The 57,671-nt window shown below is 56.7% G+C and carries 50 protein-coding genes and 1 pseudogene (2 of these 51 running past the window's edge); 23 read left to right on the forward strand and 28 right to left on the reverse strand.

Annotated elements, in window-relative coordinates:
* The 3 genes in view from Poly51_RS21520 to mgtE are tightly spaced (at most 43 nt apart) and all read left to right on the forward strand, a layout consistent with a single transcriptional unit that may run on beyond the window.
* Positions 1-1,181 carry the 3' portion of a sulfatase family protein gene (locus Poly51_RS21520; RefSeq protein ID WP_146460010.1) on the forward strand. 277 nt of this gene lie to the left of the window's left edge, so 1,181 of the gene's 1,458 nt are visible here — the last part of the coding sequence; the start codon falls outside the window, past its left edge; its stop codon occupies positions 1,179-1,181.
* Positions 1,182-1,224: 43 nt separating this feature from the next.
* On the forward strand, positions 1,225-3,306 hold the full coding sequence (locus tag Poly51_RS21525; protein ID WP_146460012.1) for a M13 family metallopeptidase: 2,082 nt from the start codon (positions 1,225-1,227) through the stop codon (positions 3,304-3,306).
* Positions 3,307-3,344: 38 nt separating this feature from the next.
* Positions 3,345-4,718, forward strand: a complete 1,374-nt coding sequence (gene mgtE, locus Poly51_RS21530; RefSeq protein ID WP_146460015.1) for a magnesium transporter — start codon at positions 3,345-3,347, stop codon at positions 4,716-4,718.
* Between the two features lie 36 nt (positions 4,719-4,754).
* Here the strand turns inward: mgtE and gcvP are convergent, their stop codons facing one another.
* Both gcvP and Poly51_RS21540 read right to left on the reverse strand, forming a co-directional pair.
* Positions 4,755-7,727, reverse strand: coding sequence for an aminomethyl-transferring glycine dehydrogenase (gene gcvP / locus Poly51_RS21535; protein WP_146460017.1), 2,973 nt, complete (start codon positions 7,725-7,727; stop codon positions 4,755-4,757).
* 84 nt (positions 7,728-7,811) lie between these two features.
* Positions 7,812-8,960, reverse strand: a complete 1,149-nt coding sequence (locus Poly51_RS21540) for a GNAT family N-acetyltransferase (RefSeq protein ID WP_146460019.1) — start codon at positions 8,958-8,960, stop codon at positions 7,812-7,814.
* A 212-nt stretch (positions 8,961-9,172) separates the two neighbouring features.
* On the opposite strand from Poly51_RS21540, the gene Poly51_RS21545 reads away from it, so the two are divergent.
* Positions 9,173-10,510 carry an outer membrane protein assembly factor BamB family protein gene (locus tag Poly51_RS21545; RefSeq protein ID WP_246114679.1) on the forward strand — a complete coding sequence of 446 codons (1,338 nt, stop codon included), beginning with the start codon at positions 9,173-9,175 and terminating at the stop codon, positions 10,508-10,510.
* Between the two features lie 36 nt (positions 10,511-10,546).
* On the opposite strand, the gene Poly51_RS21550 is transcribed toward Poly51_RS21545, so the two are convergent.
* The 3 genes from Poly51_RS21550 to Poly51_RS21560 are packed head-to-tail and all read right to left on the reverse strand — an operon-like array spanning position 10,547 to position 13,516.
* Positions 10,547-10,825 (reverse strand): DUF167 domain-containing protein, encoded by a 279-nt coding sequence (locus Poly51_RS21550; RefSeq protein ID WP_186775712.1) that lies wholly within the window; start codon positions 10,823-10,825, stop codon positions 10,547-10,549.
* A gap of 5 nt (positions 10,826-10,830) precedes the next feature.
* Entirely contained in the window at positions 10,831-11,544 is a 714-nt protein-coding gene (locus Poly51_RS21555; RefSeq protein ID WP_146460023.1) for a YggS family pyridoxal phosphate-dependent enzyme, read from the reverse strand.
* Between the two features lie 28 nt (positions 11,545-11,572).
* Positions 11,573-13,516, reverse strand: a complete 1,944-nt coding sequence (locus Poly51_RS21560) for a hypothetical protein (RefSeq protein WP_146460025.1) — start codon at positions 13,514-13,516, stop codon at positions 11,573-11,575.
* Positions 13,517-13,672: 156 nt separating this feature from the next.
* Here Poly51_RS21560 and Poly51_RS21565 point away from each other — a divergent pair, with 156 nt between their 5' ends.
* On the forward strand, positions 13,673-14,629 hold the full coding sequence (locus tag Poly51_RS21565; protein WP_146460027.1) for a YdjY domain-containing protein: 957 nt from the start codon (positions 13,673-13,675) through the stop codon (positions 14,627-14,629).
* Positions 14,630-14,645: 16 nt separating this feature from the next.
* On the opposite strand, the gene Poly51_RS21570 is transcribed toward Poly51_RS21565, so the two are convergent.
* The 4 genes from Poly51_RS21570 to lpxD form a co-directional block, all read right to left on the reverse strand.
* Positions 14,646-15,188, reverse strand: a complete 543-nt coding sequence (locus tag Poly51_RS21570; RefSeq protein ID WP_246114680.1) for a septation protein SpoVG family protein — start codon at positions 15,186-15,188, stop codon at positions 14,646-14,648.
* A gap of 98 nt (positions 15,189-15,286) precedes the next feature.
* Complete coding sequence (locus Poly51_RS21575; protein ID WP_146460032.1) at positions 15,287-16,324, reverse strand: 4-(cytidine 5'-diphospho)-2-C-methyl-D-erythritol kinase; 1,038 nt, start codon at positions 16,322-16,324, stop codon at positions 15,287-15,289.
* Complete coding sequence (locus tag Poly51_RS21580) at positions 16,321-17,280, reverse strand: LpxI family protein (RefSeq protein ID WP_146460035.1); 960 nt, start codon at positions 17,278-17,280, stop codon at positions 16,321-16,323. Before Poly51_RS21580 ends, Poly51_RS21575 begins: the two co-directional genes overlap by 4 nt.
* A complete protein-coding gene (gene lpxD / locus Poly51_RS21585; protein ID WP_146460037.1) occupies positions 17,277-18,377 on the reverse strand; it encodes a UDP-3-O-(3-hydroxymyristoyl)glucosamine N-acyltransferase in 1,101 nt (366 codons plus the stop codon). Before lpxD ends, Poly51_RS21580 begins: the two co-directional genes overlap by 4 nt.
* A 305-nt stretch (positions 18,378-18,682) precedes the next feature.
* Here lpxD and Poly51_RS21590 point away from each other — a divergent pair, with 305 nt between their 5' ends.
* The 6 genes from Poly51_RS21590 to Poly51_RS21615 all read left to right on the forward strand — a co-directional run bounded on the left by Poly51_RS21590 (position 18,683) and on the right by Poly51_RS21615 (position 23,683).
* On the forward strand, positions 18,683-19,297 hold the full coding sequence (locus tag Poly51_RS21590; protein ID WP_146460039.1) for a hypothetical protein: 615 nt from the start codon (positions 18,683-18,685) through the stop codon (positions 19,295-19,297).
* A 33-nt stretch (positions 19,298-19,330) separates the two neighbouring features.
* Positions 19,331-20,437 (forward strand): M24 family metallopeptidase, encoded by a 1,107-nt coding sequence (locus Poly51_RS21595; protein ID WP_146460041.1) that lies wholly within the window; start codon positions 19,331-19,333, stop codon positions 20,435-20,437.
* Positions 20,438-20,519: 82 nt separating this feature from the next.
* Positions 20,520-20,996: an acetyl-CoA carboxylase biotin carboxyl carrier protein gene (gene accB, locus Poly51_RS21600; protein ID WP_146460043.1), complete on the forward strand. Its 477-nt coding sequence runs from the start codon at positions 20,520-20,522 to the stop codon at positions 20,994-20,996.
* A gap of 27 nt (positions 20,997-21,023) precedes the next feature.
* Positions 21,024-22,367, forward strand: a complete 1,344-nt coding sequence (accC, locus tag Poly51_RS21605; protein WP_146460045.1) for an acetyl-CoA carboxylase biotin carboxylase subunit — start codon at positions 21,024-21,026, stop codon at positions 22,365-22,367.
* A 9-nt stretch (positions 22,368-22,376) separates the two neighbouring features.
* Complete coding sequence (locus Poly51_RS21610; RefSeq protein ID WP_146460047.1) at positions 22,377-23,045, forward strand: hypothetical protein; 669 nt, start codon at positions 22,377-22,379, stop codon at positions 23,043-23,045.
* 74 nt (positions 23,046-23,119) lie between these two features.
* A complete protein-coding gene (locus Poly51_RS21615) occupies positions 23,120-23,683 on the forward strand; it encodes an elongation factor P (RefSeq protein ID WP_146460049.1) in 564 nt (187 codons plus the stop codon).
* 14 nt (positions 23,684-23,697) lie between these two features.
* Here the strand turns inward: Poly51_RS21615 and Poly51_RS21620 are convergent, their stop codons facing one another.
* Positions 23,698-24,726, reverse strand: a complete 1,029-nt coding sequence (locus Poly51_RS21620) for a hypothetical protein (RefSeq protein WP_146460051.1) — start codon at positions 24,724-24,726, stop codon at positions 23,698-23,700.
* Positions 24,723-25,238, reverse strand: a complete 516-nt coding sequence (locus Poly51_RS21625) for a hypothetical protein (protein ID WP_146460053.1) — start codon at positions 25,236-25,238, stop codon at positions 24,723-24,725. Before Poly51_RS21625 ends, Poly51_RS21620 begins: the two co-directional genes overlap by 4 nt.
* A 321-nt stretch (positions 25,239-25,559) precedes the next feature.
* Between Poly51_RS21625 and metF the strand changes: the two genes are divergently transcribed.
* Together metF and Poly51_RS21635 are read left to right on the forward strand one after the other, a co-directional pair.
* Entirely contained in the window at positions 25,560-26,429 is an 870-nt protein-coding gene (gene metF / locus Poly51_RS21630; RefSeq protein WP_146460055.1) for a methylenetetrahydrofolate reductase [NAD(P)H], read from the forward strand.
* A gap of 11 nt (positions 26,430-26,440) precedes the next feature.
* A complete protein-coding gene (locus Poly51_RS21635) occupies positions 26,441-27,583 on the forward strand; it encodes a hypothetical protein (protein ID WP_186775713.1) in 1,143 nt (380 codons plus the stop codon).
* Here Poly51_RS21635 and Poly51_RS21640 read toward each other — a convergent pair.
* Positions 27,574-28,998 carry a class II fumarate hydratase gene (locus Poly51_RS21640; protein ID WP_146460059.1) on the reverse strand — a complete coding sequence of 475 codons (1,425 nt, stop codon included), beginning with the start codon at positions 28,996-28,998 and terminating at the stop codon, positions 27,574-27,576. The genes Poly51_RS21635 and Poly51_RS21640 overlap by 10 nt on opposite strands.
* Before the next feature lie 325 nt (positions 28,999-29,323).
* On the opposite strand from Poly51_RS21640, the gene Poly51_RS21645 reads away from it, so the two are divergent.
* Both Poly51_RS21645 and Poly51_RS21650 read left to right on the forward strand, forming a co-directional pair.
* Positions 29,324-30,601 (forward strand): HD-GYP domain-containing protein, encoded by a 1,278-nt coding sequence (locus Poly51_RS21645; protein WP_246114681.1) that lies wholly within the window; start codon positions 29,324-29,326, stop codon positions 30,599-30,601.
* Positions 30,602-30,636: 35 nt separating this feature from the next.
* Positions 30,637-31,722, forward strand: a complete 1,086-nt coding sequence (locus Poly51_RS21650; protein ID WP_146460061.1) for a hypothetical protein — start codon at positions 30,637-30,639, stop codon at positions 31,720-31,722.
* Here the strand turns inward: Poly51_RS21650 and Poly51_RS21655 are convergent.
* From Poly51_RS21655 to Poly51_RS21670, 3 genes are all read right to left on the reverse strand, one after another.
* The gene (locus Poly51_RS21655; RefSeq protein ID WP_146460063.1) at positions 31,695-32,888 is read right to left on the reverse strand and encodes a hypothetical protein; all 1,194 of its coding nucleotides are present in this window, start codon (positions 32,886-32,888) and stop codon (positions 31,695-31,697) included. The genes Poly51_RS21650 and Poly51_RS21655 overlap by 28 nt on opposite strands.
* A gap of 1,012 nt (positions 32,889-33,900) precedes the next feature.
* Complete coding sequence (locus Poly51_RS21665) at positions 33,901-34,113, reverse strand: hypothetical protein (protein WP_146460067.1); 213 nt, start codon at positions 34,111-34,113, stop codon at positions 33,901-33,903.
* Positions 34,110-35,093, reverse strand: coding sequence for a D-2-hydroxyacid dehydrogenase (locus Poly51_RS21670; protein ID WP_146460672.1), 984 nt, complete (start codon positions 35,091-35,093; stop codon positions 34,110-34,112). Before Poly51_RS21670 ends, Poly51_RS21665 begins: the two co-directional genes overlap by 4 nt.
* 155 nt (positions 35,094-35,248) lie before the next feature.
* Here Poly51_RS21670 and Poly51_RS21675 point away from each other — a divergent pair, with 155 nt between their 5' ends.
* The 3 genes from Poly51_RS21675 to Poly51_RS21685 all read left to right on the forward strand — a co-directional run bounded on the left by Poly51_RS21675 (position 35,249) and on the right by Poly51_RS21685 (position 37,795).
* The gene (locus Poly51_RS21675; protein WP_146460069.1) at positions 35,249-36,109 is read left to right on the forward strand and encodes a GIY-YIG nuclease family protein; all 861 of its coding nucleotides are present in this window, start codon (positions 35,249-35,251) and stop codon (positions 36,107-36,109) included.
* Positions 36,109-37,200: a DUF6688 family protein gene (locus tag Poly51_RS21680; RefSeq protein WP_146460071.1), complete on the forward strand. Its 1,092-nt coding sequence runs from the start codon at positions 36,109-36,111 to the stop codon at positions 37,198-37,200. Before Poly51_RS21675 ends, Poly51_RS21680 begins: the two co-directional genes overlap by 1 nt.
* A gap of 76 nt (positions 37,201-37,276) precedes the next feature.
* Entirely contained in the window at positions 37,277-37,795 is a 519-nt protein-coding gene (locus tag Poly51_RS21685) for a 3-hydroxyacyl-ACP dehydratase FabZ family protein (RefSeq protein WP_146460073.1), read from the forward strand.
* Here the strand turns inward: Poly51_RS21685 and Poly51_RS21690 are convergent.
* The 3 genes from Poly51_RS21690 to mch are packed head-to-tail and all read right to left on the reverse strand — an operon-like array spanning position 37,782 to position 41,325.
* Positions 37,782-39,467, reverse strand: coding sequence for a fatty acid CoA ligase family protein (locus Poly51_RS21690; RefSeq protein ID WP_146460674.1), 1,686 nt, complete (start codon positions 39,465-39,467; stop codon positions 37,782-37,784). The two genes, Poly51_RS21685 and Poly51_RS21690, sit on opposite strands and share 14 nt — an antisense overlap.
* Positions 39,467-40,381 carry an ATP-grasp domain-containing protein gene (locus Poly51_RS21695; RefSeq protein WP_146460075.1) on the reverse strand — a complete coding sequence of 305 codons (915 nt, stop codon included), beginning with the start codon at positions 40,379-40,381 and terminating at the stop codon, positions 39,467-39,469. The genes Poly51_RS21690 and Poly51_RS21695 overlap by 1 nt, the downstream gene beginning before the upstream one ends.
* Positions 40,378-41,325: a methenyltetrahydromethanopterin cyclohydrolase gene (gene mch / locus Poly51_RS21700; RefSeq protein ID WP_146460077.1), complete on the reverse strand. Its 948-nt coding sequence runs from the start codon at positions 41,323-41,325 to the stop codon at positions 40,378-40,380. The genes Poly51_RS21695 and mch overlap by 4 nt, the downstream gene beginning before the upstream one ends.
* Before the next feature lie 201 nt (positions 41,326-41,526).
* On the opposite strand from mch, the gene def reads away from it, so the two are divergent.
* From def to Poly51_RS21725, 4 genes are all read left to right on the forward strand, one after another.
* On the forward strand, positions 41,527-42,111 hold the full coding sequence (gene def / locus Poly51_RS21705) for a peptide deformylase (RefSeq protein ID WP_146460079.1): 585 nt from the start codon (positions 41,527-41,529) through the stop codon (positions 42,109-42,111).
* Positions 42,112-42,228: 117 nt separating this feature from the next.
* Positions 42,229-43,200 (forward strand): methionyl-tRNA formyltransferase, encoded by a 972-nt coding sequence (gene fmt / locus Poly51_RS21710; protein ID WP_315853675.1) that lies wholly within the window; start codon positions 42,229-42,231, stop codon positions 43,198-43,200.
* Between the two features lie 389 nt (positions 43,201-43,589).
* Positions 43,590-44,108, forward strand: a complete 519-nt coding sequence (locus Poly51_RS21720; protein ID WP_146460084.1) for a hypothetical protein — start codon at positions 43,590-43,592, stop codon at positions 44,106-44,108.
* 63 nt (positions 44,109-44,171) lie between these two features.
* On the forward strand, positions 44,172-45,134 hold the full coding sequence (locus Poly51_RS21725) for a hypothetical protein (RefSeq protein ID WP_146460086.1): 963 nt from the start codon (positions 44,172-44,174) through the stop codon (positions 45,132-45,134).
* 18 nt (positions 45,135-45,152) lie between these two features.
* On the opposite strand, the gene Poly51_RS31625 is transcribed toward Poly51_RS21725, so the two are convergent.
* From Poly51_RS31625 to Poly51_RS21755, 7 genes and pseudogenes are all read right to left on the reverse strand, one after another.
* Positions 45,153-46,598 (reverse strand): CHAT domain-containing protein, encoded by a 1,446-nt coding sequence (locus tag Poly51_RS31625; protein ID WP_315853682.1) that lies wholly within the window; start codon positions 46,596-46,598, stop codon positions 45,153-45,155.
* Positions 46,599-46,790: 192 nt separating this feature from the next.
* Positions 46,791-47,597, reverse strand: a pseudogene (locus Poly51_RS31630) (tetratricopeptide repeat protein); the annotation flags it as partial.
* Between the two features lie 15 nt (positions 47,598-47,612).
* Complete coding sequence (locus Poly51_RS21735; protein WP_146460090.1) at positions 47,613-47,816, reverse strand: hypothetical protein; 204 nt, start codon at positions 47,814-47,816, stop codon at positions 47,613-47,615.
* A 50-nt stretch (positions 47,817-47,866) separates the two neighbouring features.
* On the reverse strand, positions 47,867-49,243 hold the full coding sequence (locus tag Poly51_RS21740) for a hypothetical protein (protein ID WP_146460092.1): 1,377 nt from the start codon (positions 49,241-49,243) through the stop codon (positions 47,867-47,869).
* A 14-nt stretch (positions 49,244-49,257) separates the two neighbouring features.
* The gene (locus tag Poly51_RS21745) at positions 49,258-51,444 is read right to left on the reverse strand and encodes a c-type cytochrome domain-containing protein (RefSeq protein ID WP_146460095.1); all 2,187 of its coding nucleotides are present in this window, start codon (positions 51,442-51,444) and stop codon (positions 49,258-49,260) included.
* A gap of 21 nt (positions 51,445-51,465) precedes the next feature.
* Positions 51,466-52,431 carry a hypothetical protein gene (locus tag Poly51_RS21750; RefSeq protein WP_146460097.1) on the reverse strand — a complete coding sequence of 322 codons (966 nt, stop codon included), beginning with the start codon at positions 52,429-52,431 and terminating at the stop codon, positions 51,466-51,468.
* On the reverse strand, positions 52,428-52,982 hold the full coding sequence (locus tag Poly51_RS21755) for a sigma-70 family RNA polymerase sigma factor (protein ID WP_186775714.1): 555 nt from the start codon (positions 52,980-52,982) through the stop codon (positions 52,428-52,430). The genes Poly51_RS21750 and Poly51_RS21755 overlap by 4 nt, the downstream gene beginning before the upstream one ends.
* A gap of 357 nt (positions 52,983-53,339) precedes the next feature.
* Between Poly51_RS21755 and Poly51_RS21760 the strand changes: the two genes are divergently transcribed.
* Positions 53,340-53,831: a hypothetical protein gene (locus tag Poly51_RS21760; RefSeq protein ID WP_146460101.1), complete on the forward strand. Its 492-nt coding sequence runs from the start codon at positions 53,340-53,342 to the stop codon at positions 53,829-53,831.
* Between the two features lie 169 nt (positions 53,832-54,000).
* Here the strand turns inward: Poly51_RS21760 and Poly51_RS21765 are convergent, their stop codons facing one another.
* The 3 genes from Poly51_RS21765 to Poly51_RS21775 form a co-directional block, all read right to left on the reverse strand.
* A complete protein-coding gene (locus Poly51_RS21765) occupies positions 54,001-55,365 on the reverse strand; it encodes a sulfatase family protein (RefSeq protein ID WP_146460679.1) in 1,365 nt (454 codons plus the stop codon).
* Positions 55,366-55,492: 127 nt separating this feature from the next.
* Complete coding sequence (gene metX, locus Poly51_RS21770) at positions 55,493-57,283, reverse strand: homoserine O-acetyltransferase MetX (RefSeq protein WP_146460103.1); 1,791 nt, start codon at positions 57,281-57,283, stop codon at positions 55,493-55,495.
* Positions 57,280-57,671: the end of an O-acetylhomoserine aminocarboxypropyltransferase/cysteine synthase family protein gene (locus Poly51_RS21775; RefSeq protein ID WP_146460105.1), read on the reverse strand. 931 nt of this gene lie beyond the right edge of the window; only the last 392 of its 1,323 coding nucleotides appear in the window; its start codon lies off the right edge, out of view; the stop codon is at positions 57,280-57,282. The genes metX and Poly51_RS21775 overlap by 4 nt, the downstream gene beginning before the upstream one ends.

Here is a 57,671-nt window from a genome sequence, read left to right on the forward strand (position 1 = left end):
AGCGGCTGAACGAGGCCGGGTACTTTTGTACCAACGTTGGCAAGATGCACTCTTGGCCGTTCCAAACGGAACTTGGATTTCACGAACGCTACGTCGTCGAGAACAAGGACCGCTATCTCGAGGGCCGATACTTCTTTGACGAATGGGACAAGGCACTGCGTTATCGTGGGTTGGTCAAACAACAGCGCGAGTTTTACCGCCGGCGGGAGGACTACGCGTCGTGCCTGGGCGCGTTCGATTGGGAACTTCCCGACGACACGCACCCGGACATGTTTGTCGGCGACATGGCGACTTGGTGGATCGAATCGAAACCCATGACGCGGCCGCTGTTTTTGCAAATCGGCTTCCCCGGGCCGCACCCGCCGTACGATCCGATTCCTCGGTACGCAAAACCTTATCTCGAAAAGGCGTTGCCAATGTTGGGGGTCACGCGTGACGAGCTCGATTCCCAGCCGGCGGCGTTGAAAGAGCTTCGTCAACACAACCAAGTTGTCGATCACGATTCGATCATCATGGATTTGAATCCGACGGACGACCAACGCCATCGCCAGCGCGCCTACTATTTGGCCAACGTCACAATGATCGACGAGAAAGTCGGCCAGATCATGTCGGCACTCGAATCGAAAGGCTATCTCGAAAACACGATCGTGATCTTTACCAGCGATCACGGCGACTGCTTGACGGATCACGGGCACAGTCAAAAATGGACGATGTACGATCAAATCACGCGAGTGCCGATGATCGTTTGGTCCCCGTCACGATTCGGCGCCGGCCGTCGCATCGGTCCGCTGGTTCAACAAATGGATATCGGGCCGACGATTTTGCAGTGGGCGGGGGTCGAAGTTCCAGCCGATTGGGAAGCCCAGTCGCTAGCGGCGGCATTCGATCCCGCAGCGGACTTTGCCGGTCGACCGTTCGTTTACTGTGAACAAGCCGGCGACGCGGTGTTGACCGGTGCGACGTTCATGTCCATGGTTCGCGATCGAACCCACAAGCTGGTGCATTTTTTGGATCAACCCGATGGTCAATTATTCGACCTCGTGTCGGATCCGGATGAAGTGGTCAACATGTGGGACGACTCGGCGGCCGGGGCCGACAAAGAGCGATTACTGGCGGAACTGCTGCAGTGGCGAATTCGCAGCGGTGTGCATACAAAAGATTGGTGCCAGGATTGGCGCTAGAACAATCATCCGAAACGACTCAGAAACATCCCAAGGAACCGAGATGAAATCGATTTATATTCTAACTGCCCTTTGGGTGGCTACGACCGTCGTCGCCCAGGATGCGACGTCACCATCCCCTGCGAACAAAGTTGCAGTGACCGATGTTGCAGTGGTCGATGTTGCCGCAGGCGAAAAAGTGTCCGGGATCGACCAGTCGCTGCTGAGCGATTCGGTGCCTGCGGGCGAGAACTTTTACCTGTACGCCAATCAAGTTTGGCTCGACAACACCGAGATTCCGGGTGACAAGTCGAACTACGGAATCTTTACTGTGCTTGACGACCAGACGCGTGAACAAGTGCGAACGTTGATCGAAAAAGCCGCCGAAGCGAAGAGCAAGGCTGGGACGGCGGCGCAAAAGGTCGGCGATCTGTATCGCAGCGTTCTCGACATCGACGCACGCAATCAGGCAGGCGTTGGGCCGATCAAACCGATGCTCAAGTTGATCGATGCGGCGACGACCAAAGCCGAGTTGGCTTCCGTGATGGGCCAACTGAACCGAATGGGGATCTACGGTCCGTTCGCTCCCTATGTCGATGTGGATGCACGCGACAGTGATGCGTACACGGTCTATGTCACGCAAACGGGGCTGACGCTTCCCGACCGCGATTATTACCTGGAAGACGAGGAACGCTATGTCGAACTGCGCGAAAAGCTAAAGGCTTACATCGCCGACATGCTCAGCTTCCTCGATCCTGTCGACAATTCGAAGAATGCAGAAGCAATTTTTAACGTCGAAAAGGCAATCGCGACGCATCACTGGACCAAAGTCGACAATCGCGATCCCATCGCGACGTACAACAAAAAGACAAGCGAAGAAATTCAGGCGATGTTGGGGGCCTTTGATTGGTCCGCGTATGCGAAGTCGCTAGGCATCGACAAGGCAAGCGAGTTTGTCGTTCGCCAGCCGAGTTACTTGGAATCGTTTGGGCAGATGTTCGACGATACGTCGCTGGGCGACCTGAAGGATTATTTGCGTTTGCGAGTGGTTGATTCGTACGGCGATAACCTGAGCGCGACGATCGAGAAACGGCATTTCGATTTTCACGAGACGGACGTCAGCGGTGTTACCGAGCAAGAACCGATGTGGAAACGGGGTGTCAACATCACCGGCAGCGTTTTGGGTGAGTTGGTGGGGCAGCTTTACGTCGAAAAGCACTTTCGACCCGAAGCCAAGAGCCGCATGAACGAGTTGGTCGAAAATTTGAAGATAGCATTCGCCGCTCGGATCGAAACGCGCGATTGGATGGGCGAAGGAACTAAGAAACAGGCTCTCGAAAAACTGTCGATGTTCACGACCAAAATCGGTTACCCCGATGAGTGGAAAGACTATTCAGGTCTGCAAATCAGTTCGCCGATACTGGCCGTCAATCTGATTGCGGCATCGGAGTTTGAAACGATCCGAGAACTGGACAAGCTTGGTGCACCGATTGATCGAAACGAGTGGCACATGACACCGCAAACGATCAACGCGTATTACAACCCGACGATGAACGAGATCGTATTTCCGGCGGCTATTTTGCAACCGCCGTTCTTCAACTTGGCGGCTGACGATGCCGTCAACTATGGCGGTATCGGCGCCGTGATTGGACACGAGCTGTCGCACGGTTTCGACGATAAGGGAAGCGAATACGACGGCAAAGGCAATTTGCGGAAGTGGTGGACCGATTCAGATCGCGAAGAATTCGAACGACGTACCGCGGGACTGGTCGATCAATACAATGCATTTGAACCGATCGAGGGAAACACGGTAAACGGCGAATTGACGCTTGGCGAAAACATCGGCGACCTGGGTGGTTTGAGTGTCGCCTATCACGCTTACCAACTCTCGCTCGACGGTAAGCCGGCCCCTTTTATCGATGGTTTGACCGGCGACCAACGTTTCTTTCTTGGTTGGGGCCAAGTTTGGCGACGTTTGTACCGAGAGCCTGAATTGTTGAAACGGTTGATCACCGACCCGCACAGTCCCAGTGAGTATCGGGTCAATGGAATCGTCCGCAACATGGACGCGTGGTACGCGGCATTCGGGATCAAGCCCGATGATGTCTTGTATCTGAAACCGGAAGATCGCGTTCGCATCTGGTAACGGCTAGCTCTCTTCCTCTCACCGACGAAACGCTCTTTATGACGACTGCCGAAACTGAGATCAACGAACGACCCTGGGAAGAGCTCGCAAGATCGATCGAGACGGGTGATGCGGCGATCGTGAAGGCGTATTTAGATACGCTGCCAGCGACCGACCAGTCGCTGGCGTTGGACCGGTTGAGTGACGAGAACAAGCAGGCCGTCCTTGCGATTCTTGACCCCGAGGACGCGGCGGATCTGGTTTCGCTGCTGCCGGACGTCCAGGCAATCGAATTGATGGAAGACTTGCTGCCCGAAACGGCCGCATTGATCATTGATGAACTTCCTAGCAACCTGAAGGCCGACTTGATCGGCGAGATGGAGCAGGAAGACGCGACGGCGATTCTGAACGAGATGGAACCGCAGGCTGCGGCGGACTGTCTGCGGTTGTCCAAGTACGAGGACGACGAAGCTGGCGGGTTGATGGTGACCGAGTTGTTGAAGTATCCGGTCGTATGGACCGGTGCCCAGGTCATCTCGGATCTAGGAGATCACGCCGACGAGTATCGCGACTACGACGTCCAGTACGCGTATCTTGTCGACGATGACGATCGGCTGGTTGGCGTTCTGCGGATGCGAGACTTGTTGTTGTCGAAGCGGGGCACACCGCTGGCTGAGAACATGATTTCGAACCCGTTGTCCGTTTTCGATACGACGTCGATCGAAGACTTGATCGATCTTTTTGATCGTCATCATTTCTTCGGCGTTCCCGTCGTGACGCAGGAACATCGCTTGATTGGCGTCGTTCACCGGGCGTCCGTCGAAGAGGCGCGTGCCGAGCAACATGACTCGGACTTTTTGAAGACTCAGGGCATCGTCGGCGGTGAAGAGATTCGGTCGATGCCGTTGTTGGTTCGGTCACGCCGCCGATTGGCGTGGCTGAGTGTGAATATCGTTCTGAACATGGTCGCCGCCAGTGTGATCGCGGTTTACCAAGACACGCTTTCGTCAGTCATTGCGTTGGCGGTATTCTTGCCGATCATTTCGGACATGAGCGGGTGTAGTGGCAACCAAGCCGTCGCGGTCAGTTTGCGAGAGTTGTCGTTGGGATTGGTTCGCGAAACCGAATGGAGGCGAGTTTGGTTAAAAGAAGTTTCCGTCGGCATCATCAACGGCATCGCGCTGGGTTTGTTGATCGCATTGGTCAGCTACGTCTGGAAAGGCAACGCATACCTGGGTTTCGTAGTCGGCTTGGCACTTTGCCTCAACACGATGGTCGCCGTATCCATCGGCGGGTTGGTACCGTTGGTTTTGAAGCGATTCAAGGTTGATCCGGCGATCGCCGCCGGCCCGATTCTGACAACGGTGACCGACATGTGCGGCTTCTTTTTAGTGCTCAGCATCGCCAGCGCATTGCTGGACAAGTTGCAGTAGTCGTCGTCGCATTGGTGAAGGCGCCGAACGCTTCGCTTAGGTATAGTCTTCCATCGGTGGGCACGAGCACACCAGGTTGCGATCGCCGTAGGCATTGTCGATTCGTCCGACCGTGGGCCAGAATTTGTTGTCACGTAACCACGCTTTGGGCCACGCCGCTTGCTCGCGTGAGTAAGCGTGTGACCAATCGTCCGACGTCACGACACCGAGCGTATGCGGTGCATGTTTCAGCGGGTTGTCTTCGCGGTCGGCGGTCCCATTTTCTATGGCGGCGATTTCCCCGCGGATGGCGATCATCGCATCACAGAAGCGATCCAATTCATCTTTGGATTCACTCTCGGTAGGTTCGATCATCAACGTACCGGGCACCGGCCATGACATCGTTGGACCGTGGAAACCGTAGTCCATCAATCGCTTGGCGATGTCTTCGATCTTTAGGTTCGCGGATTTTTCAAAGTCGCGGCAATCAATGATGAATTCGTGGGCAACGCGTCCATCAACGTCGGTGTAAAGCACGTCGAAGTGTTTCGACAAACGCTGGGCCATGTAGTTGGCGTTCAAAATTGCGACTTGAGTTGCCTTTTTCAATCCGGCCGATCCCATCATTGCAATGTAAACGTAGCTGATCGTCAAAATGCTGGGGCTTCCATAGGGTGCCGCCGAAACGGGACCGATCGCGAATTCACCCGCGGTGTCGGGGCGTTGAACCGGGTGACCGGGCAGAAACGGTACCAACTGCTCCGCGACACCGATTGGACCCATCCCGGGGCCGCCACCGCCGTGGGGAATGCAGAACGTTTTGTGCAGATTCAAGTGACAGACGTCGGCGCCGCACTTGCCGGGACTGGTCAGTCCGACCTGTGCGTTCATGTTGGCGCCGTCCATATAAACTTGACCGCCGTTGTCATGGATAATGTCGCACACTTGTTTGATGGTGGCTTCGAAAACGCCGTGCGTCGACGGGTACGTCACCATCAGCGCCGAAAGATTGTCGCGATGCGATTCTGCTTTCGTACGCAAATCGTCGACATCGATGTCGCCTCGTTCGTCGCATTTGATGGCGACCACCTTCATGCCAGCCATCACTGCCGAAGCCGGGTTGGTTCCGTGTGCCGATGTGGGGATCAAACAGATGTCGCGAACGTTCTGGCGTCCTTCCTTGGCGGCAACGTGTTCGTGATACGCGCGGATCACCAACAGCCCCGCGTATTCCCCTTGCGCGCCGGCATTGGGCTGCAACGACACCGCCGCAAAACCCGTGACTTCGCAAAGCCAACGTTCAAGTTCGCGAAACATTTGCGTGTAACCGCGCCACTGCGTATCGGGCGCGAACGGGTGAATCCCGCCGAACTCGGGCCATGTGACGGGGATCATTTCGCTGGTCGCGTTCAGCTTCATTGTGCACGATCCGAGCGCGATCATCGAATGAGCAAGCGACAGATCGCGTCCCATCAATTGGAAGATGTAACGCAACATTTGCGTTTCGCTGCGATGGCTGTGAAAGACCGGGTGCGTCATGAACTCGCTCGTCCGGGCGAGTGATCCGAAGTCCATCATGCCTTCGTCGGCTGCTTCGGCAACGAGCGCGTCTACGTCGAATCCGGTGTAGTGTCCGAAATTGAATGCGGCCAACAGATCCGCGACCAAACCGCGATCGGCGGTCTCGTCCAGCGTCACACCCAGCGTGCCGTCGTCGTATTCTCGCAAATTGATGTGGCGTTCGCGGGCCGCGTCCGCAACTTGTCGTGCTGCATGGGTGCGGCCCTTCCCAAGCGTGATTCGGATCGTGTCGAAGATCGGTCCGTCACCGATGATCGTATGACCGAGTCGGCTCAAGCCTTTGGCAAGGGCGCACGTGTAGGCCTGGGTCCGGCGTGCGATTTGTGTCAAGCCGTCGGGACCATGGTAGACGCCATAGAACGAGCTGATGATCGCAAGTAGCGCCTGAGCGGTGCAGATATTGCTGGTCGCCTTGTCGCGCCGAATGTGTTGCTCGCGAGTCTGGATGGCCATTCGCAAAGCACGATTGCCGTTGGCGTCTTTTGATACTCCGATCAAGCGACCGGGCAACTTACGAGCGTGTTTATCGTGCGTCGAAATGAATGCGGCATGAGGCCCGCCCAAGCCCATCGGCACGCCGAACCGTTGTGCGCTGCCGACACAGACATCGGCACCCCATTGGCCCGGCGGCTCAAGGATCGTCAGCGCCAACAAGTCGGCTGCTGCGACGACTAGGCAACCGTGATCAGCAGCGCGGGCCGTCAGTTCACGGTAGTCAACGATGCGACCATCGGTCGTCGGGTACTGAATCAACAGTCCGCATAAACCACCAGCATGATCAAAGTCGATATCCTCGATCGGTCCGATCTTCAAATCGACACCCAACCCGCGTGCTCGCGTTTCCAACAGTGCAAGCGTTTGAGGATGGCACTGGTCGCTCGCGTAAAAGCCGACTTTCTTGTGATTGTGAATGGCCACGCACATGCCCATCGCTTCGGCGGCCGCGGTGGCTTCATCCAACAGGCTGGCGCCGGCGAGGGGCAATCCCGTCAAGTCGGCGATCATGGTTTGGAAGTTCAGCAGTGCTTCCAATCGTCCTTGCGAGATCTCAGCTTGATAAGGGGTGTATTGGGTGTACCAACCGGGGTTTTCCAAAACGTTACGAAGGATCACTGGCGGCGTAACGGTACCGGTATAGCCCATGCCGATACAGCTTCGATAAACCTTGTTCTTACTCGCGATCGACTTGAGTGCGTTAAGAAATTCAGCTTCGCCACGTGGCGCTGGGATATCGAGTTCGCGGTCCAAGCGAATCTCGGCCGGCACGGTTGCCGTGGTCATTTCATCAAGCGTTTTGAAGCCCAGGCTGGACAGCATTTCCGACAATTCTGCATCCGAGGGGCCGATGTGGCGGCGGATGAATCCGTCGGCAAAATCCAGCAAACTTTGCGGATCGGCGTCACCTAGATGGACGGTGTGGAGGTCGCGAGCGGTTGAGACGGTGCTCATCGGGGGCATTCCAAGACTGTGCCGAAAGGATATTGGGTTTCTGAACGGATATCCTAGAGGCGTCGCCCACGATTTGTCACTGGGCTAATTCGTCACAGCGATCACTGGCACAGTCATCGCGGTCGGATCTAACACCACAATGACTGGGCGGCCACTACGGCGTCGGGCCCACTGTTTCAGCTCGAAACCCGTGCACCAAGCCGCATGGCGCAGCCGTGGCAGCAACGTCGGTGCAACGGCTCGGACGCGGAACAGACGATGCGACTCGGTCGCAAAACGAGACTTGTACATTTCGTCGCCCCGCATGAAGTCCAGGCCCTTCAGCCCGCGAGCGTACAGTTCCATAATGCCGTCGATGCACATCAATCGTCCGGGTTCCATGTCGGCGTATTCGATGTCGTATCCAGCGCTATAGCTATAAAGCACTCCATTGTTGCCGATCATTTTCAGTTCACCGGCGATCGGGACGCCTTCGTGTTTGATGACGGCCAGGTAGAGTTGTCCGCGGCTTAGAAAGTCTTTTGCCGACCCGAAGATGAATTTGCAGAAGTCTTCGTTCGCAAAGCTGCCGCATTCACCAGCCGCAACCCAACGGCGTTGGTGCATGTCCATCACGAATCCCAGCAGTTCGTCCACCTGGGCGTCCGTCTGGGCAACGACCTTCTCAAGTGTTTGCAGTTTTTCAGACCAACGTCGCATTTGGCGTCGTTGCGTCTTGCCGTGACGTTTCAAGTGGTCGTCCCAATTCGCGTCGGCCGGGCGATACCAAACGCTCATCCGGCTTTGCGCGTGCAACGTGGCACCACCTTCTTTCAATCCCGATGCGAATGCCGCCATTGGTTCGTCGCCTTCGAGGACCCCGTCAATATCCAGGACTTCCCAACCGTGATCCGACGATGCGGCTTCCTTCGCCAAATGCAGCCCCATTGCGCGAGCGACTTCGACGGCGTCGGCTTCGCTTGCCAGCACCGAAACATGGTCCGTACAAGCTTCGCCGTCGCCGATCATTGACAGCACACCGCCGCCGACGTGGTACAGCGGCAGCAACCCGCGAAGGTTTCCGGCTTCGTCACGTGCCACGACGACGTGCGCCGTTTTGCCTTCGCCCAGTGATTCCCACCATGGCCCAAGCCACGAAGTTTCGCGAAACGGAACGCCCCGTGACAACCGGTTCCAGGCGTCCTTGTCGTTGAGCAAGCTGGCGATATCGTGGGTAGTGTCAATCGTGAACATAGGAAACGCCGTGGCGCCGGTTGAATTTTGGGGCGGACCGAGGGATTGGTTGTCGGATGAAAAAACCTAGGCCGTGGTCGAACGATGTATCGATGGGAAGTCGGCATTCCTATTACAATGCCAGCGGTCCCGAAGCCGCCGTCGCTGCTCAATCGGTGCAATCGGCACGACCCGCACGAACTTTCTGACCCTTTGATTCGAGATTCGCTGGCATGGCATCCTTCACAAGAAACCGATTCGCGTCCTCCCTTTTGATCGTCGCCACAACGGTCGCCGCGTCGGTCGGCGTCGCCGATTCACCGGTCGCTTCAGAAACACCGGTCGCTTCAGAAACACCGGTTGCTGCCGCCCCTTGGGCGCGTTTCCATGGCGTCGACGGACTGGGGCAAGTGGCCGACGGAACCTTGCCGGCCGTTTGGACGAACGATGACTACACGTGGACTCGTAAATTGGGATCTCGCGATGTTTCGTCGCCGATCGTTTTCGAGGATCACGTTTTCCTGTTGGTATCGAAGCCTGGTGAACAGAAAATTGCCGTCGAGTCGGTCGATCTTGGGACCGGTAAGTTGCGATGGTCGAAGTCGTTTGATCAAGCACCTCACCATCTGCACGCGCGAAATACGCTTGCGGCCAGCACTCCCGCGGCGGATAGCGAATTCGTTTTCGTTGCTTGGTCCGATCCGACGCACACGATGTTGAAGTGTTTCGACCACAACGGCAACGAAGTCTGGTCACGCGACTTTGGCGCGTGGCAGTCCCAACACGGTTTTGGTACTTCGCCCGTCATCATTGGTGACATGGTCGTGCTTCACAATTCGCAACAAGCCGACCAGTTGCAGCCCGGCGAAACCGCGGGCGAGTCGCGCGTGATCGCAGTGGATCGTCGCAGCGGACAATCGATTTGGGAAACGCCATTGGTTGCGACGCGATCGTGTTACGGCGTGCCGGCAGTTTACGGGCCCAGCGGTCAAGTCCAGCAGATCATCGCGACCGATACGGGCAGCGGGATCTTTGCGGTCGACCCAAAAGACGGTCGGATGTTGTGGTCGATTCCTGTTTTCAAAGAACGGTCGTGCAGCACGCCGCTGGTGATCGATGACATTGCTATTGGAACCAGCGGCAGCGGTGGCGGAGGCAACAACCAATTGGTTGCCGTGCGCATTCCCACGGACGGAAAGAGTAAGCCGGAAGAACTGTATCGGATCAAACGCAACGCACCTTACGTTCCGACGCCGGTGGTCAAAGACGGACTCTTATTCATGATCGACGACCGCGGCATCGCGCAGTGCGTCGAGGCAAAAACGGGGGAAGTGAAATGGTTTAAACGGATCGGCGGAAACTTTGGTGCATCGCCGATCATCGTTGGCGACGTCATGTTGGTTGTCAGCCTTGACGGTAAGGCGACGATGATTCATGCCAGCGACGAATTCAAAAAGCTAGGCGACGTCGACTTGGGTGGTCCCGTGGGCGCGACGCCCGCTTATGCGGAAGGGAATCTTTTGTTGCGGGTCGACGACGAACTGCGATGCTTGGGCGGAACAAGGCTGTAGTGGAACCGGAAGCAGTTGTTCTTGTCTTCTTCGTGTTCAACCGTTTTTTAGCAGCTCGATCGCGTCTTGCAAGTTGGCGGGTGCGTCGTGGATCTCGAATACTTTTCGCCGGTTTGTATGGCCGCTAGTCAGTTCGATTTGCGAAGCGGTGATGCCCAGCGTCTTCGCAAGCAGTTTCGTGATCGCTTGGTTGGCTTTGCCCTTATCGGCAACGGCAGTCACCGAAACTCGCAGCGATCCGTCGTGGCAGCCGCCGACATGATTTCGTCTGGCCGACGCGGTGGCGTGGACCACGATGCGAAGTTTGGCGCTCAAGTCGTTCAGTGTCCAATTTTAATGACGCCTTCGTACAACCTTGAACCGATTCGCACCATGGTGGCGCCCTCGGCGATGGCTTCGACAAAGTCGCCACTCATGCCCATCGACAAGTGTGGCAGCGGCAAACCGAATTGAGTCGAAAGCTGGTCACGGAAATGGCGAGTCGCCGCGAATTGGCGTTGGGCCGCGTCTGAATCGGTGCCCCATCCGGCCATCGCCATGATACCGACGACGCGAACGCCGGATTGCGGGATCGTTTCGAGCAACGAACGGATTTCGTCGGGTGACATGCCGGTCTTCGCTTCTTCGTCGCTGGCGTTGACTTCCAATAGCACGTCGGTAACGAAGTCTTCGGCAGCCGATTCCTCGGCGATCGTCGCCAGCAATCGCGGACTGTCGACCGAATGAATGATCGGCCGGTGACGCAGCGTGCGGCGAGCCTTGTTTCGTTGAAGGTGACCGATCACGTGCCAGCGTACGTCATCGTCGAACGCGAGTGATTCGGCTTTTTGCCAAAGCACTTGCGGACGATTCTCGCCCAGGTGTTTGCAGCCGGCATCGACAAGCATCGCCGTGACGGACGCATCGACGTATTTGGTCACGCCGATCACCGTGATGTCGTCGGCGTCTCTGCCCGCCTTGGCCGCTGCGTCCCGAACCTCGCCGGCGACGGTGTTCCAATTCTCGGCGAGACGGTCGACGGCGTTCGAATCCATTTCGTTATAAACCTCTTTGTGATGACCGTTATTCGCTTGAACCGGGCTCGCTATCGTCGACGGTTACCAACGCATCGTGATCGCCGTATGTCAGGTCAAATCGCGAAGCGAAGAAGTCGGCGATCAAGTGCTTACCCAGCACGCTTCGCGTTCGGGGTTGCCCCAGTGTTCGGTAAACCATCCATTGTTCGGAACCGACTTGGATGCGATATCCGACGGCTTCGTCATTTCGACACAGTCGCAGTTCATCCACAACGGTCAGTTGACGCCAAGTGCGTTTGCGTTTGAAGCGACGCTGAGAGCAATCGATCCAAAGTGGGCTGTAGAGGCGGCCCTTGCCTTCCGATGTGAAGACCAAGTGGCCATCTTCCGACGATTTCAAGGTCGCCGCCGTCGGTCCGACTCGCCATTCACACGCAGAAATCGGCAGTACCATCGCTGCGCGTCGACCGTCGGATAAAAATACTTCGCGTGTTTCCGGTTCTGGATCTGCGGCAATGGATTCGGCCATCGGCAATCGTGACATGTAACGAATCACTTGCGACGACGGTGCGCCCGATGCCTCTCGGATCGCCTGATCGGTGGGCACGACTGCATCGGCTGCCAAGATGCAGCGGTCTTCGCGAACAAGCATGATTTGTCGCTGCAGCAGGAGTCCGCCCGTCCATGGCTGTTCCATCTCGATGTAGTGGACATCGTCATCGCTGTATTCACAAATCTCGGTCCAAGGCCCCGTCGGCTGTTGTTCGTCGCCATCCAATTCGATCATCGTCTGCCATTGGCCGTCGATGACCTTGGTGCGTCCAGAGAAAATTTCGATGGCCACGTTTTCGCCGGAATAGTCCAAGCAGACGCGACTCTTTTGAACATCCCATTCCGGCAACATGACCGCCAGTTTGGCGTCCGGTTCGTGCCACATCGATTCGGGCAAAGAAACTTCCCAAGCCAAGCGTCCGCCCGTTTGGCTTTCGCCCAAGACGGCGGCGATCGCCGGTTCCAGTGTATCGGAGTCGTAGGTGACCGCACGATCGAAGAGTCCGCCGTCGATCAGATCGTCCATCGCATCTTTGCGAGTCGCCGAACTGAATACGGATCCGCCTTTGCGAACGGTCAAGGCGGCGACCCAGGTCGCCAATACGTCGGCGGCGCGAATGTGGACTTTCTTGAACTTCTGTTTCGCGGTCACTTGCATCAATGATTCGCAGCGAACGACGGAAGCCAAAACGGCTCGCGCATGAACCGCACCTGCCACCGCATCCGCGACGGAATTTTCGGACTGTTCGCACCACGCCGTCATCGCGGCGACCGCGGGCTTCCGCAAAAGTAGGCATGATGGAACATCGGCAAGTCGCCACGCCAAAGTCAGGCCAAGTTCGCCCGCCAAAATCAAGTGGGCGGCGGACGTGACGTTGGCACGAGCGACCACCGCTTCATGTAACTGACGAAGCGAAGTTACCAATCGCCAGCTTAGTTCGGGTGCCAGTTCGCGACAGAGTTCCGGAAGTGCTGCTGCCCAAGTGACCACCTGCGTAGCCGTCAGCACATCGAAGACGTTCGTCGATTCCATCGAATCGATGAACGTCTGAGTCTCGGCGACCAAGTCGAACTCGGGTGACTTCTTGATTTTCGCCAGCAACCCGCCGCACGCCAGTCGGCTGATCGTCTGGGTCACCGGGTCGCATGGGCCGCTCTTAGCAACTGCGATTCCCCAACGGTAAACCGAACCCGATTTAGCTGCTTTGCCGAAAACCGTCTCGGCCGATGCCGGCCCGCCGCGGCGCATTGTTTTTTGTCGCAGGGACTCCCACTGCTCCAGCGAACCGCCATCCGATCCGTTCAAGCTGGACAATCCTGGCACCGAATTTCGCAGCGCCGGCGTCAGTGTCTTTGTTTTTGAACGCTTCGTTCTGGCCGCCCCGGCATCGCCAGGTGTAGGAGAAAGTCCGAGAGACTTGGGAGATTCGGTCGACATAGTCCATACCATCAGGGCAAAAACACAGGGAATGCGACGATACCATAGCTGTTAATTTGGGCAATGCCACCCGGTTTTGGAGGGCGTATCCGGCGGACCGGCTTTCGCGGATAATCGGGGTTCGCTTTTCGTTTTGACACCGTTAGGGATAGAGTCGTGAAAGTCCAGTCCGCCGCCTGTTTCGGCACTGCAGTATTGATGTTTGGCATCCTCAGCGTTTCTGGTCGCTCCTTGTTCGCTCAAGACGAATCTGCGACGGAGGTCGCCCAAGGCGAAACTTCGACTGGTGGCGACAGTCCCTCGTCGGATCAGTCCGTCGAACCGGCGATGGAGCGAACTTTGCCGGCGATTGGCGATCCGTTGACGGAGGAAGAGCGGGAGCTCATCGTTTCGGACGACTACGTTTCGCCGTCCGACATCGCCGCCAAAGCGTTCGCGCCGCCACCGGGTGCCAAGCCGATCAGCAAGCGGAACTTGTGGATCGATGCCAAGAACCAACGCGTTTTCGTCGACGGTTACGTCGCCATGAATGACGGACCGCTTGAAATGTTCGCGTGCCCGGCGGGTACTAAAGAACACGAATCGATCGTTGCCACGATCGCTAAGTCATCGGAAGTTCACGCGGCGTTGTTGGCAGTCGGTGCCCAGACAGGCACAACGGTTCGCTTTCTGCCCCGGTATGTACCGGCGACCGGACAACGAATTCGCGTCTGGATTTGCTACCAGAACGATGCCGGGAATTTCAAAGTCGTCGACGGGCGGCAATGGGTCCAGGTCGCCGAGACCGAAAAAACAATGGATGTCGATTGGGTGTTTGCCGGCAGCGGCTTTTGGAAGGATCCCACCGACAACCACGAATACTATCGCGCCGACTCGGGCGACATGATCTGTGTTTCAAACTTCAGTACGGCGATGATGGACGTGCCGGTCGCCAGCAGCGCAGACGCGAGCGAATTAGAATACTCGCCCATGACGGCGAACATTCCCAAGCGTGGCACGCCGGTGCGAATGGTGCTGATGCCGATCCCGTTAGCGACGGACGCAAATCAAGGCAACGCACCGGAGATTCAAAAGCCAACCGAAGAAGTGCTGCCCCTGAACAAGCAGCAATGATCGCGTTAACCCGTCTCTAAAAGATGCCTTCCCCGAATGCATCTTTGTCGTCTTTTTCAACACCCGCCGATTCACGAGACTTCTGCGGATCGTCGATGAAGTGTGGGCGTGGCGGTCCGGATTCGGCGCGAGTCTTCGGCGAATCGACGATTGCCTGTGGATAGTCGACGTCGGCGTCGTCAAAGTCGTCGTCATAGCGAGACCGGTAACCCGGTTGCTGACAACGGCTGAGTTCGGATTCAAATTCTGTGATGACGGCATTCTGAATCAGTTCGCGACATTCACTGTTGATCGGGTGGGCAACGTCCGCGTACAGCTTTTGCGGCGAGTCGTAATTGTCAGCGTTTTCGGATTGCAGATGCGTGCCGCACTGGTTGCAGTAGCTTGCCCGCAGATGGTTCTTGTAGTGGCACCGTTGGCAATGGCCGCTCAACTTTCGACTGGGCATTGCGACGAACGGTCCGCTGGTCCCGTCGATGATTTTCAAATCACGGATGACGAAGGCGTTATCGATAGTGATTGAACAGAATGCCCGAAGTCGATCTTCAGAGCCTTCCATCAACTTGATTCGAATCTCGGTGATCTCCACGTTCCGACCCTCCTTAACCGGCGGATTTGCCGCGATAGGGTTCGCGACTCGTCTGCGAGTCCGTATTGTTATTGGATACTGATGGTCGTCGGCACTTGCGTGGTGCGAGTGCCAACAATGACCGCGCCGCTTCCTGCGGACGACGTTCGGCCGAGCGTGGCTTGCAGCAAATTCGCAAGCCGCCTGGCTTGAACGGGCGAGCGGACGATCGCAAAACACGCTGAACCGCTACCTGTCAATTGACACGTTATACCGGACGTCCGCCACACTGATTCTATGATTTCGTCAATTTGTGGTGCAAGTATTCTCGCCGGTTCTGACAATCGGTTGATCATCCGTCGGGTAATCGCCCTAAGATCGCCTCTTTCAAGCGAACGCACGATTTCGCTGCCGTCAATCGGTTCGTCCGGCACTTGCGAAGCTGCGTAAACTTTGCCGGTTGATAGGCTGACGCTCGGATAGATGACGACGACATGCAGCGGCTCGGCCAGATTGACGGGTGATAAGCATTCGCCGCGACCGGTTGCGCGAATCGCTGACATCGGATTGATACCAAGCCCCAAGAAGAACGGTACATCGCTGCCAATCGATGCTGCGATGTCCATCAATTTTGGATGACGCGAATCGATACCGCATAGCTTTGCTGCACAAGCGATCGCCGAGGCTGCGTCGCTGCTGGCACCGCCCATGCCCGCGCCCGCCGGAACGCTTTTCCGAAGTTCACAATCGAAACCACCGACGATGTTGAATTCCGCGATGAATCGGGATAGCGCTCGGGACACCAGATTTGATTCGCCGACCGGTATTGAAAGCAGATCATTCGACCGTTTGGGGTCATCGTCGATGCCCAGTCGTTGGGCGACGACTTTCCGCGACGGCAACCAATCGATCGTTAAGCGTATGCCCGGCTCGGTGCTGCGGCGGATTCGCAGTTCGTCGCACCAGTCGATCGGAACCATCACCGTATCGATCTCATGAAAGCCATCGTCGCGACGCGCTTTCAATTCCAAAAACAGATTCAATTTTGCCGGCGCCCGCGTGTGGGCAACCGTCCCGACGGGATAGCCGCCGATTTCGGGTGCGTTCTTGGAAGCGAGGCCGTTCATGCCACACGCCGCGCTGCGGTGTGCATGCTCCGGTGCAATTGTTCGTCTTCGATTGCGATTAGGGTTATGCCAGCCGCTTTCGCATCGGCAAACGTTTTCTCGCGTTCGACAACGATCGTCTTGTCCGCTTCGACTACGATCGCCTTTCCGCCCGCGGCACGAACTTTCTCGATCGTCTGCGGGCCAATCGTGGGAACATCGAACCGCATGTCTTGGTTTGGTTTGCTGACCTTCACCATGGTCCATCCGCCGCGTTTGCAGAGTTCGCCGGTCCTTTGGATGCAGGCGTCGGTTCCTTCGATCGCTTCGACGGCGATGATTGTGCCGTCTTTGATTGTGATCGTTTGCCCGATGTCCATGCCGCCCATCTGTTTGGCGACGGCCCAGCCCGCATCGATGTCGTTTTGTAGCGTCGCCGAAGGAGCAACGCCCGCTAATAGTCCGCAATTCACAAGCAGCTCCGGAGCAAAATCGGTAGCGGCGCAAATCTCAATGCCGCTGCGCGTGTAGGTATCAGTGACGGCCAATAGCAAGCTATCGTCGCGAGCATCTCGGCGGCGTCCGAATAGAACCGGTCCGAATGTGCGGATGCAAGTCAGGTCCGGAAAATGTTGTAGCCAGATCGAACCGCTGTAAAGTAGGTCTGCTTTGAACAGCTTGCCCGCCATAGTGACATGTCGGACTCCGTTACGTCGAAAATATCGCAAGTGCTTGCCGATTTTTCCCACGCCGGACCAAAGGACATGGTCGCAAATGGATTCCAGCGAGCTGCTGGCGTGACCCTTGATCGCGATGCAAGACACCGAATGGCCGCTGCGAACAAGTTCTTGCGCAACTTCAACCGGAAAGTTGCCCCATCCGGCAACCAAGCCAATCGGCGGCAAGTCGTGTTTGGCATGGTGATGGGCCAGGAGCGTTTGCGAACGTGCCGGCCGGTAACCGAGTCGATCGATCATGCCGCACTGCGGTCCGGATGGTCGGGGAAAGTCTTCGAGTCGGCCGAATCGGATGAGCTTGATTCCGCGATCCGCGATGTCAATTGATCAAGATCGCGGCGAAGCTGTTTGACCTCACGACGCATCTCGGGCAATTTGCGTTCGACGGCCATGATTTGCATCTGTTCGCGTTGGGGAGTGGCGGGTGACCCAAGGTAGACTTGGTTGCCGACACAGTCGTCCATGACACCGGCCTGGGCACCGACGATCGCGTGATCACCCAGCGTGACGTGATCTTTCAGTCCGACTTGACCGGCAAGGATGACATAGTCGCCGGTTCGCGAACTGCCGGCGATTCCGACTTGGCTGCACAACAAGTTGTGGCGTCCGATTTGACAGTTGTGAGCGATCATTACTTGATTATCGATCTTCGTGCCCTCGCCGATTCGCGTCGCACCGTACGTGCCCCGGTCGATCGTAGCACCCGCACCGATTTCGACGTCGGATTCAATAGCGACGTAACCCAATTGGGCCGTCGGAACGTGGCGGCCGTTTTGTTGGCGATAGCCGAATCCGTGCGCACCGATGACGGTCCCGGCGTGGATGATGACTCGATCGGCAAGTTCCGTGTACTCGTAGAGCGTCACATTGGGATGGATCACACAATCGGCGCCGATCTTGCATCGCGGCATGATGACAACGCCCGGTCGGACTCGCGTACGAGGACCAATGACGACGTCGGCGCCAATCGTCACACCGGGGTGTACGGTCGCCGTGGGGTGAATGGTCGCAGTGGGATCGACCCCGTCGGCGAGTGGAGTGTCGTCGATCGCGGGTCGAAAGTGGGCAACGATTTTCGCGAAGGCTTCGTGAGGATCGGCGACGACGATTTGGGCGCACGAAATTGCTTCAGTCTCGGATGACGTCACCACCGCAAGAACTCCGGACGATTCGATCCGCGGCGCGATCGCGGCGGCTTTTTTGGGGTCGTCCAGCATGGTGATCTGGCCCGGTTGGGCTTGATCGGGCGGATTGGCACCGGTGCAGACGGTGTCTCCGACGCCACTTTTGGTGACAAGGCGACCACCTACGATTGCGGCGATTTGTGACAGTTGCATCGTTTTCCCCGCATTCGGTAGCTGACAGTAGTTCTCGACTTGCCTACCTATACAAACTGGCATCCGACGGGATCAAGGTGAAAAAACACGATGGTTGAGTCTGAGTTGGGCCAACAATCAACGATTCGGGCAGCCCTTGTGACCCCGCGGGCGGGGATCGAACTGAAAAGCAGCTCGGCACCCTGCCCTGCACCTCCTATTGATTCCTAATTCCCTTCTCCGTCCGTTCGATCCGTGTTCACGAAGGTCCGTTTGTGCTTAATTACTGACCCAGTTCTTGTCGCCCATCGCCTTCCGAGTCTTCGATGCTTCAGCCGATCCCTGTTCCGGAAAATGTGCTTGAGTACGTTTTGTCGCGTGAGGCCGCGCGGTTGCTTGATGATGCGGACGTGCGGATCACGGACTTCACCAGACGCCAGCGGCCGGCGATCGAGAACTTTGTCGTCTGTGATTTTCGATTGGTCGACGCCGCGCTGGCCTGGATCGACGATGCCGACTTGGCGTGTGGCCAACGGTTTTGCGAATGGGGAAGCGGATTCGGTGTTGTCGCGATGTTGGCGGGCCTGCGCGGTTGGGAATCGTGTGGGATTGAAGTCGAACCCGCGTTGATCGACCAAGCGCACGACTTGGCGGAGGATCACGACATTGATGTCCAGTTCGCTGCCGGAAGCTTTATCCCCGAAGGCGCCGATGAATTGCTGGACTTTGTCGAAGACATTTCTCACATCGACACCGATTGCCCTAGCGGTTACGACGAATTGGATACCGACATCGCAGATTTCGATTTGTTTTTCGCGTTTCCTTGGCCGGGCGAGCACGGGTTTTGGGAAGCGGTGTTCGAACGGTACGCGGCAACGAACGCGTTGCTGTTGACGTACCACGGCATCGAGAGCATCAAGCTGCAGCGGAAAGTTTCTTAATCATCAATTCCTCAATCTTTGGCCGTTCCACTCATGTCATCTGAAGCCCGTTTGGATCGATTGGCTCAACAACTCGCTTCGCTAGAAGTCGATGCGTTCTTGGTTACCGACGAAACCAACGTTCGTTATCTCAGCGGGTTTACCGGCGACAGTTCGTCGTTGTTGATCACGTCGGCGGGGACAACGGTTTTGTCGGACGGTCGATACGAAACTCAATTGGCCCAACAGTGTCCGAAGTTGGCCACGGCGATTCGGCCGCCCGACCAGACGCTGGTCGAATTGACGGTCGAAGTCCTGGCCGCTTCACCGCAGCGACGTGTTGCCATCGAAGCCCATCATTGGACGCTTGCTGGATTCGGCAAACTCCGTCAAGCATGCGACAGCGTCCAGTGGTCCGAGACGACGGGCGTCGTCGAAGAGTTGCGGATGATCAAGGATGCCAACGAGATCGCGATCACGCGTCGCGCGGTCGAGATCGCTCAGCGCGCGTTCGCCTCGGTACGGCCGATGTTGACCGACGCGATGACCGAGCGGTCGGTGGCTCACGAATTGGAAGCCAAAATGCGATCGCTCGGTGCCGAGGGTTGCTCGTTTGCGCCGATCGTTGCGGCCGGTCCGGCCGGTGCCCTGCCACACTATCGACCGTCGGATCTAAAACTGGGCGACCGAACGATGGGCGGCGAGCCGACTTTGTTGATCGATTGGGGAGCAAAGTATGAAGGCTACGCCAGCGACTTGACGCGGACCTTGCACCGGCCGGGCGCCAGCGATCGTTACCGACGCGCCTACGAAGCGGTCTTGGAGGCTCAGTTGGCCGCGATCGGCACGATCGGGCCAGGCGTCAAGGCCAGCGCCGTCGATGCCGTCGCCCGGGGGGTGCTGGCACGGCATGGCATGGTTGACGCTTTCAAACATGGTCTGGGGCACGGGACGGGGCTGCAAATCCACGAATCTCCGCGAATGTCGGCCAGTAGCACTGAAACACTTGCCGCCGGCATGATCATCACGGTTGAGCCGGGGGTGTATTTTGCGGGTGAATTTGGCGTTCGTATCGAAGATGACATCCTTGTGACGGATTCCGGATGCGAGGTACTGAGTGACTTGCCAAAGGGACTCGAAGATTCTGTCTGGTTGTTGTAAAACTTTGGCAGCAAACAAACGTCCCGATCCTAGAGAAGGGATATTTCCCATCAATACGAATCTACCCGACCGCGAGTCCAGCATGAGCAAAGGCGGAAAGCCAAAGGATGTGTTCGACGTCGAACGTATCCGCCAGATCATTCAATTGATGGAAGAACACGACTTGTCGGAAGTCGATCTGCAGCAAGGTGACGAGAAAATCAAGCTCGGCCGTGGTGCAAAGAACGTCTATTCACCACCTCCGGTCGCGGCCCCTGCGTACGCGGCATCTGCTCCCGCGGCGGCCGCGGGCGGATCACCACCCGAGGATGCCGGCACGTTCACGATCAACGCGCCGATGGTCGGCACCTTTTACAGCAAAGCGACTCCGGAATCGCCTTCGTTCGTGAAGGTCGGTGATCATGTCGGGCCTGATACGGTGGTTTGTATCGTCGAAGCCATGAAGGTCTTCAATGAGATTCCCGCCGAATGCAGCGGAACGATTGTGGCGGTCTTGGCAAGCGATCAAGAGCCCGTCGATTTTGGCAAGCCGATGTTCCGCGTGAAGCCGGACGCCTAATCGGTGGCCGCGAAAGCTGAGAATCCCGTGTTCAATAAAATTTTGATCGCCAACCGTGGCGAGATCGCTTTGCGCATCATCCGAGCCTGTCGCGAGATGGGCATCGGTTCCGTTGCTGTTTACAGCCAGGCCGACGCCGAGTCGATGCACGTTCGTCTGGCGGACGAAGCCTATTGCGTCGGCGGGCCGCGAAGCAGCGACAGCTATCTGAAGATCGATCAGATCATCGCCGCGGCGGAAGTGTCGGGTGCCGACGCGATTCACCCGGGATACGGCTTCTTGGCCGAGAACGCGCACTTCAACGAAGTTTGCCGGTCCAGTGGGTTCGAATTCATCGGCCCCAGTCCGACCGCGATGGAAAAACTGGGTGATAAGAACACCGCGCGCTCGATGGCGATCGCCAGCAAGGTGCCCGTGGTCCCCGGCAGCGACGGGTTGATCGACGACGACTCGCAGGCTCTCGAGATCGCAAAAAAGATCGGTTTTCCCGTGCTGATCAAAGCAACCGCAGGCGGCGGCGGCAAAGGCATGCGGGTTGCCGAGACGGAACATTCGTTGATGAAGGCGCTGGACCAAGCCCGCACCGAAGCGCAAGCAGCGTTCGGAAACGGTGGTGTTTATTTGGAACGTTATGTCGGTCGGCCAAGGCACATCGAAGTGCAAGTCATCGCCGATTCGCACGGCAATGTTTGCCACTTGTTCGAACGTGATTGCAGCGTGCAGCGCCGTCACCAAAAATTAATCGAAGAAGCGCCTAGTCCGAATCTTCCGCCCAAACGCCGCAAAGAAATTTGCGAAGCAGCGGTGCGAATGATTCGCGGGGCCGAATACACCAATGCCGGCACCGTCGAATTCATTGTTGACCAAGACGACAATTTCTACTTCATCGAAGTCAACGCGCGGATCCAAGTGGAACACCCGGTATCGGAAATGATCACCGGCGTCGATTTGATCAAAGAGCAGATTCGGGTTGCGGCGGGTTTGCCGCTGTCGTTCAAGCAGAAAGATTTGTCGGTTCGCGGGCACGCGCTCGAATGCCGGATCAATGCCGAGAACCCCGACAAGAATTTTCAACCCAACCCAGGCAAGATCACCGGCTTTTTCGCGCCCGGCGGTTTAGGTGTCCGTTTCGATTCGCACGTTTACACGGGCTATACAGTTCCGCCGCATTACGATTCGATGATCGGCAAACTGATCGTACACTGTCCGACGCGCGCCGAAGCGATCGCCACGATGCGTCGGGCGTTGGCCGAATTGCAGGTCGAAGGAATCAGCACGACAGCGGCATTTCATGACAAAGTCCTGAAGCATCCCGAGTTCGTCGCAGGCTTACACGACACGAAGTTCGTTGAACGTGAATTTTTGAATTAACGGGACGCCGTGTTTTTTTTCATCGACCCGTTCGCGATCCTGCTCGCATTGGTTCCCTTGATTGGGTACTTGATGATTTTCAGCTTCATTCGATTGTCGGGTCGGGCGTTGGTGACGACGGGCGCACGCGACATCGCAGCGCTGGCGGTCGGAATTTCTGGACTGTTGGCGGTTGGCCCCGCCGAGTTGTTTTTCCCGTCGACGGCGGCGACGCTGTTCGGGCCAGTCGTTTGGTTAGCCCTGATCGCGTTCTATTTGCTGGTCGTCGCGTTGATAACGCTAACAAGTCGGCCAAAGTTGGTCGTCTTTGGACGCTCGCCCGAGGACGTCTACCCCGCCCTGGCCCGTGCTTGCAAACGAATCGATGACAGCTCAGTCGGCGATGACCGAGCATTGCAAATTCGATTGCCAAAGTTGGGAATCCACGTTCGCGTCGATGGACAACGCGGCATGGATTACACCCGCGTGATGACATTCGAGCCCATCGGTGATCCCCGATTTTGGCAAATGTTGCTTGGGAATCTTCGCTTCGAGGTCAAGCAGGATGTCGTTGCGACGCCGCGTCGAGGGTTGGGCATGTTGGCGGTTGCCGTGTTGCTTGCCGGAGTCCTGATGTGGCAAGGATTCGGCAACCAGGAATTAGTGGTCGAGGGCTTCCGCGATTGGCTTTGGCGATAGAGAATCTGCCCCACCATTCGGTGCAGTGCCACATACTTATTCGTCCTCGACTTTCCTGTGTCGGAACCCAAGCGATGCTCGCAAAAGATATCAAGACCGGAACGGTTGTCGTCCACGACGGCAATCCCGTGATCATCCAAGGCATCAACGTCCAATCGCCGTCGGCGCGCGGTGCAGCGACCTTGTACAAGTTTCGTGCCCGCAACGTTTTGACCAAGAACAAGGTCGATATCGTTTTGAAGGGTACGGACAACTTGGACGAGGCAGACTTTTCGCGGCGTGACGTTCAGGTCACGTATAGCGACGCGACGCATCTTCATTTGATGGACAAGGAAGACTTTCAAGACTACGAATTGCCGCTCGAGGAAGTCGAAGAGGAAATGCAGTACATGCCCGAGGGTTTAGAGGGCATCCGGGCGCTGATCTATAACGACGAATGTGTCGGGCTGGATCTGCCGCCGACCGTCGAGATGACGATCACCCAGTGTGACCCTAGCGTCAAAGGCAACTCGGCCACCTCGCGAAGCAAGCCCGCCACCATGGAAACCGGGCTGGTCGTTCAAGTGCCCGAGCACATCAAAGAAGGCGAGCGGTTGAAGATTGACACGCGAACAGGAATGTTTGTTTCGCGAGCTTAGCCAGTCCAAACGTCCTACCTTGGCGCTTCGTCCGCGGCCAATTCGATCCACATCGGCATTTGGCGTGTTACCAGCATCGCTGCTTCCGGAGACACCCCGAACTGGGCGGCAAAGTCAAAGGTTCCCGAGCGGCCAGTGAATTCGGCGGTGAACTTTGGGTCCAGCAAGATATGTTGGCGAAGCCCCTCGCGATTAACGATCGACTCGACACCGGGAATCATCCCCAGTTCGCCAAGTCGTCCCGGGCCGACGCCCAGATCGCCCACCATGATGCAGTCTTCATCACCCTGGGTTTCGTAGGTGAAGTTGCGAACGCTGACGAAGACATCGTCTAGTACAGCCAATTCGCCCGAAGGTCGGTCTCGCGATGGTGGTATCGCGCGTGCGTTGATCAATGTGAAGCGAAGTGGTCGTCGACCATCGGTAAATCCGATGCGTGTTTCGAACGATCCGTACATCGGTTCAAACAGCATTCGATCTGCTTCGTCATTCACCACACCGATTGAATCGGGTACCGCGGCGATTCGGGACTTGTCCCAAACAAACGCGTAGGATTGGAATTGTCCGCGCCGTCCGACTGGCTTGCTGATATTGACGCCGTAGTCGCCGCCCGACGCGGTCATCTTTTCGACCGCATCGCGAATCGGCGTGGCGTCGCCGCCATCGATACCTTGAACCGCAACAACATCGAATTGCGCCAAGATGCGGGCCAGCAACCGAATTTGTTCTGGTGCCACCAACGTGGCGTCCGCGAATCCTTCCAGCGCGATCGTTGCCACGCGAATGGTTTCGTTCGATTTGCCATTGTCGCCAAAGCCGACCGGCGTCAAGTCAACTTTCGAATCGGCGGCCAATGCATCGCTTGATCCGATCCCGTCCAGGGACGATAGGTTGATGCGCCCTGACATCAAAAAGCCAGCCAAGACGACGATTGTGACGACCGTCGCAATGGGGCCCAACCAACGCACCAGGGGGACGTCGATGGAAACGCTGCTGATTCGGCTTCGTCGTCGCCGACGCATGCTGCCGAAGATGCCCGTCACGCTGCCTCGCCGATCATTTCAAGGGCTTCGGCAACCAGTCGTTGCAACCGGGGCGGCGCGTCTTCGGCGGTTCGACGCAGCGTGATTGCGGCCGAAGCAGCCGAAGGACCGATTTGGCTGAGTGCCCAAGCAGCGCGTTCTCGTGCCGGCAAATACAGCGAGTCGCCGAGGCAAATTTCGAGCGCGTCGACGGCAACGCGAGTTTTTGGTGCGACATCGGGGCCGAGCCGGCCAAGCATGGTGGCGGCCCAGTAACACACTTCGCCTTCTTCGCCGCCCGCCAATAAATCGGCCAGTTCCTCGACATCCGACGCGACTGGTGCGATGGCGACTTCCAACAGTTCGGCCGCCCATCGGCGAACTTCGTCGTCACGGCATCCGGCAAGCCGAACGACGGCCGCGGTATAGCCCCTCAGCTCGGTTTGTTCTGCCATTTCTTGCAAAGCGGATGCCTGATCGCTGGCCGAGGTGCTGGTCAATCGTTCGGACCAAGATCGAGTTTCGGCTGACATATTTGGGCTCTCCGTCGCTTTGCGAGCAGTGGGGTGGTTTGGCCGAATGAGCGGACATACTGACAAATTCGCCAGCAGACGACTACAATTGGGTTTGTTCTCTGGTACGGAAAATTGAGTGTTTCACACAAGAGCTTTTCGATGAAACTAGCACTCGATTTTGCCGGGATTGCCGGTCGAGCGTGGAATGGTACTGTCCGCGGGGATTTTTTCTTCGCCTCGAATGCGGTCAAGTAACCAAAGGCGGCTTCGTTTGCAGGCTTCAGTTGGGCAATGAGCCGTCCATCCGACGAATAAACTGTTATTTCTTTAGGAAATCTGATGAGCCTTCTTTCACACTACAACGAATCGCGACCCGCGATTTCGTTTGAACTGTTTCCGCCCAAGACCGAAGAAGGCATGGAAGTGCTTTGCGACAATGTGCGTCAATTGTGCGAGTTCAAGCCAAGCTATTTCACATGCACGTACGGCGCCGGTGGTTCGACGCGCGGAACGACATTGTCAGTGCTCCAAAGAGTGCGTGAGATCACGAATTTGCCGGTCGCGTCTCACCTGACGTGCGTCGGTTCGACGGTGGCCGAACTGGAATCCTATCTTGCCGAAGCCGTCGCCCAAGGTGTGGACTACATCGTTGCGCTTCGCGGTGATCCGCCCAAGGGAACCGACAAGTTCGTCGCCGTTGAAGGTGGTTTGAATTACGCCAACGAATTGGTCGAAGTGATTCAAGGCAAGTTCTCGAATCTCGGTATCGCGGTTGCGGGGTACCCCGAAGTCCACCAAGAGGCGCCCGATGCGAAAACCGATTTGGAAAATTTGAAGCGCAAGGTTGATGCCGGCGCCGACATCGTCGTCACTCAATTGTTTTACGACAACATCGACTATTTTCGTTTCCGTGACCGATGTGTGGCTGCCGGTATCAACGTGCCGATCGTGCCCGGCATCCTGCCCGTAACGAATTTCAAGCAGGCCCAACGGATCGCTTCGATGTGCAAAGCCGGAATTCCCTACGATCTCGAAAAAGCGATGAATGCGACGGATGACCCACAATCGCAATTTGAAATCGGCGTCGAACATGCACGTCAGCAAACGATCAACTTGATCGAAAACGGTGTTCCCGGCATTCACTACTATGTGCTGAACAAGAGCGACGCCGCCAAGGCGCTTCTTGACGGGATTCAAATGGTCGGTTGATCCATTCGGCGATGAACGTGCCAACGCCTGTATGCCTTCCTCCGTTTCTTTGCCACACCTTGGATGAAGCCGAGGCGTTGGGACGACACGAATTCGTGTCTCGCCGTGACATCAACGCGTTCGTTGACGATGAATCTCAAGTTGACGCTTGTCGCCGAGCGTTTGACTCATCGGGCGTCACCGATATCGTTCTGGTCCATGGGACATTTGCGGGCAACGACTCGTTGGGGACGCTGCGTCGGTTGGCGAGTTTCTCGCCCGGCTTGGCCGATCAATGGATGGTGCAGATCAAGCGGGGTTTTGATCAGTTAGCGGGTGAAGTCGGTAACTTCACGCAAGACTATGCCGATCAAATGCTCGCGCGAGTCCAGCTTCCCGGCGGCCGCCACGTTCGAGTCGACCGGCTTCATTGGTCTGGCGAAAATCATACGCTCGGCCGAGCCAACGCAGTCATGGCGTTGTTCAGCCGGTTGATCAGCGAAGGTGGATGCGAACGCGTTTTGATCATGGCACACTCGCACGGTGGAAATGTCGTCGCGATGTTGTCCCACTTGATCGCGACGAACGCGGATACGCGGAAAGCCTTCTGTCGAAATCTGCGGCTGTCGCCCGGAGAACTTGATCGGTTTTGCGAATGTGAAGTCGGACGAATGCCCAAGATCGACGTCGTGAACTTTGGCACGCCACTGAGATACCGTTGGAACGTTTCCGCAATCGCGAATCTGATGCACGTTGTCCAACATCGTTCGCTCGATCCGTCCGTTCCGGCACGAGCCGAGTTTCCCACGTCGGTCGAAGATCTTCGCAGTGCGGCCGCGGGTGACTATGTCCAACAAATCGGTATCGCGGGTACCGACTTCCCGGCGGTAGCGGACGGGATCGGCGATTTGCGCCGCAATCGTCGATTGCGGAAAATGTTTGAATCCGACGGCGCTGGCCGTGACTTGGTCAATCGATTGCGTCGGGGGCGACGCTGTTCGCTCGACGGCGTAACGCTATTGATGGACTATCCCGATGATTCGGATAAGGGAAACCGCAAGCTATTTGGCCACGGTGTTTACACGGCGTCGAAATGGATTCCGTTCCATATGAAAATGATCGGCGATCGCTTTTACGGGCTCGCCGGTCGATTAGACGAGCGCGATCAAACCTGAGGCTCTGTCATTTTCCAAGGATCCAACGCTTCCGTGAGGGTATCCTCGGGCAGGATGCCTTTCTCGCGACAAAGTTCGCGAATCGTTTGACCGGTTGAGAATGCTTCTTTGGCAAGTTTGGCGGCTTGGTCATAGCCAATCAAGGCGTTCAGGCTGGTGCACATTGCCAAGCTTTGTTCCACCGATGCATCGCAAGCCTCTTCGTTGGCTTGCAAATCATCCAAGCAAAATTCGACGAACGCGACGACACCTTGCGAAAGCAGGTGGACCGATTCCAAGACTGTATCTGCCATCACTGGCATCATGATATTGAGTTGGAAATTTCCGCCGCTCGCGCCGCTGACCGTCATCGTCGTGTCATTGCCCATCACGCGTGCGGTCAGCTGCATCATCGATTCGCACATCACGGGGTTCACTTTGCCCGGCATGATCGAGCTGCCCGGTTGGCGATCGGGCAGAATGACTTCGAAGAATCCGCAACGAGGTCCGCTGCCGAGCCATCGAATATTGTTGGCAACGTTGAAGAGTGTCTGAGCGATGCATTTCAGTTCGCCATGCGAGTGAACGAGTGCATCGCGTTGGGCATTGGCCTCGAAATGGTTGGCTGCTTCCACAAAAGCGATCCCCGTTTTTTCGGCCAGCACCGCAGCGACTCTGGAGCCGAATTCTGGGTGAGTGTTGATGCCGCTGCCGACGGCGGTGCCACCGACCGGCAATTCCAGCACTGCATCGCGAGCCGATTCGGCGCGAGCGATCGACAACTCGATCTGTCTCGCAAATCCGCCGAATTCTTGGCCAAGACGCAGCGGCGTGGCGTCCATCAAGTGAGTGCGTCCGATCTTGATGATCTTATCCCACTGTTTGGCCTTGTCGGCGAGCACCACGTGCATTCGGCGCAATGCGGGCAGCAACTGCGTTTCGATTTGAACGGCGGTGGCAACGTGAATTGCGGTAGGAAACGTATCGTTGGTGCTCTGTCCCATGTTGACGTGATCGTTGGGGTGAATCGGTTTTTCGGCCGCCAACCGATCTCCGCCTGCGATCTCGATCGCCCGATTGCTGATCACTTCATTGACATTCATGTTGCTGCTGGTTCCGCTTCCCGTTTGAAAAACGTCAATCGGGAATTGATCGGCTAGCCCGCCTTCGGCGATTTCCATCGCCGCTTGCAACATCGCGCTGACCTGACCATCCAGCATCGGGTTCTTGCCCGTTCCTGTTAGTTTTCCGAGATCTCGATTGGCTACACCACAGGCGTATTTGACCCATCCCATTGCCGAAATCATCGCCGGTGGCAGCCGCCATCCGCTAATCGGAAAGTTCTCAACCGCCCTTTGCGTTTGAGCTCCGTAAAACGCGTTTGCGGGAACACGAACTTCGCCCATGGAATCGCGTTCGGTTCGGTAGTCAGTCATGGTGCTGTTGGCTTCTGTTCGAGGCGGAAAGGAAGGGGAAATGGCACTTGTCGGTGGTGCGACGTGACCGCGAGTCCATCATAAGGGGACATCCGCATTGTCGGGAGACGGCACTTGTCCCGGGCTGCTCTCGCATCGGCGTGAATAACCTGCACAGTCGCGAAAACCGAATTTTTCGTCTCGTTTAACACACACGGATCTGGGTGACTGTCGTTTCGGTTCCGCCGTGGTGGTCTTTTTCGGCCTACGCTTTTACCGACCATGGCTGTCACGTGGTACGACCTTGCATTCTGTCCTTTCCCAATCATTCACCCTCGATCGATCCATGCCAAACGAAGGTAACTCCGCATTGCCGTTCAACATGGCTTCGGCGGCGAGTTTTCCGATCATGGGCGGAATTGGATCGAGCGGAACGGCGATGGATCGGTCGATCGAGAATGCCCCCGACGTCAATGACGAACTCGATCGGCTGACCGAAGCGCTGTCTGTCAAGTTTGAAGAGCTCAGTTTGATCCATCAGCTCAGCGAACAGTTGAAGCTGGAGGACGACCCGTCGCAGCTGTGCCAATCGCTTCTATCGGGATTGGTGTCCTGTATCTCGGCCGGCACTTTGGTCATCCAACTGTTCGAAGACGACGAGTTCGGAATCAAGCCTCAGCACTATTCAGCCGGCAACGAAGTATCGACCGAACGCATCGCTGCGTTCGCGTCCGTGGTTACCGAAACGAAACGAGAAGCGTCGCCAAGCGTCTTTGTCGACAATCATGTTTCCGATGCCGATGTTGTTGCGATCAGCCATCAAGACGATGACGGCGGCGAGTTCGGTGCAGATCTGACGCATCGCGTGATCGTGGTTACGATTCGCCGCCAACGCCAAGTGCTTGGCCAAATGATCGCCATCCGTCGGTCGTGCGACCCCGAGTTCGGCAGTGTCGAGGCCGACTTGATGAAGTCGACTTCGATTTTGTTGGGCGTCCACCTAGTGAACCAGCGCCAATTCCAAGCCATGCAGCAGATGTTCGAAGGAATGATCGGTTCGCTCGCTTCGGCGTTGGATGCGAAAGACAATTATACGTCCGGTCACAGTACTCGGGTGGCCGACCTGTCCGTCGAGCTTGCCCGCGGATTGGGATTTGACGACGAAAGCATCGGCCGCATCCACATGGCCGGTATCTTGCACGATATCGGAAAGATCGGTGTGAAGGACTCGGTGCTGTGCAAGCCAGGACAATTGACCGACGACGAGTTCGAACAAATCAAACAGCATCCGGTCATCGGTTTCGATATCCTCAGCGGCATTCGGCCGTTTCGAAAAATCTTGCCCGCCGTCCGGCATCACCACGAATCATGGGACGGCACTGGATATCCCGATGGGCTGCTCGGATGCCAGATCCCTCGCGATGCTCAAGTCCTTGCGGTCGCCGATGCCTTCGATGCCATGACAAGCGATCGGCCCTATCGCAGCGGCATGCCGCTAGAAAGGGTCATCGAGATTTTTCAGCGGGGTCGCGGCATCCAGTGGGCTGCCGACGTTGTCGATGTGCTGTTGGCCAGTCCCGAAGTCATGCACGCATATTCCAAACGCGACCGAGTGACTGCATAATTCACGCTCCTCGGTTTCGTCGGAGTTTTGAATTGATGCGTTTTCTTTTGATCTGGTCGTTGTGTGCGTGTGTCTTATCGCTCGACACGGTGGACGCCGCGCCACCGGCGTCGCCCCAGTCCTTTGCCGGTACCGGAGAGCCGCCAAATTCAGGTTCGCCCCATCCCGACGCGACGATGCCCAAGCTTCGTAGCCAAGCGAAGCTAGGAACTCCGTTCGGGGTAGAAGTTGTCGAGGATCGATTCTGGATCACCACGATCGATGACCACTGTGTGTACCGAGGCTTGTTGGGCGGTGACTCGATTGAACGTGTTGCTGGAAACGGAATGGTTGGCTATTCGGGTGATGGTGGCCCCGCCCTCAAAGCCACCTTCAACTGGCCTCATGAAGTCCGATGTGACGACGCAGGAAACCTGTTTATCGCCGATACTCGCAATCACGTCATTCGCCGAATTGATGGGGTGACGGGGATCGTCATCACGGTTGCGGGCGACGGGACGGCTGGCTTCGCCGGTGAAGATTCTTCGGGCAATGAGGTTCGATTCAATCAACCCCATAGCGTCGCGCTCGATGGCGAGGGCGGATTGTTGGTCGCGGATACTGCCAACCATCGAATCCGACGCATCGACTTGTCAACGATGGCAGTGACCACCGTCGCAGGAAACGGAAAAAAGGAACTCCCGCCTGACGGATCGCCGGCGCAAGGCTGTTCGTTGTTCGGTCCGCGCTCCTTGGCGGTCGATAAGTCGTCGATTTGGATCGCAATGCGCGAAGGCAACAGTGTTTGGCGGATCGATCGTCGGGCAGGAACGATCCATCGAGTCGCCGGAACTGGAAAGAAAGGGTACAGCGGCGATCGCGGTGATCCGCTTCAAGCGACCTTCAGCGGCCCGAAAGGATTAGCAATCGATCGTCGCGGTCGATTGCTGGTTGCGGACACCGAAAACAACGCGGTTCGACGCATTGACCTTAGCAAGCAAACGATCGAAACCGTGATGGGAGGAAATGCGGCGCCACATTCATGTGAACTGAAACGACCCCATGGAATCAACGTGATCGACGGAACAGTCGTATTGGTTGCTGATTCTGAAAATCACCGTCTGATGACCGATGCCCGCTGACACGCTTTGACAACCTTTTCGATGGTCGCCTGCCATTCGCCGTGATCGGTGAACATGTCGGACTTCAGGTGAATGAATTTATTTGTGCCGCTTCGGCGCAGTGTGACATGCTGGTCGCTCTGATCAAAGATCACGATTGCGGGCCATTGAAACGATTCGTGAAAGTTGCCAAAGTCGGTGACGATGCCCTCGTCGGAAACGTAGCCGGCAAAGAAATGCAACAATTGGGGTTCTTTCTGCTGCTTGTGTCTTAGTGATATGAACCAGATTGCGCCCGCGACCGCGTAGCCGAAAAGGATGACTTCGGCGACGCCCGACGCCGGAAACACAAATCGAACCAATTCGAAAAAGATTGCGGCAACGGAGACCAGAATCGAGCATCGTACAAGATGTGTGCGCCAGGGACGGCGGTTGAGCGATACGTTGGATCCACCGCGGCGCATGTCGTGGTTTGTCAATGGACCGGCAAACGGTATCGAATCGGGCGGCGGCGTCACTTCGCGAGGTCGTTCGCGATTTCGTAGCGAAGCGCGTGCTTTGATCCAGGGGTCAGGGGAACCGGGCTTCAAGTGCATGGCTTGCCATCGCTTGGCTAAGGCAACCATGCGGTTCCAGCCATCGAGGTGAGTCATCATCGATGGATTGATCAGAATCACACGTTGAGCCGGCGTCGCCACCCTGACGACCAATAGATTGGTACCCGATAAGAAATCCAAAATGGATGCCCATCGGTATCTGGTCCTCACGTGCTCCTCTAGGATTGTGAGTCCGTCCTTGTGAAATTGAGCGGTAAGTGGAGTGTTCCAATCGGGGTGGCTATTAAGAAACAGTGATCGACGATAGCCGCGAGTCGAAACGGCCAGCACAGTCACCAATAGCAATGACGCGAATACGCCGATCGGAATCCATTCGCGACCACCGAATCCGATCGTCACCAACATGAACAGCGCCAAGCATCCGATCATCACCGCTGGAAATGTGTACCCCAAGTCACCGTCGATTTTCAAAAAATGCCCGAGGTCGGAATAATCCGCAGTACCGGCAATGTCGATTGTGTCGTCTCCAACGAGGTCGCTTAGCGACGTTAGAACGTTGGGATTCGTGTTCGGATTGTCGACCGGCGATGATTCGATGTTCGTCGGCGGTTGATACGGGTTGGCCTTCATTTCATCATCTTATCACGTGTCGGAAAGCTAGTCCCTCCAGCGAGCCCCCTGTCGCATTCAAATCAACCGGCATAGGCGGGCGACGCGTTGCGACCGAGAGTCAAAACTTGGGTCTTGTTCGATTTCAATCCGGTTGCACGCAGTTCTTGGGCAAGACTCGACGATAGCTAACCTTGAACACCTTTGAAATAAAGCGAAGGCGTTCAAGGCGAGCCACCACGAGGTTACCGAGTCACAGTCTTTACCGAATACGATCCTTCGTCCACGTCTGGATCTTGTTTGAGTGACGGCCTTTTGACCCTCGGTCAACACGCTACCGGCGAAGCCTTGCGGAACCTTCCCTAAAACTAACTCCATGGAGATATCACGATGCGTCGTGTTTTCGTACCTGCTTTGCTTGCGGTCGCTTTGGTCGCTTGTAGCTCGGTCAACGCTAGCGCGTTTGGCCTGTTTGATAAACTTTGTGGCAACAGCTGTGACAGCTGCTGCGACGTTGAACCCGCTTGCGGTTGTGAAATCGCTGCTCCAGTTTGCGGCTGCGAAGTCGTCGAACCTTGCTGTGATTCCGGTTGCGGCCCCAAGATGGGTTTGTTGAAGAAGCTGTTCAGCCGTAACAACAGCTGCTGCGATAGCGGTTGCTCGTTCGAGCCGGCTTGCGGCTGTGAAATCGCAGCACCAGTCTGCGGTTGTGAAATGGTTGATCCTTGCTGCGATGCACGCCCAGCGTGTGGCAGCAAAGTGAAGGGTCTTCTGTCGCGCTTGTTCAGCCGTGGCAACAGCTGCTGTGACAGCGGTTGCTCGATCGAGCCAGCTTGTGGTTGCGAAATTGCAGCTCCTTGCGGATGCTCGGCTGAACCAGCTTGCGGTGCAGAACCCAGCTGTGGTTGTGGCTTCTAATTCTTTTTCGGTTGCAACTGACGCTCGAATGAGTTGCTGACAGCGTTCAACTGCGATCCAAAAGAAGTTAAAAAACGAAAAATCCTCGGCAGCCTTCGGGTTGCCGAGGATTTTTTCATGGCGACGGATGTTGCCAATTCGCCGTCGCTTTGTTCGCGGTCAGTTTCAAGCCGACGCTTTGGTAGGTGCGATTGAATTGGTCGACGAAGTCACTCGCTCGCGAGATCGGCAGTCGGACTGGTCCGGTGCATCGGTCTTGGCTGGCCAGAACCGCATCGCATCTTGAATCGCCAATACGGTTACTGCTGCTGATCGGCGGTAGCGTCATTGCAGGTTCCCGCGGTAGACAACCGACGGATGCGGAAATCCTAGCTTCTTGTCAACTCGGTTGTACGGTTCTTGCCCCGACAGATAACGGCGCAAGTTGATGCACGCCAAATCCGTCGAATCATCCACGCGTCGGGATGATTGTGCGCCGACGTGCGGCGTGATGATCACCTTGGCGTCATCCCACAAAAGACTGGTTTCGGCCAACGGTTCGACTTCGGTCACGTCCAGTCCGGCGCCGGCCAAGTGCCCCGAAGCGAGCGCTTCCACCAGCGCGGATTCCACCACGATCGATCCGCGGGCAACATTGATCAAATAGCTGCCCGGCCGCATCTTGGCGATTCGCGCCCGATCGAAAAGCCCTAGCGTTTCTGCAAACAACGGCAACGTCAAAATGACGATATCGCTTTCTGAAAGCAACAGATCCAATTTGTCGGCGGGCCACAAGTGTTCTACTTCTTTGGGAGCGTCGACCGGGTAGTAGTCCGTGGCAATCATTCGGACGTCCCATGGCGCCAACATTTTCACCAGCATTCGGCCATTTCCACCCATTCCGACAATGCCCACGGTTTTTCCTCGTAAATCATCTGTGGGCAGACGAACGAACTCCCGTTTGGATTCGGCGCGAAAAAAGAGTGGCAGCTGTCGCAACAAGCCCAGCAGCAGCGCAAACGTTTGCTCTGCCACTTGTGGCGCAAACAGGCCCGATGCGCTGCTGACAACGATGTCTGATTCGATCACGCCGGGTACCAAGCAATGGTCGAGCCCCGCGGCCGAGGACTGGATCCACCGCAATCGTCCGGCCTCCAACACGCGATCCCAATCCACGGGCACCTTCGCATGGCCGATGAAAACTTCTGCCGTTGGCAGAAGTTCGTCGACTCGTTCTTGGCCCGCATTGACGATTTCTGCATCGGGCGCGGCGGCTTGGATCTGGGCGATGTGTTTATCGTTGACCGGGTAACAAAGGACGATGCGCATGTCAGTGGCGTCGGCTAAACTGGATAGTGAAAACAGGGGCGAAACGAAGGAATCGATTTCGTGCCGCCGGAAGCGGGATGATAGAAATGTAGCGACCGTCACGTGAATCGCGAAGACTGCCATCCCGGCCAAGATTGCAAACCAAGGGATCATCAATGTTTCGCTGGATCATTACTGTGTGTGCCGTTTTCCTGGTTTGTCCAGCATGGGCGGTTGATTCCGCGTTTTCACCTGATGATATCATCGCGGCAGTCACCGAAGCGGGGGATGGTTTCAGCACCGACGAGATCCTGGTGCGAGATCGGCTGAGGACGACATTCCTTGAGGTGATCGCGCGGCGAGTCGGACACACACTGACCGATGACGAGCAGCGCGATGTGATGCTGGCGATGCTGAAGTTTCGCAAGGCCGGAAAACTGGATGTTTCCGCGACGCATCGAAGTCCGCCGGCGCCGGATGACGTCGCGCCAGTCGCCGAAATCGCCGTTCGCGTGGTGACCGACCGGCACCGGGTCAGCAGCGATACGGTGTTGGCCGATCCCGCCCTGCGATCCGAATTGCAGTCCGAAGCGGTGCTGATTCGTCCGGGTATCGACGCCGACGATGTGCGCAAATCGGTATTGTCTCTTCGCAAGAAACGCGCGCTGAAGCCCGAATTGGTACTGCAAGTCGCTGATTGGGGCCGGACCATCGAAACCGTCTCGCTGTCCGATTTGAAACAGCAGTTAGAGGCCGGCGGTGTATCGACGGGACCGGGCGTGTACCTGTTTCGAAGCGAACGGGGGTACCTATACGTCGGCGAAGCGTCGAACCTAGCTGCTCGATTGACCGAACACGTCGGCGGCAGCGATCGAGTTTCGCTAGCCCAATACTTGGCGGGCGAAGACGGCGATGACGTGACGGTTGAGATGCACATCTTTCCGTCGGATTCACCGGCTCGTCGCGTCACAGTTCGACGCGCTTACGAAAGCGAGCTGATCCGCAGTCGTGACCCCAAGTTCAATGTGCGCCCCTGATGGATGAAATCGAAACTCCTGCGTCTTCCTCTACTTCGGCTCCGTCGGTCCAGCTTCGCGTGAAGTTCTTTTTGACGGGCGTGATCTACCCGTTGTTCGCTATCCTGTTGTCCTTTGATGGCCCAGCGGTCGTCGGAACTGTCTGGCAATCGGGTGAATGGGGCGACTACGCGGCGATGCTGATGACGTGGCCCGGGTTCGGGCCATTCTTACCGTTTGTCGGACTCTGCATGGTTGCGTTGTCCGCTTACGTTTTTCGTCCCGCTCTCAGTGAATCCGTGTATGTTCGCTTTGGAGTTTACGTCGGTGTCGTGATTGCATTGCAGTTTTTAGTCATCACGACTGTCATGTCCGGGCTGTTTACGTTTGTGTTCGCTGTCGTGGTGCTTCCCGTACAAGCGGCGATCATTTACGGACTGGGGATCGTCGTCAGTCGCATGGGGCGATTTACGATCCGTCACCTCCTGATTTTGACCGCAGCGGTGGCTGTCTTGATCGCGATCGTACGTTGGTTGCAAATCAGTCAAGAAGTCTATCTTGTCAGCGTTGCCGGTTTTTGCGTTGCTGCGTCGGCTCCGGTGCTTTGCTTGGTTACGTTTGTGCGTGCGGCGAAGCGAATGTTCCGCCAAGGGGCGGTGTCGGGTATTCATCCGATCGTTCGGTTCTGTGTTCCCTGGGCTTGGTTCGTCGCTTGGTTTTTCAGTTGGAAGTTGGCGATCGACATCATGTTCGACGAATACGCGAAACTGCCAACGTCTCCGAACTGCTATGTTTGCAGTGCAGCCGCCCACGGGCATGCGGTGTTAGTCCGATCGGTGCCACGAACTGGCGACCGCGTCCTCGTCAACGAACAGATGCAACAACTGAAGTTTTTGGAGTTCGCGATGGAGGCTGGGTTCCCCCGGTTTCATCGATTGGTTCGCAGGATCTACGACCGATTCGGTCCCCCGATCGCCCAAAGATGCAAACGCCATATCTGGTTGGCCGATGCCAGTTTTGTTGTGTTTTGGCCGCTGCAGTGCATCTCGCGTGCCGTCGCTTTTCTGACTCGTGTACCGCAAAGTCGGATCAAGCGGCTCTACATTAACTAGCCGCTAAGGCCCGAAGCATCAAAAGATTGACGTGCTGCTACGATCCTTAAAAATCCACCCTCGCAATTCAGAAACCATGACCTACCACCAGCATCAATTTGATCGCGTCGAAGACTATCTGCACCATCGCAGTCCCTATCTGCTGGTAAAGGCAATTGAATCCATCGCCCCGACGGAGATCGTCACCCGTGCGTCGGTGGACGCAGACGCATTTTTCATCACAGGACATTTTCCCGGCGCACCCATACTGCCGGGTGCGATGATGCAAGAAATGACGACCCAGTCTGCCGGAATCCTGATCGCGGCAAAGTACAACCCGATGCAGGACTACAACACACATGATCCGTTTTTTAACGAGTACGCACTGGGCGTGCTCGTCAAAATCAAAAACGCTCGATACAGAGGATTCGCGAGACCGGGCGACGATCTAAAAATCACAATCACTTTGAAAGAAGTCATTGGCGATACTTTTGATTTCGCCGGATCAATCGAGGTGTTGGGAAAAGTCGTTTTGAGGAATGCGTTTCAGTTGACGAACATTCCGTCCAAAGTCCTGCAGGGGCAGGCGTCGGCGGCAACGATTAACGAATCGTAGAAAGTTCTTCCGCCAATCGTTCACGGAAGATCTTACTGTTGTGGCGAATGTCCACCGGCAGAGGTTCATCACGGATGATGATTTCGTCGATTCGGCGCGTTAGCGGGTTGCGGGAGGCCAATTCGCGGAGTTCGGCTTCTAAGGACGATTTCTCTGGTGCATTGATTGGCTTGGATTCGGCGTGGAGTTCCACCATCATCACGGGCGTTTGATTCGGTCGCACGCCGCGACCGACCAACGCGGATCGGTAAACCGATGGGTGGGCGTTGAAAATCGCTTCACACTGGATCGTGAAAAGTGTACGTTTTCCCATTGTGACGCGGTGAGCCTTGCGTCCACAAAACCAAAAGCGATCGCGGTCGTCCAAATAGCCGACGTCGCCCATGCGATGCCAAATGCGCTCGCCGTCGGCGACTTTGTGCATCGCGTTTTGATCCGCTCGGACGACATACTGGGTCGTCACCATCGGGCCGGCAACCATCAATTCGCCAATCTTGCCCCGCGGCAACTCTTTCGTTTGCCAAATGTCCGCGATCGGACCGTCGTCGATTTCGATAACGCGCCAAGTAACGCCTTCGAACCGCGTTCCCACGCATACGCCCTTCCCTTTCGCACTCGCTGGGCCCGTCTCGGCAATGATCTCACGTGATTCGATCGATGCGATGGGAAGCGCTTCGGTCGCACCGTAGGGTGTGACGATGTTGGCGTCTGGATCGATCAACCGACGCAGTTTTTCGAGCGTTGCAGCAGGCACCGGCGCGCCTGCGGACAGGACGCGGCGTAGCGTTGGAAACGGGCGCTCGATCCGGTTGGCATCCGCCCAGCGAACGACGGTATTCCAAAGGGCTGGCGAACCGAATGCTTGGTCGACTTCCCATTGGTTGGCGGCTTCGACCAGCCGCTGGGGATCGACGTCCGCGGGCCGGGTCGGATCCATGTCAGGGATGATCGTGGTCACTCCCATCACGGCGTCGAACAAGCCGAACAGGGGAAAGCAGGCCAAGTCGCGCGAACCACGATGGATGTCGTAGCGCTGGCGAATTCGGTCGATTTGCGAATGGAAGGTGTTGTGCGTGTAAAGGACTCCCTTGGGCGGCCCGGTGCTGCCGGTGGTGAAGATCACAGCCGCTTGATCGGCGCGTTCGACTTTTGGAAGCTGTGTCGAATCGGCGACGGAACTGCCCATCGATTTGATTTGTCCGAGCGTTTTGCCGCCCCACAAATATCTTCGTCCAACGGTCACGTTCCATTTTGCATCGGGGAACTTGCGTCGCAGTACCGTCCGAATCGCTTGTGCCTTGGGGATGCCGATGAAGCCGTCGGGTTTCGCTTCTTCTAAGCAACGGACCAGGTGCTTGCGACCCATTCCGGGGTCGACCAAGACGACAACGACGCCGGCCTTCAACAGAGCAAACGTCAGTTCGATGAATTGAGCACCGAACGGGACCAGCATCGCGACACGCATGCCTGGGCGAATTCCCCAAGCGATCAAACCGCGCGCGATCGATTCGCTCGATTGGTCCAGGTCGCCAAACGTTGTCAGTGCGTAAGACCTTTGACCATCGGGTTGCGGCGGTCCGTTGGGCTGGGCGATCGCAATCGCGCCCGGCATCAATGATGCGACGATTCGAAGCCGGGCTGCGACGTTCCCGTCGCTGGGTTGGCTGGCCATCACGCCGCCTCGCGACGTCGGGCGGATTCGCGGCACAGCAGGCCGACCACGCGATCGGCGATATTCACGTCGGTCACTTGTTGAGCACCCTTCCAACCTGGGATTCCATTGACTTCGACGACACACGGCGGGCCATCCACTCGGTCGAGCAAATCAACCGATGCGAACTCGAGTCCAATCGAGCGGCAAACGTTGATCGCCAAATCAATCAAATCACGCGACAATGTGATCGTTTCGCACGTTCCACCACCAGCGACGTTGGTCCGAAAATCGATGCTATTGGTTCGTCGGAACCCAAACACTTCGTCTCCGATCACCAAGCACCGTGTATCGCGGCCACCCGGCGCGACGAATTCTTGAACGTAGGCGACCGCGCCCAGCGACTCGAGCGTTGCGAACGAGTACCACGCCAATTCTCGATCCTGGATCCGCATGACGCCCCGCCCTTCCCCGCCAAAAATTGGCTTGACGACACAATCGCGGCCAAGTGCGTCAAACGCTTCCATCGCTTCCCGCCGCGATTGAACCACGCGCGTAGCTGGCACCGGATAACCCAACGAGGCGACATGCGCGAGTGTGGCGAACTTGTCGATCGCAATCTCCAAAGCTCGCGGCGGGTTGACGATTGCGACGGACGGGTGTGACGCGGCCAACGCGTGCAGCGTCGACAACCGAAACGTGATCGTTTCCAATGTCCCCGTCGGCATCGTCCGAGTCAGAATCGCATCGAAGTCGGTCAACGCACCCGCGTCGCAGCGCATCATCGAACGGCCGCCCGAATCGATCGAAGCAGCCAGCGTCGGGTACGTCCCCAACGACAACTCGCACCCTCGCGAATGCGCGGCGTTTCGAATTTGATCAGCGTGCCAGCCTTCGCCGCCGCCCAAGAACAACAGTCGGTCGTCGTTGCTCATGCCAGAAACGACCGCCGAAGTACATCCGATTGAATCTCGCCGTGCGACCAAGTGCGACCAGAACGTAGGTTGTGAATCGTGACGACGGCGGGGCTGAACAACATTGGGTCGACTTTGTAGAAGTCGTATTCGTAACCTTTGAAAATCTCGGCAAAGGGTCGGCCGTGATCTTTCGACGATTGGCTAGGCACTTTGTCTGCGACTGCTGCGATCGCGTCATCATCGGTATCAACCCACAACACTACTTCGGCGCCGTAAAGCATCGCGTCGTTGGTTCGGCCGATCCCGCCAACGGTGTCGCCCGGCTTTGCGGGCGGAGGAAGCGGAGCCAAGCCGGTGGCCGAGACGATTGACGTGACGTCGAACTTCAATTCGTGCAATTTGTGCATGGCCGTTTCGACGCTGCGCGCGACGACTTGAATCGAGCCCGCGATCGAAGTGCTAGGCGCCACCGCTAAATGCACCTGAGCCGCGTCGACGCCACACTGCCCGGCGATCATCGCGATCGCCGATTCGGTCGGCAGCTTGTCCGATTCGACGACACCGACGACTCGATCGCCGGTTTCAGAAAGACTCAGTTCCTTTAGGGTTGCTTCGCGGCCGCGGAACATCCGCATCGGTCCGCTCCCCATTGCGAAGTAGTCATCCGTTTGCACGGGCCAACCCGCATACTGTGCTCCCAAACACGCTCGCAGCGGGTCATCGGTGCGAACGTACACCGAATTGGAAACCGCGTATCGATTCGCATCGGCCGGATGCAACGAGACGCTCGCTCGGTCCCCCAAGCACAATCGCGCCAGCACGATTCCGGCGGCGATCGAACCGGGGGTTTCGACACCGGCATCCAGAACGTGACCGCCGCCGATCGAAGCAACCCGGCACTTGATGTCATCGGCGTGAGCGAGAGAATCAGAAAAAAGACGATGGGCGAGTTCGTTGAGCATCTGGTTTTCAATGGAAAAGGCGAGTGACTTTCACCGCCAAATGGTCGTGCAAACCGGCGTGTATGTCTAGAACCGGTCGGGCCAGACTGGTGACCCGTTTTGCCGCGTCTACCCAAGCGGGCCTTGATCGATCATCCTAAGGGGAATCCGTCGCAACACTGCCATTAATATAGTAACGCAACCAATTTCGCCCGATTCGCCATGCAACTGAGCATCATCCCGTACCCGCATCCGACGCTTCGGGTTCGCAGCAAACCGATCCGTCGCGTCGACCAGCAGTTGCGAGACATTGTCGACCAAATGTTGGATTTGATGTACCAAACCAATGGTGTCGGATTGGCGGCCAATCAAGTCGATCTTCCCATTCGATTGTTTGTTGCCAACCCCTCGGGTGAACGAGGCGAGGGCGAAGAGCTGGTGATGATTAACCCTGAATTGCAACGTCCCAAGGGGAACGAGACGTCTCAGGAAGGATGCTTGAGTCTGCCGGGATTGTACGGGCAAGTGAAACGGCCGAAGTCGATTCGGGTCAGTGCGTTTGATCTACAGGGCAATCCGATCGAGCGGAATGTCGACGGCTTCTTGGCTCGGATTCTGCAGCATGAAAACGATCACCTAGACGGCGTGATGTTTTTTGATCGCATGAGCGAAGAGTCGCGACGTGATCTTGACGATGGCATCGCAGAACTAGAAACCGATTTTCGTTCCAAGCAACAATCCGGTGGCATTCCGCCCGATGAAGAATTGATTGCGAGGCTTTCGGAATGGTACGAAAAATACACGTAGGGCCATCCTAGAAACAAGTGTCGGACCCCTTTTGCCGGGAACCGGCCCTTCGGGTGCTTCGCACAAAAGGGGTCCGACACTTGTTTTCTGCTCATTCCTTAGGTCGAATCAGAAACTGTGACTGAATCTAAACGTCTTGTATTGATGGGGACGGGACCCTTTGCCGTGCCCGCCTTCGAAGCACTGCGCTTGGCGGGGCACGAAATCGCGTTGGTGGTCACCAAGCCGATGCCGCCCGTCAAAAGCCGCAAGGGTCCGCCGCCGTCCCCGGTACGATCATGGGCCGAGTCACATTCACTGCCCGTTTTTGATCCAGACACTATCAACGACCCTGCGGCGATCACACGCGTCGCCGACCTGCAACCGTGGTTGTTGGTCGTTTGCGATTACGGGCACATCCTGAAACCCGATGCACTTGCAACCGCAACCATCGGCGGCATCAATCTGCACGGATCCCTTTTGCCGGCATATCGCGGCGCCGCGCCGGTCCAGTGGTCGCTCCTAAACGGCGACGCTGAAACGGGAGTGTCGGTCATTCACATGACTCCGCGGCTCGATGGCGGCCCGATCATCGCAACGTCCTCCACCCCGATTCGTGACGACGAGACGTCGGGCGATTTGGAAGAACGGCTCTCGCAGTTGGGCGTCGCAGCAACCATGGATGCCGTGGCTCGATTGATCCAGTGGGACCAGACAACACCGATCGGCGAGATCCAAGATGCGGCGAGAATCACCAAGGCCCCGCGACTGTCCAAAGCCGACGGCGATATCGATTGGGGGCGTTCGGCCCGCGAGATCGATTGTCACATCCGGGGAATGCAACCCTGGCCCGTCGCCTTCACGCATGTTTTGGTCGACCCCGAGAAACCGCCGATCCGTTTGGCCATCAAGGAAATATCGATCACTGAAACTGACAGCAGCGATCGTTCGCCGGGCGAAATCCTTGCGGGTGAAGGTTTCTGTGTGGCGACGGGTGACCGCGTGATCGAGATCAAGCGGTTGCAGCCTGCGGGAAAACGCGAGATGCCAGCCGGCGACTTTCTGCGCGGCCATTCGCCGCCCGAAGGTTCTCGATTGTTCTCGCCTTGAATCGGTTTGGCGGAATATGCGATGCTTGGGCGACGATGAGTACACCGCATTTCGACGCTAGCAGCGATCCCAATCCGGATTCAAACCGATTCGGCTCGACGCCTCGTGAGACGAGGCCGTTTTTGGGTATTCAATTCAAATGTTGCCGTACCTACGGGCGAATCTACCGCAACAATAGCAACAACGCTTATGTCGGAAACTGTCCGATTTGCGCGGCAAGAGTCTCGGTCCCGATCGGCAGTGGCGGTTCGAGTTCACGTTTTTTCTCCGCTGGTTGAATCTCTCGACTTTGCGTCGCCAGACCGGCAGACGGACTTCCGCCACCTCATTTCGTTTTGGTACGGTGAACTGATCAGGGTGATGTGCCCCGGTTTCACGCGGAAAGTTTCATGATTGGTGAATACAAAGTCAATCGATCGAGTCGCCATTGCCATGCGTTGAAGCGACCGCTTCGCGAGGGCGAATGGTACTACTCCGTCATCAGCGAGTCGGGCGATGATTACGTTCGCCACGACTATTCCGCCGAAGCGTGGAAGGGGCCACCGGACGGTTCGATCGGCTGGTGGAAGAAACAGATGCCGAAATCGGACCAGCGAAAAATGGTGCTGGCGCCGCCCGAGGTGTTGATTGATCTGCTTCGACAAATGGATCAGTTTCCCGAAAAAGCGCAGAGTCGCTATTTGTTGGCATTGATGCTGATGCGGCGACGATTGCTACGCCCCGCGGCCGCCACCGAAACCGATCCGCCCGCGGAAAACCACATGCGCGTGGAAGTGGTCGCTGATGGCTCGGCGATCGACGTCGAGAAATGCAACATCTCGAAAAGCGAATCTGAAACGCTGCGAAACGAATTGAACGAGTTGCTTTACTGTGAAGTGACACCCGACGAAGACGACGAGCCCGTCTAGGTCGATCACGGCACTAAATCGACAACGACGGCCACTTTTACCTTTACATCAGGAAACGCAAGGATGCGATTTTTCGGCACGATCGCGATGGGATTCGTCCTATTCGTTTCTGGTGGGGCGACGTGTGCTCGTCGGCCTTCGACGATCCCTTATCCGCCACCGCCGGTCGTGTTCAACGAAACGCCAACGATCCAGCAAGTCGTCGAGGTCGTCAATCGAACGTCCGCGGTCACCCAGCTTTCAACGAATTCGGCGTCCGTCGAAATGCTGAGCATGCCGGGGTTGCCGACGCTTAACGCGACGATGAATCTGCAACGCGATAAGAATTTTCGATTGCGGGCAAGCATTCCAATCCTGTTGGGGATGGGAATGGACATGGGCAGCAATAACGAGACGTTCTGGTTTGAAGTTCCCGAGAACATGACCAAGACGCTGTACTATGCCAATCACAACCAATACCAACAACAGCTCGATCGCGCGATCCTGCCGGTGGACCCGACATGGATCATGGACGCATTGGGGCTAGCGCAAATCGATCCGGCGACCGTGATCGCAGGTCCGTTGACTCTTCCGGACGGGAAGCTACAGGTTCGTACGACGGTTGCGACGGCGGCCGGCAACTACAGTCGCGACTTGTTTATCGAAAAGAACGCCGGCTATGTGACCGATCAATTTCTCTACAACCCGTCGGGGCGATTGGTTGCACAGAGCCAAGCATCGGGGCACCGGTACTATGAACAACAACAGTGTGCGCTGCCGCATCGCGTCGATCTGAACCTTGTACCTGCCTCGGGCCCTGCGCTGACCATGCGGATCAGCATCAGCGACTACACCGTCAATCAATTGCTAAGCGGCGACCCGAATCTGTTTGTGATGCCAACATCGGCAACGAACTCTGTCGATCTGACAACATTGTCGGGGGCCCCGATGATCAGCGCGGTGCCTTCGCCCGGTCCACAAGCCTATACCGCCGACGCGTCCACGGCGTATCCGATTCGCGGAACGACGTCGTCGACGTTGCGTTAGGTTGATTCCAGTAGAATACTAACGCCCGCCTATCGTGAACCCCGCCCAAAAATATGGGTGGGCGGCGCCGTTGCGTGATCGACGCGATTCGATGCGTTTGATCTGCGCACGTCGGAGCGCTTCGTCTTTCGCCGTGCCTTCGGCGACCTCCGCGAAAAAGTCGCTCATCAATTTTGCCGTGTCAAAGTCGGGGATCTGCCAAAGGGTTGCGACTACCGATCCGGCGCCGGCGATCCGAAACGACCGCGCTAGACCGGCCACGCCGTTGCCATCTTCGACCCGCCCGATTCCCGTCTCGCACGCACTCAAAACCACTAGCTCTGTGCCACGAAGATCGATGTCCGTGATCTCTGTGCCTGTCAGCACGCCGTCGTCACCTGCGATGGACGATCGAGCGTCGTTGCAGCCGGACAGCAGAAGTCCGCATCGTTCCAACGGATCAAACCCTTTCGTTTCATCGTTAACGAAAAAGCCGTGAGTGGCGAACACCACGACGGGCGGCGAAACCATTTTCTTGGCGATGCTTTCCAAAGCATATCGACCACGGTATTGGACAGGTGCTCGCTGGAACCATCGTTCCAGACTTGGCAATATCGCGGCTGATTCGATTGCCGTTCCCGGCAGCGGCGCGGCTCGCAAGCGATCACGGTCCAGAGCCAGGCTTCGTTGATCCGAACCGGATGGCGGCGCGGCGCGAAAAACGGCTTCGTAAGCCGCACGTTTCTCGGCAATCGGTTGGTCGAAATTTGGGTTGGAGAAGACAGTCGGCGGCGTAGCAACCGCGTGTGATCGTCGTTTCGGTGCCGCTAATTCTCGACCACTTGAAAACAATGTGGTTGCATACTGCTGGACAAGAAGCTCTGAATCATCGTTCGTTAGCGCCGCCCAGGGCAGTAGCCGCAACGAACCATCGGGACTGAGTCGCAATCGTTTGACGCTATCGTCCAAACGGGTTTGAATCGGTTGCCAGACTGCTTTTGAGATGCTTGCGATCAGCGTGTTCATCGCTTCAGTGGCCGCCATTTCGCCGACCTGAGTGACGTCGCCTGCCGCACCTCCCGAATTGCCGATCGATTGCCGAAACTCTTCAACCATCTTGTCGATTGCTTTTGCGTCCCCCAGATCGACGCGTTGGATCGCACCGAATTTCGGCATAATCCAGGCGACGTAGCGGGGGTCCCCCAAACGTTCGGAGTATTTCGTCGCGTGGTAATGGATCATGTCTTGTCGAGCGATGTCGATCCACACGGATCCGTCGTCCAGCGATGCTCGCAGTTCGTTGATCGTCGTCCATCGGGGGGCTTCGGTAGCGATTCCACGCTTCGCATTCACAAAGGCTTCGGTCGCGATGCCTTTCCCATTAGCGAGCCAAACGGTCGTTGCTTCTCGCACGGCTGCGTCGTCGGGGAACTCATTGGCAAGCGACAGCGCGGTGAACAACGTCCACTGATACGTCGCCTTCATGAACTTTTGTTGCTCGTTGTTGGACAACTGAGGCAGCACTCGCCAAGCCGCTGAGTTTGCCAATCGACGACAGGAATCGAGTTGTCGGATTGCCTCGCGCGAGTCTGCGGCCGCGCCTTCCACCAATCCTAGGAAAGCACGTGCACCGGCAGCATCGCCCAGGCGGCTGTCGTCAAACGACTCGTACGAACGCGCAGCCGACGTCAACAACTCTCTGGCTTTATCCAATCGACCAGTTTCCAGCATCAGTCCGCCAAGGTTGTGGCGAGCGAGCGCAACAGCGACGTGGTCGTCGCCATAGAGTTTGGTCTTCCTGTCCAGTGCATCGGTCAAAAGCGGCTCGGCTCGATCGGCATCTCCAATTTCGGAATGCAAGTGGCCCAAGTTCCCCGCCACGGTCAAGGTTACGGGATGGTCGTCGCCGACGGTGGCGCGCAAGACGGACAATGCGGCTTCGTATTGGTCACGCGCTTTATCGTACTTTCCTCGTAAGACATAGAGCTTTCCCAGGTTCTTTCGCGACGTGGCCGTTTCAAAATGTTCGGATCCGAAAATGGATTGAGTCATTTTCAGGGCGTCGGTCAGCATCGTTTCGGCGGATTCCATTTCGCCAAGAGCCAACAAAATCTGTCCCAGGTTGTTGATGGCGACAGCCGTTCGCTCGCTCCGCTGCCCGAAGTTGCGGCGCATCAGGTCGAGCGACTTCTTGGCGTATTGCTTTGCTTTCGGATAGTCGCCCGTTTCCGAAAGCAGGTCGGCATAGTTGCTGTACGCTTCCGCCTTGTCGGTGCTCGATTCGTCGCCAAGCCTCTCGAGAATTTGAATCGCTTGTTGGTAGTTGTCCGATGCCGCTTCGTATTTGCCTTGCAAGCGATCGATCGAACCGAGTGTGTTGATCGCCGCGGCAGTGACGGCGTGCTGTCGACCAAGTCGCGACTGGCTGATACGAACTGCATCGGCGGCCTGTTGCCTGGCCTCGTCGTAATCGCCCGCCGTCCGAAGGAGTGCCGCTCGTTAAACGTGCATTCGAACAACGTCCGGGTTGCCTTCGCCCATCAGCCTCTCGGCCATCGGAATCAACTTCGCAGCGGTCGACGCTGCGGCTTTGTGTTGTCCCGACTGCACTTCCCTCATGAAGGTCTGCATGGACTGCTGCATCGCCGTGATCGCCGCTGCATCCTGGGCGGAGGTTGTCGCCGATAGCAACATTCCCAGCATGGAAACAATGACAGCGCAGTGTCGTAACCTTCTAGAATCCATCAGTCCCATCATGGTTTGTAGTAAACGACTGTTGCGGACATGATCGGCGTCGGGTCGGCATGGAAGGATAATGTTCGGACGGCGGACGCCATCCGATCGCCGTCGACAACGAGACCGCGATTCGCGTCGGCTAACAGCTTGGCCTTCAGGGCACCGAAGCTGCTGGAGGGTTGTTCGGGAAGCGTTGACGACTCTACCAAATCAGCTTCACGCGCGTCCTCGTCCAATTCCAACGTTGGCGCCTTTCCTTCGGCAAAGACGGTGATCGAGATGGTTCCCACATCGCTGCCATAGTCGATTTCACGTTGCCCGGATTCAACGCGACTGAGCACCCGGAAACGCTCGATCTCGGTATCCGAAACCTGGAAGCCTCGTATCGTCGTTGTTTCGCTCGGTTGCACAAGGATCCATTTTCGACACTCTGCGTCGGGAAGCTGTTGTTTGTTCAGCGTATTTTGGCCGTTGACTTTCAAGGCCACTTTATAGCGTTTGGACGTGGTGTCTTTCGTAAAATTGATCTCGACGCGTTGACCCGCATTCGGCTCGGGAATCATTGCCAGCCCGTCTCTCACGTCGATCGCGACGGGGACGCTGTCATAAAGAATTTGCATCCGCACGGGTGAAGACGGATCCAAGGCTGGGTGCGTCGACGAGTCGTTCTTGCGAATGGACGTCGCTGATGCGAGTGCCGTTGCCGATGCGGAATCGGCGTCGTTGGGATCAACGTCGGTAGGAAGATCATCCGGTGGCACGTTCGCGTTGTTCGTGACCACTTTTCCGCCATCGAAGGCACCTCGCGTCGAAAAACTCTCGCCCAATTCACTGATCAGATTCGTTGTCACGGCGGCCACGTGGTCACTGCCGATGCTTTCCAGATCGTCGCTATTCTTCGCGAAAATCAAAAGCGACAACGTCAGTCGCCGCAGATCGCTGCTGACTTCGGCAATGCCGGTTACCAATGCGTCTGGGCGAACGGATTGATTGCCCCACATTGTGGGATAGTCAGCGGCAAGCAGCTTTGTTCTCCCGCCGGCTGACATGTGATCGGCGCCGTCGATGGTCGATGCCGTTGCCGAGGCATCGTCGATCAACGTGATCGGATCGACCGGATCATTGGCCATCACCAATGCGACCTCGAATCGACGAGCGAGAAGCGTATTGATCGTGCCGACGCTATCTGAAAAGGACCGCCCATCCTTGACGACCAGAAACTTCAGCACGCCCAAAGAACCGATGTCATTCGCTTTGCAGTAGACGACGGTTTCTTTTGCGGCCCGGTGCAGGCACGTTGCCAGGTCATCGGCGTGACACCGTGACGATTGCCCAGCCACCCAACCGATGGCGCACGCGGCCAGCATCATCATGTAAACGGTTTGTTTTATCATCGTATAGCTCATCATTATCGGGTTTCAATCGTGATCGTTTTCTTGATCACGGTTGGCGTTTGAGATCTTCGCCTCTTGCCGTGTTCGGGCGAGTCGTAGAACGAATGGGTCACCCGGTCGGCAGTGTTTTTTCCGCGATAGATTCGACCGGCGGCGAAAACACCGTTGCTGGCAAACAAGACGATTTGTTCTCTGCCGATTCCGCCGCGAACCTCGATTGCCGCATCGGCCGATTTCGGGAACCGAAATGTCGATCGGGCGGCAAGCTTCTCCACGCCTTCGGTTAGTCGAACACGTTGACCATCGACGCTGACACCGACCACTTCGATGAAGACGTCTCGGTCAGAATCGTTGACCACGTTCACCGAAAGTTTGTCGCCGGGTTCAAAGAAGTTGTTGGGCTTATTCGTGCCGAGCGTGATCGCGTCGAGCGACTCAGACGAGACGTATTCCGATCGCAAGTTGCCATCAAAGGGGACAACGGGCACGCCGAGTCCTAGGATAGAAACTGCGGCATCGAAGTTGTCTTCCCAGGCGTCCCGGCGAATCACACCACCGCTGGACAACGGCGCAAGTCCCAGTCTCGCGAAACCGGGGGCAAGACAACTTGCCTTTAAAGTATTCGAATCGGCGCCAAGTTCAGCCGCAGCTTGATCGACCGTCAACGCGGATTCCAAAAAGACACTTGAAACGGTTGAAACCTGTTCCCTTGGACTGCCGTCGTCTCCCAAAGCATCCAAGGCCGCTTGAAACTTTGCACAATCGCCGGCAACAACCGCTGGCCAATGATCATTCTCTGGATAGAGTTCGATCGCCCGCCGGCGGTCAAAACCGGGATTGCCAGGCAGGGCAAGGACGATGTCGTAGACCGAGTCGCGGAACTCTTTGATCCCTCGCGAATGACATCGGATGCATCCGAGTCCGTTTCGCACCACTTTGTCAGACGCAAACTTGTCAACCACGATAGACGTCGGTGCAGCGTCGAGTCGGTTGCCATGGGCATCGCAAACGAAGTACGCTTGCAAGCCGTTGGGTAAACGGAAAATCATCTCCCCACCGCTGGCTCGAAAGTTGACCGGGTCACGCAGGATGTTCTCGTCACCAATGTTGCTTTGAAAGTCATAGCTCTTCCAATAGTCGCCGTCTCGATACGGATGACGCTCCACAACGCGGTTATTGCGACTCACCCCCGAGATCGTCAGGCCTGCCCGCTTCGCAATTCCGCTCGCCACGTTGGACTGCACATCGACGTCCAGGCTGGTTTCCAATTCGGTGATCGTTCGTGGTAATTGAAGCCAGTCGTGATACAGATCCGGGCCCAGTGCAACGCTGCAGAACCAATCGCCCCGCACATAGGCGATCGGACGAACTTGTTTCGCAATGTTCAAGAATTCTGCTTCGATTTGATCGAATATTTCCGAGTCCAACGGTAGGACGGCGTACGGATATTCCAGCAGTGCTAGGTCGAAGGAATTGAGACTGCGAGTTTCATCCTCGGTGTCATGCAGGACGGCACGATGCCAGCCGAGTTGACGCAAGTCGATTGCCAAAATGGTCCCGCCGCTGATCTTGTCGACAACGGTGGGTACGACGATATCACTTTGGCGCGACAAGTGATTGATGGCTTTGGCCACGGCAACGCGATGCACGGACAAACGCTCGGGCGTGATTCCGCCGTCGACCAAGTGTCGCAGCGAAATGAACCGGAGGAACGCTCGGTCGGATGGAGGCGTTTCGCGTACGTGGTCAAGGATCGTTTCCAAGACGGATAGATCCGACGCGTCCGACGGCGACTCGAGGACATCGTCACTGGGTTGTCGTTCCGCATCGATGACTGCATCGCTGGGAAATGCATCCGCGCCAGCCGAGATCCACTGCCGGATGGTAGCAATTTGATCGGCTGACAAGGTCGGCCGACTGGACGGCGGCATGACGTCGTCGTCGGTCGAAGTCATCAGTTGATACATCATCGAGTCATCGGGCTTGCCTGCCACGACGATTCCGGCATCGATCAAAGACGCATGATCAAAAATCGAAACGCCGCCCCGCGTGTCGGTTTCGCTGTGGCACTCGGCACAATGTCGTCGCAGAATCTCTTTCGCTTCGGATGCAAGCGTTGAATTCATTTGGGCGTGTGCCGATACGCTGCAAGCAACGAATGCGATCAAAGGGATGGCGTAGATTCGTGTTGTAAAGTTCATGGGCGAACCAAAATGAAAGTTCTAGGTAGCGGGGGTTTCGGCGCGGCCGATCAAAGCGGCTGCAATCTTGACTGCGGTTGAATCGACTTCGCCGCGGACGTCAAGAACCGGGCGACCGCTCTCGATCGCAACCAGGTGTCGGTCAAGTGCCGACGCCCAAGTCTCGCAACGTTGTCGCAACCACTTACGATCGGAATCAGGCAAGGGCCTATGTTCGGATAGTAGGATGGCTGAGCATCCCATACGAAATTGTCCGATGCGGATAGCCAATTCGGTCACCGTATCGGGACGTTTTGTCGACCATGATTGAGCAGCACTGGCGAGCTCGCGCAAGTAGCCTGCGCGGTCAAGCGGCGGTGCCAAATTGGCTTCGTCGGTGCGAAAGTCGGACGCAAATTTTTCGAACCCCCATCTGATTGGCGCTGTCGACGCATCCGCGACGGTCGGTGGGATGTCGGGTTTGGGAATCTGTGCAGTCTCGGTCGAATCACGGATCGCTGTGAAAACGAGTATCAAACAAGCAGCCGTTGCCAAAGACGCGATCGCCGACCACCCGAGGTTGGACCGCCAGGTAGATCGCGGGATCGATGTTGGGCCAACGGGTGTCGATGGGGCGACACCTTCACGAAGGTTCGACCTGACGCGATCGATTCGACGTTCTAGATTCAGATCCTCGGGCGGATCGATGGTCGACCAATAAGCTCCACCACTGACGAGCACATCTTGTTGGATGTTGAGCAGTGTCTGAGGCTGAACCAGCAACGATGTGAATTGGCTATTCGATAGAGCGGCGAGCCCTCGGTCGCGAACGCGAACGAGAGTGTCGGTGTCGAACGCTGTCGGGTTCAGGGGCTCGGTGTCATTGCTCTCCGATCCGGATAGCGATGCGAACTCGACCGCAAGGCGGTGCAACTCCGTGCCCATGATTTCAGATTCCAACCACGACGTTTGGTCTTCGCGTGACTCGGGAACGGCAAGGCTTCTCATGGGTTCACCTTGTTGTATCCCGAGGACAGGCACTGCGTCAGTGACTCTTTGGCCGAAAAGAACATGCGATGGGCGCGTGCGGTACTGATCGACATTTCCGTCGCAATCGAGTCGTATCCCAATCCTGCCAATCGTTTGCGGACAATCATGCGTGATGCCTCGTCAAGTCTCTGTAGGCAGGACTCCAGCTCACTGCGATATTCTTCGTCGATCAAAGTTTGATCTGGTGGCGGAATCGATGCTGCCGTCTGATCAGCAAGGGCATGATCGATTGAATCGGGACGCCTCTTCTTCATCATGTCGATGGCCGCGTTGCGCAGTATCTGAAATAGCCACGCGCGGAAGTGACCTTCGAATGGCTGCTTTCGAAGTGACTCGAGCACTCGCATCCACGCGATTTGTTGGACGTCGTCGGCATCGCTACCGCGGACGCCCATCGATGCAAGAAACGCAAATGATCGCCGCCCATATCGGCGATAAAGCGAGTCGACGTCCACGGCGCGGGCAAGTACGTTGTCGTCGTGATCAGAATCGGCGAGAGGGGCTGGCATTGGGGCGATAAGGAATCGGTGGAACAACGGTGCAAAGCACGATTCTAGTCGACCTGTCGTTTCGCAAAAGACTGCCATGAAGTGAGCACGATTCGGAGAGTTTTCGGCGGGTACTTTGCGTGTTTTCCCCGTGGGCTAGCGGTAAAACGATCCGAACATGCGGATCTTCGCATGGAGTACGAAAATAGTGAAAAAACGACGACTGACGATTCAGGAGACATGGTCGACAGGTGAATGGAAAAAAATTTTGAACTTCGCGAAGATCCGACGGCGACGGTCGTTCTGCTGACGATGCCGGGCACGACCGTCCCGGACGCTCCGTTCCCATCCAACTTTCTGACAACCGTGAGAAGTCCCATGAGTCACTCGAGAATTCGAAAGTTCTGTTTCGCCGCAATCCTCTTCGCCGTCGTTGCATCCGCCGCCGCGCCTGCCGTCGCCGCGTTTTTTCGTCGCCAGTACTACAGCACGTGGAGCTACCATCCGACGACACGCTATCACTATTGCCGTTATTATTACACGCCGACGATTGCCACCCCAACGTATCACCATCATTACGTGATCTATTATCCCAGTCGTCCGCGATACAGGTACTACTACAACCCGGTGCGTCGCCTTTACTGGGGGCGCTTCGAAGTAGACGAAGCCGGCAAGCCGATGGGTTATTCGATGTTGAAGCCAGAGGATCGGAAGTCATCCTTGGAAGCCATCGCTGAGTCAGCATTTCCCAAGCCAAGCGAGATGCCATCGATCCCGGAATCGGAAGAAGCAGGAGCCGAGAGTATCGAAAAGATGTTGCCACCACCCGACGTTGTATTTGCCGTAGAGCATGACGTGAAAGATAGCTGAATGGTTACGATGTAGCTGCCGTCGCCAGTCGGTGGAAACCCACGCTCGGGCGACCGTAGCCACGACAACAAATGTCCGCTCGTTCCTTGGTTCTTCACGCTCGCTGCAATTCAGCTTTAGGCTTTGCGAATTTGGTGTCGCGAGTCAAGGTTGGGTGCGTGGATCGGACTCAGTCCGCCGAAGGTTTCCGCCACACCGGTCGTGCGGCCTCGGTGATCTCTTGGTCGATCTTCTTCATCCGATGGTCCAACCGTTTCGTGATGTCGGGCTGTTGATCAATGACGTTTTTTTGCTCACTGATGTCATCTTCCAGGTTGAACAGCATCGTTTCGACCTTGCCGTTCTTGCCGACCGATTTCGACAAGTACTTCCATTTTTCGCCTCGGATCCCTTCGAGCACGCCTTGCGCTGAATAGAAGACGAAGTCGCGGCGGGGTGACTCATCACCGGTCAGCGTGGGCGTGATATCGAGTCCGTCGATTGTTCGATCACTTGGAAGCGGTTTGCCCGAAAGCGCGGCGATCGTTGGTAATAGGTCCATCGTTGTCACAAAGGCATCGGTGGACGTGCCTGCCGGAATCCGTCCGGGGCCCCACATCACACACGGCACTCGTTGACCGCCTTCAAAGGTCGTGCCCTTTCCATCGCGAAGCGGGTCGGCGCTGCCGCCGTGGTTTTTGAACCTTAGCCACGGCCCGTTGTCGGATGTGTAAATGATATACGTTCGATCGGACAAACCCAGTTCCCGAACCGTGTCAGCGAGGCGACCGACTTCGGCATCGATGTGTTGGATAACGCATGTGTAGGCGTTCTGTGGATCGGCGTCGTAGACGTCGTCGGGCACGTACAACGGAATGTGCGGCATCGAATGGGGAAGATATAGAAAGAACGGATTGTCCCGGTTGGAAATCACAAACTCGATCGCACGATCGGTGTACCGGCGAGTGATCGTTCGCTGGTCGACCGGCAATTCGACAATCTCTTCGTTTTCCATCAGCGGCGTGTTCCAAACGTTCACTGCCGTCGACTGGTCGGCCCATAGTTCGTCGGATGAAACTTTGGGCTTTCCTTGGTTGTCCGGATGATTCATGTCGTTGGAATAGGGAATCCCAAAGTACGAATCAAACCCATTGGCACGCGGCAACGTCTCGGGGTGGTGACCAAGGTGCCATTTTCCGACGCAAGCGGTTGCATAACCTTGAGACTTCAAGTGATCGGCGATGGTATATTCGTTGGGATTCAGTCCGTAATCGCTTTTCGGAAACAGCACATGACGGTGCATGCCGACCCGTTTGGGATAACATCCGGTCAGCAGCGCGGCGCGGGAGGGCGAGCATACCGAGCACGCCGAATAGAAGCTCGTAAACTTGCGACCTTCGTTAGCCAGTCGGTCGATGTTCGGCGTTTGGATCTTGTCGGAACCGAAACAGCCAAGGTCGTTGTAGCCTTGGTCATCGGTGAAGATGATGATGAAATTGGGTTGCGCTTCGGCGCGGACATCCTGGGCCGTGATCGCCGAGGTTGCCATCGCCATGAACGCGAAGCCGCAAAATCCGATTGCCGATAACGTATTGATTCTCACAAGTCACCTGTCAAGTTGATTCAACGTTCGGCATCCGCGATGCCAAGGCGATCAGTCTAACGGATGGCTAGCGACGACGTTAACGCGAAAGAACGAGAATCGCCGTTTCTGCGTTCAGGTTGGGGTTATCGTTGGGCGATATCTGAAGCTGTGTTTCGGAGTCAAAATAGATTTCGTTACGAATCTTGATCTCTTTTTCGCGGCACAAATCCATCACGTCGGCAATGCTGGGGAAACGCCGGTTCGGCGTGTCGTACCAGCAATAGTTGAACTCGCCGGGTGCCCGCGGCGATCTGCCTCGAACGACATAGTCTTCGCGGAGCGTGCGATAAGCAAAGTTGGGAAAGCTGACGATCACCTGTTTGCCGACGCGAATCATTTCGTCAAACAGTTCGGCGACATTCGCGACGGCCTGCAGCGTGGACGCGAAGACGACAAAGTCGAACTGGTTGTCAATGAAGGCTGGCAAGCCGGTGTTCAGGTCGTAGTCGATGACGCAAAGTCCGCGTGCGGCGGCCTTCAGTATGTTGTCCTGTGCGACTTCGACGCCGACCAGCCCTACGCCGCCGCGGTCGTGAACCGCCGCCAGGAAACTCCCGTCGCCACATCCGAGGTCCAATACCGAAGCGCCGGCGGGAACCAGGGATGCAACCAACTTCTGCACGGCCGAAAGAGTGACCGGTTGCTCGTTCAGTTTTCCCAAACGGGCTTCGACCAGAGGCGCGTACTGTTCAATATCGCGATCAACCAGAAACGAGTCATGGCCGGCCATCGATGTGATCTCGGCATAGGTCACGCGTTTGTCGAGCGCCGTGAGGGCCGCGACGATGTCACGCGATTGTTTGGGCGTGAACAACCAATCGCTGCTGAAGCTGACAACCAGAAAGTCACAGTCGGCGTCGTCAAAAGCTTCCATCAACTGCAATCGGGTCGAACCGAGGTCGAACAGATCCATCGCCATCGACAAAGTCACATAGCTGTTCGCATCGAAACGCGTCGTGAACTTTTCGCCCTGGTGAGCCAAGTAGGAGCCCACGCTAAATCGTTGCTCGAAACTGGATGCGATCTGTCTCGGATCATGCCGGTCGGGGTCAAACTTGTCCTCCATCGCTTCGCTAGACAAGTACGTGATGTGCCCCAGCATGCGGGCGATCGCCAAACCCGTGTCGGGGCGATTGGGTTGATCATAGTACTGGCCCGCGGCAAAGTGCGGATCCGTTTGGATCGCGTTCCGCGCGATCACGTCGAACCCGAGTGCTTGGCTAGTCAGTCTTGGCGAAGACGCGATGATCACGCAGGAAGTCGCCGAGCCGGGATAGCGGGTCACCCACGTCATCGCCTGGTGTCCGCCCAGCGAACCGCCGACGACCGCACGCCAACGAACGATGCCCAAGTGATTTGCCAACATGCGTTGCACATCGACCATGTCGGCGATTGTGATTCGCGGAAAGTCAGCACCGTAGGGCCGCGGCGGATCGGAAAGCGGATCCATGTCGCTTGGCCCCGTCGTGCCGCGGCATCCGCCAAGGACGTTGGGGCAGACGACGAACAAACGATTCGTATCGATCGCCTTGCCCGGCCCAATCAATTGCTGCCACCAACCCGGATCGTCGTCGGCGTCATGACGGGCCGCGTGGGAGTCACCTGAAATCGCATGGCACACCAAGACGGCGTTGGATGCGTCGTCGTTCAGCTCGCCCCAAGTCTCGAAGGCACACGTGACTCGCGGAAGTTGACCGCCGAGTTCCAAGGAAATCGGACCTTCAAAATCAACGGTACGAGCATATTTCAGCGGCGACGCCGATCGGACATCGTCGGTGCTTTCGGTCTTCGGTTCGGAACCGTCGGATGGAGCGGGAGCCTTGGTCATGCCTTCGCAGCGGCGAGTGCTTGTTTCAGGTCGTCGATGATATCGGCCACATCTTCGATCCCTACCGAAACACGTACGTACTCGGGGCGAACACCGGCGCGGGCTTGCTCTTCGGCCGACAATTGCTGGTGAGTCGTGCTGGCCGGATGAATGACCAACGTCTTCGCATCGCCGATGTTCGCCAAGTGCGAACACAGCTTGCACGCGTTGATGAATTTCTTGCCCGCTTCCATGCCTCCTTTGATTCCAAAGCCCATGATCGCGCCCTGGCCATGAGGCAGGTAGGATTGTCCACGTTCATAATCCTTGTGTGACGCCAGGCCCGGATAGTTGACCCATTCCACTGATTCATGCGATTCCAAGAACTTGGCGATCGCCAATGCATTCT

Source organism: Rubripirellula tenax, assembly GCF_007860125.1.
Classification (GTDB): Bacteria; Planctomycetota; Planctomycetia; order Pirellulales; family Pirellulaceae; genus Rubripirellula; species Rubripirellula tenax.

Excerpts from the sequence above, each read along its gene's own strand:
- Poly51_RS21525 (WP_146460012.1), top strand. The coding sequence starts at position 1,225 with ATGAAATCGATTTATATTCTAACTGCCCTTTGGGTGGCTACGACCGTC.
- mgtE (WP_146460015.1), top strand. The coding sequence starts at position 3,345 with ATGACGACTGCCGAAACTGAGATCAACGAACGACCCTGGGAAGAGCTC.
- gcvP (WP_146460017.1), bottom strand. The coding sequence starts at position 7,727 with ATGAGCACCGTCTCAACCGCTCGCGACCTCCACACCGTCCATCTAGGT.
- Poly51_RS21540 (WP_146460019.1), bottom strand. The coding sequence starts at position 8,960 with ATGTTCACGATTGACACTACCCACGATATCGCCAGCTTGCTCAACGAC.
- Poly51_RS21545 (WP_246114679.1), top strand. The coding sequence starts at position 9,173 with ATGGCATCCTTCACAAGAAACCGATTCGCGTCCTCCCTTTTGATCGTC.
- Poly51_RS21555 (WP_146460023.1), bottom strand. The coding sequence starts at position 11,544 with ATGGATTCGAACGCCGTCGACCGTCTCGCCGAGAATTGGAACACCGTC.
- Poly51_RS21560 (WP_146460025.1), bottom strand. The coding sequence starts at position 13,516 with ATGTCGACCGAATCTCCCAAGTCTCTCGGACTTTCTCCTACACCTGGC.
- Poly51_RS21570 (WP_246114680.1), bottom strand. The coding sequence starts at position 15,188 with ATGGAAGGCTCTGAAGATCGACTTCGGGCATTCTGTTCAATCACTATC.
- Poly51_RS21575 (WP_146460032.1), bottom strand. The coding sequence starts at position 16,324 with ATGAACGGCCTCGCTTCCAAGAACGCACCCGAAATCGGCGGCTATCCC.
- Poly51_RS21580 (WP_146460035.1), bottom strand. The coding sequence starts at position 17,280 with ATGATCGATCGACTCGGTTACCGGCCGGCACGTTCGCAAACGCTCCTG.
- lpxD (WP_146460037.1), bottom strand. The coding sequence starts at position 18,377 with ATGCAACTGTCACAAATCGCCGCAATCGTAGGTGGTCGCCTTGTCACC.
- Poly51_RS21590 (WP_146460039.1), top strand. The coding sequence starts at position 18,683 with ATGCTTCAGCCGATCCCTGTTCCGGAAAATGTGCTTGAGTACGTTTTG.
- Poly51_RS21595 (WP_146460041.1), top strand. The coding sequence starts at position 19,331 with ATGTCATCTGAAGCCCGTTTGGATCGATTGGCTCAACAACTCGCTTCG.
- accB (WP_146460043.1), top strand. The coding sequence starts at position 20,520 with ATGAGCAAAGGCGGAAAGCCAAAGGATGTGTTCGACGTCGAACGTATC.
- Poly51_RS21615 (WP_146460049.1), top strand. The coding sequence starts at position 23,120 with ATGCTCGCAAAAGATATCAAGACCGGAACGGTTGTCGTCCACGACGGC.
- Poly51_RS21625 (WP_146460053.1), bottom strand. The coding sequence starts at position 25,238 with ATGTCAGCCGAAACTCGATCTTGGTCCGAACGATTGACCAGCACCTCG.
- metF (WP_146460055.1), top strand. The coding sequence starts at position 25,560 with ATGAGCCTTCTTTCACACTACAACGAATCGCGACCCGCGATTTCGTTT.
- Poly51_RS21635 (WP_186775713.1), top strand. The coding sequence starts at position 26,441 with ATGAACGTGCCAACGCCTGTATGCCTTCCTCCGTTTCTTTGCCACACC.
- Poly51_RS21640 (WP_146460059.1), bottom strand. The coding sequence starts at position 28,998 with ATGACTGACTACCGAACCGAACGCGATTCCATGGGCGAAGTTCGTGTT.
- Poly51_RS21645 (WP_246114681.1), top strand. The coding sequence starts at position 29,324 with ATGCCAAACGAAGGTAACTCCGCATTGCCGTTCAACATGGCTTCGGCG.
- Poly51_RS21650 (WP_146460061.1), top strand. The coding sequence starts at position 30,637 with ATGCGTTTTCTTTTGATCTGGTCGTTGTGTGCGTGTGTCTTATCGCTC.
- Poly51_RS21655 (WP_146460063.1), bottom strand. The coding sequence starts at position 32,888 with ATGAAGGCCAACCCGTATCAACCGCCGACGAACATCGAATCATCGCCG.
- Poly51_RS21665 (WP_146460067.1), bottom strand. The coding sequence starts at position 34,113 with ATGACGCTACCGCCGATCAGCAGCAGTAACCGTATTGGCGATTCAAGA.
- Poly51_RS21670 (WP_146460672.1), bottom strand. The coding sequence starts at position 35,093 with ATGCGCATCGTCCTTTGTTACCCGGTCAACGATAAACACATCGCCCAG.
- Poly51_RS21675 (WP_146460069.1), top strand. The coding sequence starts at position 35,249 with ATGTTTCGCTGGATCATTACTGTGTGTGCCGTTTTCCTGGTTTGTCCA.
- Poly51_RS21680 (WP_146460071.1), top strand. The coding sequence starts at position 36,109 with ATGGATGAAATCGAAACTCCTGCGTCTTCCTCTACTTCGGCTCCGTCG.
- Poly51_RS21685 (WP_146460073.1), top strand. The coding sequence starts at position 37,277 with ATGACCTACCACCAGCATCAATTTGATCGCGTCGAAGACTATCTGCAC.
- Poly51_RS21690 (WP_146460674.1), bottom strand. The coding sequence starts at position 39,467 with ATGGCCAGCCAACCCAGCGACGGGAACGTCGCAGCCCGGCTTCGAATC.
- Poly51_RS21695 (WP_146460075.1), bottom strand. The coding sequence starts at position 40,381 with ATGAGCAACGACGACCGACTGTTGTTCTTGGGCGGCGGCGAAGGCTGG.
- mch (WP_146460077.1), bottom strand. The coding sequence starts at position 41,325 with ATGCTCAACGAACTCGCCCATCGTCTTTTTTCTGATTCTCTCGCTCAC.
- def (WP_146460079.1), top strand. The coding sequence starts at position 41,527 with ATGCAACTGAGCATCATCCCGTACCCGCATCCGACGCTTCGGGTTCGC.
- Poly51_RS21720 (WP_146460084.1), top strand. The coding sequence starts at position 43,590 with ATGATTGGTGAATACAAAGTCAATCGATCGAGTCGCCATTGCCATGCG.
- Poly51_RS21725 (WP_146460086.1), top strand. The coding sequence starts at position 44,172 with ATGCGATTTTTCGGCACGATCGCGATGGGATTCGTCCTATTCGTTTCT.
- Poly51_RS31625 (WP_315853682.1), bottom strand. The coding sequence starts at position 46,598 with ATGAAGGCGACGTATCAGTGGACGTTGTTCACCGCGCTGTCGCTTGCC.
- Poly51_RS21735 (WP_146460090.1), bottom strand. The coding sequence starts at position 47,816 with ATGCTGGGAATGTTGCTATCGGCGACAACCTCCGCCCAGGATGCAGCG.
- Poly51_RS21740 (WP_146460092.1), bottom strand. The coding sequence starts at position 49,243 with ATGATAAAACAAACCGTTTACATGATGATGCTGGCCGCGTGCGCCATC.
- Poly51_RS21745 (WP_146460095.1), bottom strand. The coding sequence starts at position 51,444 with ATGAACTTTACAACACGAATCTACGCCATCCCTTTGATCGCATTCGTT.
- Poly51_RS21750 (WP_146460097.1), bottom strand. The coding sequence starts at position 52,431 with ATGAGAAGCCTTGCCGTTCCCGAGTCACGCGAAGACCAAACGTCGTGG.
- Poly51_RS21755 (WP_186775714.1), bottom strand. The coding sequence starts at position 52,982 with ATGCCAGCCCCTCTCGCCGATTCTGATCACGACGACAACGTACTTGCC.
- Poly51_RS21760 (WP_146460101.1), top strand. The coding sequence starts at position 53,340 with ATGAGTCACTCGAGAATTCGAAAGTTCTGTTTCGCCGCAATCCTCTTC.
- Poly51_RS21765 (WP_146460679.1), bottom strand. The coding sequence starts at position 55,365 with ATGGCGATGGCAACCTCGGCGATCACGGCCCAGGATGTCCGCGCCGAA.
- metX (WP_146460103.1), bottom strand. The coding sequence starts at position 57,283 with ATGACCAAGGCTCCCGCTCCATCCGACGGTTCCGAACCGAAGACCGAA.